This window comes from Mesorhizobium sp. PL10 (assembly GCF_053714315.1).
The window spans coordinates 220,597-275,722 of the sequence record NZ_JBSKBR010000007.1; the positions used below are offsets into that span (position 1 = coordinate 220,597).

Here is a 55,126-nt window from a genome sequence, read left to right on the forward strand (position 1 = left end):
GATCATGCTTTCGGTTGACGAGACCTCTTCATCGCTTATCGGCGCCTGGCGGCTGATGCTCGGCAAGACCGACGGATTGCGGCTGCTCGACCTGTCGGCCGACGGCTTCTGGAATTCCTTCTTCGCCATCGTCGTCGCCGCACCGGCGATGATCGTCGGCTGGGTCGGCACGGCCAACGAGATCGGCGATCCCAATGCGTTCGCCGGGCGGCTGGGCATGTTGATCCGCCTGGCAACCGTCGACCTCGGTTCGTGGCTGCTGCCACTGGTTGCGCTTGCCCTGGTCGCGTCGCGAGCCGGCATAGGCGACCGCTTCGTCCACTACGTCGTCGCCAGCAATTGGGCGTCGGCCATCACCGCCTGGATGCTGCTGCCATCGGCGTTGATCAGGCTTTTTCTGCCGTCCGGCAACCCAGTCGCCGAATTGGTGTGGCTGGTTCTGGTGGTGCTGTCGCTGGTACTCACCTGGCGGATGACCAACGCCGCGATCGGCAAGGGCGCGGCTGTCGGCAGCGCCGTGTTCGCAGGCATGTTGGTGGTGTCTCTGGCCGTCTTGTTCGGCCTGGTGGCGCTGCTCGGCATCACTTTACCGACCACCCCGCCGGCCTAGAGCAGTTCATCGTTTCGTGGAAACGGCGAACTGCTCTACCTCCTTGTTTTGACGCAATTCCGGACGGAAAACCGCTTCACACTTTTCCTGGACTTGCTCTAGGACCCATCGGGGTAATCGACACCGACGAGAAACAGCCCATCGGGCGGCGCCACCTGGCCGCAGGCGGCGCGGTCCTGCGCATCGAGCGCTGCCTTGAGATCGGCAGCGGTCCAGCCGCCGTCGCCGACGCGCTTCAGCGAGCCGACCATGGAGCGCACCTGGTTGTGCAGAAACGAGCGCGCCGAGGCCCTGACCTCGATCAGGTCGCCCTGGCGACTCACGTCGAGCTGCTCCAAAGTGCGCACCGGACTGTTGGCTTGGCACTGCGTCGAACGGAAGGTGGTAAAGTCATGTCGGCCGAGCAGGACTTTCGCCGCGTCGTGCATGGCGTCCGCATCGAGCCGCTTCGGCACCCACCAGACCTTGCCCTTTTCCATCGCAGCCGGCGCGCGCCGATTGAGGATGCGGTAGAGATAGTGCCGTCCGGTGGCCGAGAAGCGGGCGTCGAACTCGTCTGAGACAACCCTCGCCTGCAAGATGGCGACGTGCGCGCCCGCCGCCTGCAGATGCGCGTTGATGGCGTCACGTACCTTGTCGTTTGGCCACGCCTTGTTGAGGTCGACATGCGCTACCTGGGCGGTCGCATGCACGCCGGCGTCGGTGCGGCCGGCGGCGCGCAACCGCACCGCCTCGCCGCTGAATTTCTCGATCGCCTGCTCTATCGCCTGCTGCACCGAAGGCTGATCCGCCTGGTGTTGCCAGCCGGCGAAGAGGCTGCCGTCATATTCGATGTCGAGACGAAAACGCGGCATAGGCTATCGACACGCGCTGTTTAGGCGGCCAGCGCGGTAAAGGCCTGGGCGTAGACCAGTCTGCCTTTTTCGGGTGCGTCACCCCAGGCCAGCGCCTGCAGCGCCTCGCCCTGGTATTCGCTCTCGAATTTCTCGGCGCGCGCATGGTTGTAGCCAAAGCGGCCGTAATAGGTCGGATCACCCAGCACAACGGCGAGCGACTCGCCGGCATCCCTGAGGCGGATATGCGCTTCACGAATCAGCGCACCGCCAATGCCGGAGCCATGGAACGAAGGTTCCACCGCCAAGGGCGCCAGCGCCACGGCAGCAAACTGCTTGCCGCCGTTCTGTACGAACAGCCTGGAAAACAGGATGTGCCCGACCACCTGGCCGTCTTCTTCCGCCACCAGCTCGACAACGGCGTCGCCGCCGGTGACCAGCGCGTCGACCAGACCGGCCTCCGCCTGCTGGCCGAATGCGTGTTCCTCGACGAGGCGTATAGCCTCGCGGTCCCGCGGCGTTGCCGCGCGTATCGACATCATGCTCATGAGAATTTCATTCCTTTTTCGATCTTGGCCCCGCGCAGAAACTCCTGCGCGGCAGCGGGCCTTCCGCCCGCCCGTTGAACTTCGACCAGCCTGATGGCGCCTGTCCCGCAGGCGACCGTCAGCCGATCATCGAGAATTCCTCCCGACTCGCCCAAATCTTCAGAAAGCGGTTGGCCTTCAGAAAGCGTCGAGCGAAGCAGTTTCAGCCGTTCCGCACGGCCGCCAATTTCAATCTCGGACCAAGCCCCGGGAAAGGGCGACAGGCCACGAAGGTGATTGTGGACCTCGACAGCCGGCCGCGTCCAGTCCACGCGGGTCTCCGATTTGTCGATTTTTCGGGCGTAGGTCACCCCATCCACAGCTTGCAAGGTGAATGCCAGCGTTTCCGTCTCAATTCGGGACAGCGCTTCCACCATCAGTGTGGCAGCAATGTGCATCAGCCGATCATGCAAGTCGCCGGCCGTCATATCGTGTCCGATGGCGCATTTTTCAACCAATCCCACCGGACCCGTGTCGAGACCTTCTTCCATGCGCATCACCATCATGCCGGTTTCCGCGTCGCCGGCCATGATGGCGCGCTGGATGGGAGCGGCGCCGCGCCAGCGCGGCAAAAGCGAGGCGTGGCCGTTGAGGCAGCCGAGCCGCGGCGCCTCCAGAATGGGCTTCGGCAAGAGCAGGCCATAGGCGACGACCACGGCAACATCAGCCCGCAAGGCGGCGAATGCAGCCTGCTCAGCCTCGCCTTTCAGCGCCGTCGGCGTGCGCACATCGATGCCCAGCCGCTCGGCCTCGCGCTGCACCGGCGACGGTGTCAGCTCCATCCCGCGGCGGCCTGCAGCGCGCGGCGGCTGTGTATAGACGGCGGCAACTTCATGCCCGGCCTCGGCAATCGCGCACAGCACCGGCACCGAAAACTCCGGCGTGCCCATGAAGATGACGCGAAGCGGCATCTTCCCTATCCCACCAGCTTGCCCGGCGCCTTGTCCTTGGCGAGCTTCTTGAACTTCTTCACCACCATGTCGCGCTTCAGCTTCGAGATGTGGTCGATGAACAGCACGCCGTTGAGGTGGTCGATCTCGTGCTGCAGGCAGGTCGCCATCAGGCCTTCGGCCTCGATCTCCTGCAGCTTGCCGTCGCGGTCGAGATATTTCACCCGCACCGAAGCCGGGCGCTCGACCTCGGCGTAGTAGTCCGGGATCGACAGGCAGCCTTCCTCGTAGACCGAGCGCGCATCGGCGCTTTCGAGGACTTCGGGATTGATGAAGACATGCGGCGCCGGCGCCTCGTCTTCCTTGGCGAGGTCGATGACCAGCATGCGCAGCGGCTCGCCGATCTGGATTGCGGCGAGGCCGATGCCGGGCGCTTCATACATCGTGGCCAGCATATCGTCGGCGAGTTTACGCAAAGGCGCATCGACGCGTTCGAGCGGTTTGGAAACCTGGCGCAGGATGGGATCGGGAAGGATGATGAGCGGCTTGATCGACATGGCGTCTCACCTAAAACGTCGCAGGAAAAGCGTCAACCGGTGCGGTTGGCTCCCGTTCACGTTTTGATCTGTGCCAGGGCGGCGAATCGGCTATGCTGTAGGGATGAACGACCTGAGCACCATCCTTTCCGAACCCGTCGCCCGGCTCGGCGCCACGACCATCACGCTCGGCCATGCGCTGGCGCTCGGCGCGATCGTGTTTCTCGGCCTTTTCCTGGCGCTGGTCGTCGCCCTGTGGCGGTCGGCCAGGGCGCGGACCATCGCTGCCGCTGAGGCCGCAGACCACGCCCGCGACGCCGAGGCGCGGATGGCCGGCATATTGCAAAGCCAGGCCGAGATGCAGGGCCGCATGGGCGCCATCGCCGATGTGTTCGGCGCAAGACAGGCCGAACTCAACCAGTCGATCGGCCTGCGGCTGGACGCCATGACCGGCCGCCTCGGCCAGACCATGACCGAGCAGACCAAATCGACGCATGAAAGCCTGGCGAAACTGCAGGAGAGGCTGGCGGTCATCGACACCGCACAAGGCAACATCCAGTCGCTCGCCGGCCAGGTCGTGCAGCTTCAGGCGATCCTGTCCAACAAGCAGACGCGCGGCGCCTTCGGTCAGTCGCGCATGGAAGCCATTGTCGCCGACGGCTTGCCGATGGGCGCCTATGAATTCCAGGCGACGCTGTCGAATGGCAGCCGGCCCGACTGCCTGGTGCGGATGCCCAACGGCGCGCCCTCGCTCGCCATCGACGCCAAGTTTCCGCTGGAAGCCTGGAATGCCATTCGCGCCGCCGATGGCGCCGAACTGCAAAAGGTTGCCGCCCAAGCCTTCCGCCGCGACATCGAGATCCATGTCCGCGATATCTCGGAGAAATATTTGATCCAGGGCGAGACGCAGGACACCGCGTTCATGTTCGTACCGTCGGAATCGGTGTTCGCCGAAATCCACGAGAATTTCGACGCCCTCATCCAGAAGGCGCACCGCGCGCGGGTCATAATCGTTTCGCCGTCGTTGCTGATGCTGTCGATCCAGGTCATCCAGGCGATCCTCAAGGATGCCCGCATGCGCGAACAGGCGCATCTTATCCAGGGCGAGGTCATCCGGCTTATGGAAGACGTCGCGCGCGTCGACGAACGCGTGCGGCGGCTGCAGACGCACTTTGGCCAGTCGGCCAAGGATATTGACGAGATACTGGTGTCGACATCGAAGGTGACCAGGCGCGGCCAGAAGATCGAGGCGCTGGAGTTTGGCGAAAGCGAAGCTGAAGTGCGCGGCGGTGGACCCGCCAAGGCCGAACCCGGGGTGCGGGTGGCGGATTCCAAGACGGGCCAGCTCAGGCTACGTGTCGTCGAAGGCGACGATTAGAGCGGTTCAGCGTTTCAAGGAATCGCTGACCCGCTCTAACTTCTTTGTTTTTGCGCAATTCCTCAAGGGAAAGCGCTAGGCGCTTTTCCCGGGAAAACCGCTACACACTTTTCCTGGAATTGCTCTAGACCGTAGCCACGATTACGTGCGCCTGAATTTTGGCCGCAACCTCGCCGCTGCCATGTCTAGCTGCAATCACGGCTGCGGCATGGTCGGTTGCGGCTTGCAGTTTTCCTGCATCCCTGGCCTCGATCTCGGTGCGAAGAACCGTCCCCTGGCAATAGGCAACCGCCGGAAGCCGCGGCGACGATGCACGGCTTTGCTCGGCTCTCGTCTCGATCACCACACGGGAGAAACCTGCGTCTTCCAGCTCGCTGCGGATCAGGGCCGTGTCATGGTAGCCGTGCGGGGTGCGGGCGAGAAAGCGCGGCGGATCGTTCGGAAAGATCTCGGCAAGAGCGTTCGTCACATCATTGGCAAACACATTCTCCTCGAGGCGATCCCATACGTTGAACAGGAAATGGCCTCCGGGCTTCAGGACCCGCTTTGCTTCGCGATAGCCGGCGGTGCGGTCGGGAAAGAACATCGCGCCGAACTGGCAGCAAACGAGATCGAAGGTCGCATCTTCAAATGGCAACGCCAGAGCATCCGCCTGACGCCATTGAATGCGACTGTCGGGAGCTTGCCGCGAAGCGGCAAAGTCGAGCATCGGCTGGTTGAGATCGGTCACGACATAGCTAGCGCCAGGAGACAGTTTTGGCGCCAATGCGCGGGTGACGACTCCGGTGCCGGCGGCGACTTCCAGGACGGCGCCGGGCGACAAAGACGCTGCCCGCCGTGCCATATCGGCGGCGAACGGCTCGAAAATCAACGGCACCATATAGCGGTCGTAATTTTCCGGAATCGAGCCGGCAAAAATCTTGTCTGGTTCCAGCATCGCTTTCACCCGCCACCCGTCTGATGGCCGCGAGCCTAGCACATAATCGTCTGGTTTGGTCGCGCTAGACAGAGAGGCAGATGCTATTGCTCCTCTACGATGCCTATGCCCTTGAATTCCGGAAGCCAGTGCAGGGCCGACCGGTGCCATTTCTGTTGTGTCGGAACCAGATCCTCGCGTTGCCGCGCGGTCCCCGCCCTGATCCCATAGACCTTCGGGCCGTCACCAACCGACGTCGCGTAAAGGTGCGAACCGCACTCGCCGCAAAAGGCCTGGGCGCGCTTGGCGCCGCTGGATCCTGTCTTGATATAGACCTTCGGCGTGCCCTTGGTGATCCTGTAGTGATCCTCAGGCGCAGGAACGGTGACCCGAAAGGCAGTGCCAGTCAGTTGCTGGCAGTCGGTGCAATGACAGATGGAGGTCTTTTCCGGGTCGACCTCTGCTTCATAAGTAATGGCGCAGCAATGGCACCCACCATCGATTTTCATGATTGCTCCTCCGAAATCCGTCGACTGATCTTAGCGGGACCAGGCGATGAGGCAACGGTGGACTTCTGGTCCAGCACTAGTCCGATGCAGCTTCGACCGCCTTGCGCCGGTGTTCCCAGGTTCCCGTCGTCTGCGGCTTGACGAACAGCCTGGTGATCTCCGGCATGTCTTTCTTCAGCAGTGCCTCCAGGCGCTCGACGCAGGCTTCGATCTCGGGCGCCGTCAGATGGTCCTCGAACTCGATGCTGAGGCCGGCGACGATCTCTTGTGGGCCGAGATGGACGGTGAGAACGCCGTTGGCGCGCTGCACCGCCGGATCCCGCTGGGCGATGGCCAGCACCTTGGCCTGGACTTCCGCCGAGGCCGGCTCGCCGATGAGCAGGCCCTTGCTTTCACGCGCGAGGAAGATGGCGGTGGCGCCGAGGATCACCGCGATGCCGATCGAGGCGGCCCCGTCGAGTTCGGGCATGTCGAGGAGTTCCGCCGCCAGGATACCGGCAAAGGCGACGACGAGGCCGAGGAGGGCGGCGCTGTCCTCGAACAGCACGGTGTAGACGCTCGGATCCTTGCTCGACTGCACGGCCTGCAGCCAGCCATGCTTGCCTTTTTGCCGGCGGAACTCCTTCAGCGCCACATACCAGGAGCTGCCCTCGAACAGCATCGAGAGCCCAAGCACGATATAGTTGATCCTGGGGTTGGCGACCGGTTCGGGCGCCATGATGTGGACGACGCCTTCGTAGAAGGACACGCCGGCGCCGAGCGCAAAGACGAGCAGGGCGACAATGAAACTCCAGAAATACAGTTCGCGGCCATGGCCGAGCGGGTGCGTGCGGTCCGGCGGGCGGGCGGCGCGGTGCATGCCGTAGAGCAGCAGCCCGCCATTGCCGGTGTCGACCAGCGAGTGGACACCTTCCGACAGCATCGCCGAGCTGCCGGTGAAGAAGGCGGCGACGAATTTGGTCAGTGCAATGGCGAGATTGCCGGCGAGCGCCGCGTAGATGACCGTCTTCGACCCGCCATGCGCTGCCATGCTGTCTTGCCCTCCAAGCCACCCAATGTAACGGCCCTGCAGCCGAAGCTCCACAGGCATCACAACGCACCAATCGCTCGGTCGTTCAGGTTCTTGAAGCTCGCTCGCGGAAAAGACGCCCTATTCGATGATCTCGTCCGTCCACACCTTGAAGCCGGCCAGCGTGCCTGGACCGAAGATATGGGTCAGCGGCACGTCGGCGGCATCGCGGCCCGAGGCGATCAGGATGCGGCCGATGCGCGGGGAATTGTTGCGCGGATCGAAGACATGCCAGCGACCGCCGAGATAGACCTCCATCCATGCGGCGAAATCCATACTCGCCCAAGGTTTGGGCAGGCCGATGTCGCTGATGTAGCCGGTGCAGTAGCGGGTCGGGATGTTGAGCGCACGGCAGAAGGTGACGGCGAGGTGTGCAAAGTCGCGGCAGACGCCGCTTTGCTCGCGATAGGCCTCGGCCGCCGTGCGCGTCGGCCGCGCATTGCCATAGCTGAAGACGATGTGGTTGTGGACGAAGTCGCAGACCGCCTGGACGCGGGCAATGCCGAGCGGCGTGTGCCCAAACAGCCGCCAGGCTTCGTTGGCCAGCAGATCGCTCTCGCAAAAGCGGCTGGGCAATAGAAACAGCAGCGTATCCGACGGCAGGTCGCGCACCTCGTGCTGCCAGGCCATCAGGTCGCCCATCTCGAAGGTGCCGGGGTCGCGGATCACGGAATCGGTGCCGAAGGTAAAGCGGCCGGGCGGGGCGACGAAGCGGTTGCACCAGTTGCCGAAACTGTCGCGGTAGCTCTGGATCGGAACGGCCGGGTTCGAGGTGAGGAAGTCCGGGCGCTCGAGATCGGAGGCTCGGGAATAGTGGACGTTGAGCATCGCGATCAGCGGCGTTTCCTGCGGAAAATCGAAACTCATCTCGCTGCCGATGCGGATTCGCATTGTCGTCCTGACCGGACTGCCTGATCATCGCCGGGCGAAGGCATGGCCGATGCTGCAGTGCGAAGACAACCATGGCATGGACCGGCATGGTTTACGAGCAAAATAGAAACCGGTTGAAAGCAGGCTGCTGGCGCCGGCGACCGACGCCAGACCCCTTGCAGTCCGGCGTTTCTCTTGTTTCACTTGGTGTCCCACCAATTGGAGGACCGAATCATGGCTAAAGGTGCGATGAAGGCAGGCAAGGAAGCCCGCAAGCCGAAGAAGGACGCCAAGAAGCCTGCCGCTGCTCCGGCGCTCAAGGCGCCGCCCGTCAAGGCCATAAGGCTCAAGGACAAGTAAGCCCGCCTTGGACCATTGAAGTCCGGGCAAACCGTTTCGGCGCAGATTTTGACACCGGCGGCATGAACAATGCTGCCGGTGTTTTGTTGATCGGCAGGCGAAGCCGCCTGGACCGAGACGGCGAGGACGACCTCGCGCCTTCCCCGAAAACCGGCCGGGACGACCCGCCATCCTCATGGAATGGAGTGCATCCCGATGTCGTGGATTTTTCTGTTTTTCGCCGGCCTGTTCGAGATCGGCTGGGCGATCGGCCTCAAATACACTGACGGCTTCTCGAAGCCGCTGCCGACGGTGCTCACCGTCGCCTCGATGATCGTCAGCCTGGGCCTGCTCGGCCTGGCGCTGAAGACGCTGCCCGTCGGCACGGCCTATGCTGTGTGGACCGGCATCGGCACGGTCGGCACAGCGCTGCTCGGCATATGGCTGCTGGGCGAACCGGCAACCGCGATCAGGCTCAGCTGCATTGCGCTCATCGTCTGCGGCATTATAGGGTTGAAGCTCGCCGCCTGACGCTCTTTGTTTGCGCGCACAAACACGTTCAGGGCCGCTGAAGGCGGCCCTGATGTCCGATCATTCCGATCGAAGCAGTTAGCGGGCGGAGAAGCCCGGAGGCGTCCTGCCGGTGCGCTGCTTGCGCGCCGCATAGCGTGCGTCGCGCTTGGCCTTGCGTTCGGCTTCGTCGGCCAGCAAACGGGCGATGCGCTCGTTTTCTTCGGCTTCCTTGATCTTCGCTTCAGCCTGCGCTGCCTCTTCGGCCGCAATACGCGCCGCTTCGGCTGCTGCCTCGCGCTCGGCCCGTTCGACCGCTTCGCGTGCCAGCTTTTCCTGCTTCAGCCTGGCCTTTTCGGCCTCGCGCTTTTCACGCGCTTCGAGGATCGCCTTGCGTTCGGCCTGCCTCGCCAACACCGCAGGATCATCTGCCGCCGGCTTTGACTTGAAGCGCTCCAGAAGCGCCTTCTTTGCCTCGTTCGCGGCATTGCGCCGCTCGAAAATGTCTTTTTCCCTGTAGATAGCCAAGTCCACTTCCCTGAAGTCAATTCGCGACGCTTACATACGCGCGAAAACCGAGAGTTCAAGCGCCAAAACGGTATGCCAGCCATGAAATTCTATGCTGTTGCAGCCAGGAGACGCGCTTTTGCCGACCAAAGCCGACAGAAGCTGGCTGAAACCGACATGCACTGTTCACCATCCGCCCCTCTGGCGGCGGAGCGGCTTGGTCGCTACCTCTAGCCGCAAAACCCAACCATTGGATGACAGATCATGGAACTCGGCCTCTATACCTTTGCGGACGTCAGCCCCGAGCCCGGCGCTGGCGCCGTCGGGCCGCACGAGCGGCTGCGCAACCTGATCGAAGAGATCGAGCTGGCCGACCAGGTCGGCCTCGACGTCTTCGGTCTCGGCGAGCATCACCGCCCGGACTATGCCGCGTCCGCGCCGGTGGTGGCGCTTGCGGCCGCCGCCGAACGCACCAAGCGCATCAAGCTGACCAGCGCGGTCACCGTGCTGTCCTCCGACGATCCGGTGCGCGTCTTCCAGCAGTTCGCGACGCTCGACCTTCTGTCGGGCGGTCGGGCCGAGATCATGGCCGGGCGCGGCTCGTTCATCGAATCCTTCCCGCTGTTCGGCTACAATCTCGAAGACTATGATGAGCTGTTCGCCGAAAAGCTCGACCTGCTGCTGGCGATCCGCGACAATGTGAAGGTCACCTGGTCCGGCAATCTGCGCGCGGCGATCAATGACCGCGGCGTCTATCCGCGCCCGTTGCAGGAGAAATTGCCGATCTGGATCGCCATTGGCGGAACGCCGCAATCGGCCGCCCGCGCCGGCGTGCTCGGCCTGCCGCTGGCGCTGGCCATCATCGGCGGCGAGCCGGCGCGCTTCGCGCCGCTGTTCGACATTTATCGCGAGGCCGCCAAGCGAGCCGGCACTGACCCGAAGGCACTCGCCACCAGCATCAACGTGCACGGCTTCATTGCCGAGACGACGGAACAGGCGGCCGACGATTTCTACGGTCCGCAGGCCGAAGTGATGAACCACATCGGCCGCGAGCGCGGCTGGGGGCCGACGTCGCGGGCGCATTTCGACCAGTCGCGCGGCCCGAACGGCGCGCTGTTCGTCGGCAATCCTGAAGCTGTCGCGGAAAAGATCGTCGCCCAGCACAAGATCTTCAACAACGACCGCTTCCTCCTGCAGATGGCGATCGGCACCATGCCGCACGCCAAGATCATGAAAGCGATCGAACTCTACGGCACCAAGGTGGCCCCTATCGTGCGCAAGGAAACGGCGAGGGCCGCCGCCGTCGCGCCGGCCGCCTGACCGAACAGCCGGCGGCTGAATCCTACGGCTTGCCGGCGGCCGCCATCATCTCGGCATGTTGGATTTCGGTGGCTTCGTCGGCCGGGAACATGCACTCGATGCGCAGTTCCTGGGCGGCCACGGTCTGCGGTGTGCCTACCGTGGTGACCATCGAAAAATAGTTGAGAACCCGGTCTCCCCTGATAAAGCCAAGCGGGATCGTCGGCATGAAGCCGATCGCCACAGGGTTTTTCCATTCGCCTTTCACATCGGGATAGGCGAGCAGTTCGGTCAGCAACGCCCTGGTCCTGTCGTCGACGACGCGACCGATGGATTCGCGGTAGACACGTTCGAACAAACTCCTCGCAACATCGGGCCAATTGGCCACGAACGGGCGCATGCCCAGGGGATCGAACATCAGGTGCAAAATGTTGCGCGGTCCCTGGCGGGCGTCCATGTCGATGAAACAGCCAAAGAAGCGCGGCGCCGATTCGTTGGTCATGAGCACGTTCCAGTACCGATCCATGACCACGGCCGGAAACGGCTCGTGCTGTCGCAGCATACGCTTCAAGGCATTGGTCACGCTCGTCATCTCAGCGGAGTCCCACGGGCTCTCGGAAAACATCGGCGCATAGCCTGCCGCCAGCAGCAAGGTGTTGCGGTCGCGCAAGGGGATATCGAGCGCCTGGGCAATGGTCATCAAGGTCTGACGGCCGGGAACACTGCGGCCGCTTTCGACAAAACTGATCTGCTTTTGCGAAATGCCCGTATCAAGCGACAGGTCGAGCTGGCTTCTGCCACGCAGATCTCGCCAGTGGCGCAAGAGCACGCCCAGATTCGGTGTGATGTTCGTCCTGGGACTAGACGGTGTCATTGATCATGTCCTCGCACCCGCCCGACCAAACGCGGCGACCTGACCGCCGTGCCCGACATCGCATGGATGGCATCCGCCATCCATGCGATGTCGATCCCACTCAAGCCGCTGGTGCCAAAGCTGGCGACCAAGCCTGCGGCTGGAAACGTTCCTCAATCGGCGTGCCAGCCATGTTGGTGGTGGTCGCCGCCATGGTAGAAACGCCTATTCCGGCTATCACTTCCAGGACCTGGGCTTTCGAGTAGCCCGCCGACGTGAACGCGTCGATATCTTTATCCGTCACGTTTCCCTTGTTCTCGATCAGCGCCTTTGTCAGCACCGAGAGTGCCGCATATTTGGGATCTTTCGGCAACCTGCCTTCACGGATCGCCTTGACTTCGCTTGCGGCAATCCCGTCCTCGATGGCGAACGTCGAATGCGCCGCAACGGTCCAGGGACATTTGATCGTGACTGCGTTCGTCAGCAGCAGGACCTGCTTTTCGATCTCGTCGAAGCTGCCGGCGTGGAAACTGCTGAAGTTGCCGACGAAGCCATTGAGAAGAACCGGATTGTTCGCCATCGTTGCCAAAGCGTTCGGAAGGTAACCAAATCTCTCTTCCAACGCCTTCAGAGCAGGCTTGGATTTTTCCGGCGCCGAGTCGATTGTCTGAAGGTTGAATCTTTGCATTGTAATATCCTCTTCCAAGATCAGTTCCGACTGTCGCTTACCTCTGGCATCGCGAAAGTCTGCTCGTACTAAGCCTGCCGAGGGCGTGGTCTCAATTACACGCCATGTAATATTTCATTTCGTGAGTCGGGGCCGTTGCACCAGACTTGTTGGCTGGCTGCCGATGACAAAGCCGGCTCATGGAACCTTGCCCGGCACTCAGCGTTTGAGGACAGCAGTTCGCCAAGCGTCTGATGACGTGTTGCTGGCTGGCGAGGGGGTAACCATGAAAACCGAACCCGCTGCTCCGGGCGCCGGCACAGCCATATCGGACGACCCGCGAGTCGTCGCGCGCGCGGATACGCATCTGATACGTTCGCTGCTCATCGGCATTTTCATCCTGATGGCGATCTATGCGCTTTATTTCGCCCGCGCCTTCTTCATGCCGGTCATCCTCGCCTTCCTGCTGACGCTGACGCTGACGCCGATTGTGCGCTTCCTGCGCAAGCACGGCGTGGCGGAAGTGGTGTCGGCGACGCTGCTGGTGGTGCTTTCTGTCTGTATCTTTGCCACCGCCGGCTATCTGCTCAGTGGTCCGGTCATTGACCTCATCAACAACACATCGGCCATCGGCCAGCAGCTGAGCGAGCGGCTGGCGCAGTTCCGCCGCCCGTTTGAGAGGATCATGCAGATTGCGCATGAGCTGGAAGGGCTGACCCAGACCTCGCAGGAACCCGGTGTGCAGAAGGTTGCGGTGGCGCAGTCCGGCATGCTGTCGTCGGCCGCCAGCAACATCCTGTCGGCCGGCACCAGCATCACCATCATCTTCGTGCTGTCGCTGTTCCTGCTGGCGTCGGGCACGATGTTTTATGAAAAGATCATCCAGTCCTTCGCCAGGCTCAGCGAAAAGAAGCGGGCGCTGCGCGTCGTCTACGACGTCGAGCGCGAAATCTCGCACTATCTGCTCACCGTCGCGGTCATCAATGCCGGCCTCGGCACGGTGATCGGTCTCGGCCTGTGGGGGCTCGGCATGCCCAACCCGCTGGTCTGGGGAACGATGGCGGCGCTGCTCAATTTCCTGCCCTATGTCGGCGCGTTGATCACCATCGTGCTGGTGAGCGTCATTGCGCTGATCAGCTTCGACAGCATCTCCTACGCCCTTTTGGCGCCGGCCTTCGTGCTGTTGTGCGACATTGTCGAGGGCCAGTTCGTGACGCCGATGGTGGTCGGCCGGCGGCTGGAGATCAACGCGGTGGCGATCTTCATCGCCATCGCCTTCTGGTCCTGGCTGTGGGGCTTTGTCGGTGCGCTGATGGCGGTGCCGCTGCTGGTCGTCGTCAAGGTGTTCTGCGATCACTTCGAAGGTCTCAGCCATGTCGGCAATTTCCTTGCCGCACAGCAGACGGCGGTCGTGGTGGAGGACGAAGCGGTCGAGGAGAACGGCAAGACATAAGACAAGTACATCGCTCGTCGCGCCTGCCTGTCGTGTCTTGTTTGTCGTCTTTCGATCGAGTGCCTATATCGAGCCGGTCAAGCCGGACCCTGCCATGACCGATGCCTCCTTCGACCTCGATGCCTATTTCCACCGCATCGGCTATGCCGGTTCGCGGGATGCGTCGCTGGATACGTTGAAGGCGCTTCACCTCCTCCACCCGCAAGCCATCCCGTTCGAGAACATGGATCCGTTGCTGGGCATCGCGGTGAAGCTCGATCCTGCTTCGCTGCAGGACAAGATTTTCGTGCGCCGCCGTGGCGGCTACTGCTTCGAACACAATCTGATTTTCATGCATGCGCTGCAGGCGCTGGGCTTCGAGGTCAGCGGCCTCGCCGCGCGGGTTCTGCGGGGCTTGCCCGACGATGCCATCACCGCGCGCAGCCACATGCTGCTGCGGATCGAGCTCGACGGCCGCACCTACATTGCCGATGTCGGCTTTGGCGGGCTGACGATGACTGCGCCGCTGTTGCTCGAGCCGGGCCTCGAACAACGGACCCCGCACGAAGCATTCCGGATCATCGAGACATCCGACAATTTCCGGGTTCAGGCCAATGTCGGCGGCGACTGGCACTCACTCTACCGCTTCGACATGCAGCCGGCCTACGAGGTCGACTATGCTGTCGCCAACTACTATTTGTCGACCAATCCGAGTTCGCACTTCCTGTCCTCCGTCGTTGCGGCGCGGGCCATGCCCGACCGGCGCTATGCGTTGCGCAACAACCGCCTGTCGACGCATCACCTGGGCGGCCGCACCGAGCACCGCGAGATCGAGACGGCCACCCAATTTGCCGACATTCTGGAAAGCCAGCTCGACATCATCATCCCCGACCGCGCCGCCTTCGAAACCAAGGTCAGGCAGCTGAACATCGTAAAGGCTTGAGGCTCATGACCGCTCTTTCCGTACTCGACCTGTCGCCGATCGTCGAAGGCAGCAACGCCTCGCAATCGCTGGCCAATTCGCTTGACCTTGCCCGCCATGCCGAGCGTCTGGGCTACAAGCGCTACTGGCTGGCCGAGCATCACAACATGCCGGGCATCGCCAGTGCGGCGACCGCCGTCGTCATCGCCCATGTCGCCGGCGGCACCAAGACCATCCGCGTCGGCGCCGGCGGCATCATGCTGCCCAACCATGCGCCGCTGGTGATCGCCGAGCAGTTCGGCACGCTGGCGGCACTGCACCCCGGCCGCATCGATCTCGGCCTCGGCCGCGCGCCCGGCACCGACATGGGCACGGCGCGCGCGCTGCGCCGCAACCTCGAGGCGTCAGATAATTTTCCCCAGGATGTGGTCGAGCTGATGGGCTATTTCCAGCCGGCCGAAGAGGGCCAGCGCATCCGCGCCGTGCCCGGCGAAGGCCAGAAGGTGCCGGTGTGGATTCTCGGCTCAAGCCTCTATGGCGCGCAGCTCGCCGCCATGCTTGGCCTGCCCTACGCCTTTGCCTCGCATTTCGCCCCGGCCGAGCTCGGCCATGCGCTTGAGATCTACCGCTCGCGCTTCCAGCCCTCCGAACAGCTGGACAAGCCCTATGTCATGCTCGGCCTCAACGTCTTTGCAGCACCCTCCGATGCCGAGGGAAAACTGCTGTTCACCTCGCTGCAGCAGGCCTTCGTCAATCTGCGCACCGGGCGGCCGGGCCGTTTGCCGCCGCCGGTCGAGGGCTATGACCAGACGCTGGAGCCGATGGCGAAATCCATGCTTTCGCAGGCGCTGTCCTGCGCCGTTGTCGGTTCGCCCGAAACCGTCCGGCAAGGCATCGACGCCTTCGTGCGCCGCACCGGCGCCGACGAACTGATGGTGACGGCGCAGATTTTCGACCATGCAGCCCGCGTACGCTCGTTCGAGATCCTGGCCGAGGCGCATAAATCGCTGTCGCAGGCTGCGTGACGCTTTTGCCTGACATGCGCGTCTGCTAAGGGCAGGCGCCTTCCTCAGCCAAGAGCCCTGCCGTGACCCATGATCTCGACCAGCGCATGCATTTCGCCATTGACCTGGCGCGCCGCGCCGGCGAGCTCGGGCTGAAATATTTTCGCGACCTCGAAAACCTGACCATCGAGAGCAAGGGCCATCAGGACCTGGTTTCGGATGGCGACCGCGAGGTGGAGCTGTTCATCCGCGCGGCAATCGCCGCCGCCTATCGGCAGGACGGCATCGTCGGCGAGGAACATGAAGCGGTAGCCGGATCGACCGGCCATGTCTGGGTCATCGACCCCATCGATGGCACCGCCAACTTCGTGCGCGGCATTCCGGCCTGGTGCGTGGTGATCGCCTGCGCCAAGGACGGCGAGGCCGTCGTCGGCGTCATCCATGAGCCGTCGACCGGCGAGACCTTCCACGGCCGTCTCGGCGGCGGCGCCTACGTCAACGGCCGGCCGATCAAGGCCAGCACCGCCGGCTTGAGCGATGGATCGGTCGGGACCGGGCTGTCGAACCGCGCCGAGACCAGACATGTCGCAGTGCTCGTCGGCTTGATCATGGCAGAAGGCGGCGTCTTCTTCCGCAATGCTTCGGGCGCGCTGATGCTGGCCTATGCGGCATCCGGACGGCTGCTCGGCTATGTCGAGGAGCACATGAATGCGTGGGACTGCCTGGCCGGCATGCTGTTGGTGGAAGAGGCCGGCGGCACGGTGCTGAAGCCGGACCCCAGGACGGTGCTCAGCCACGGCACGCAGGTGATTGCCGGCGGTAGCCGTGTCTTTCCAAAGCTGCAGGCGCTGTGCGCGCAGGCCTTCGGACCCGCGCCTGCCGGTATTACGCAGGGCTAGGCTACTTGTTCAACGCATAGGCTGTGGGTTAAAAGCGGACAGGCATTCAGGAGGATGCCCTGTTGCCGGAAACGGCAATTCCATCGGTTCAAGGGCTTGCCGATGAACATGCATAACACCGTCAGGGCAGACCGAACCGCGCTGGGCAGCGGGCCGGCGCAGGCGATCGCCGGCATCTTTGCGCAAGAGCTGCAGCTGGCCGCGGTCGGCCTCGATGACAATTTCTTCGATCTCGGCGGCGATTCGCTGGCCGCCGAAACCCTTGTTCTTGCGGTGCAAAGCCGGTTCGGCGTGAAGCTGCAGACCTCGGTGCTGCTCGAAGCGCCAACGCCGCGCGAATTCGGCAGGCTGATCGCGTTGCAATTGCCCGAGCACCCGGCGCGGCGGCTGGCGGTCCAGGTTTCCGGCAGCCACGGCCAGGAGCCGATCGCCATGATCCATGGCATTTCCGGTTCGGCGCTGTTTGCCAACCGTTTCGGCAAGGTGCTGAAGCAGCGCTATTCCGTCATCGCCGTGCGCGGCATGGGGCTTGAGCCCGGCGAGACGCCGTATGGAAGCGTCGAAGAGATCGGCGCCAATTATTTCGACGGGCTGAGCTCGGCCACCGGCCAGCACCCACGCGTCATCGGCGGCATCTGCCTCGGCGGACTGCTGGCAATCGAAGTCGGGCGGCTGACATACGAGGCGACCGGCGAGCGGCCGGCCTTGCTTTTGATCGATCCGCCGCCGCTGGGCTCGGCCTGGCTGAAGCCGATGGCGGACAATCGCATGACCGCGCAAAGGCGGCGTCAGATCACCCGCAAGGTCGTCTACTGGCGGCTGCTGCGCGACGGCCTCGCGGCGGTCGGGCTCGGACAGTCGCGGCTCGGGCGCCATACCAGGCAGAAGGCCTTCAAGAGCATGCTGGTGCGGGCAGCCGCAGGTTTCCTGCCGTCTTCCTACCCTTGCGACATGTTGGTGCTGGCAAGTTCCGAATGGGGCGCCACCACGGTCGAGCAGTACAAAGCCTGGGCGAGCGACAAGACGAGGGTGGAAACAGTCGTCATGCCGGGCACGCATGACAAATTCCGCGCCGCCAACATGGATGCGATCGACGCCGCGATCACCGCCTTCCTCGACGCCAGGCGCGCGGCTGCGCCAGCCGGAATGCCGGTCCGCTAGATGGGTTTTGGCCGCGACGTACTGGCTGCCTTTGCCGGCCATGGCGACCGCGTGGCGATGGTCAGCGGCCGTGACCAGATCACCTATGCGCAAGCGCTGACCCAGATCGACCATCTCGCCGCCAATTTCAGCGCACTCGGCATTCGCTCCGGCGATCGCGTCGGCCTGGCCATGATCGGCAACATCGACGTCGTGCTGTCGATCCTGGCCTGCTGGAAGCTCGGTGCCACGGTTTCGATTGCCGATTTTCGCGCGCCGCGCAGCCAGCGGGCGCAGTTTGCGCGCGACTTCATCCTGACGCTGATTCTGGAAAGCCGCAGCCCGCCGGGTGACGATGTCTATCCGGGTGTCGCTTTCCAGCAGGCTTGGAAGCACGCCTCGCCCGCGCCGTATGCCGGCTCGGTTGGCGACGACACCAATCCAGCCTTCCTGATGTTCTCGTCGGGCACGACGGGCGACCCAAAAGGCTATCTGCAATCGCATGAGGCGCTTGCCGGACGCGTGACATCCCACCGGCGTGGGCTGACCGGGACGGTCATGCGCCTGCTGACCCCGATGGTGATGTCCTATTCGGCGACGCGCCATCAGGTGTTCAGCTATCTGCGCCATGGCGGGACGATCAACTTCTTCCCGCCCCTGTTCACGCCGTCGGAACTGATCGAGGGTCTGCTGTCGTTCCAGGCCAGCGGATCGGCATTGCCGCCGCCGGTGATTACGCGGCTGGTGCGCGAAGTGGGCGAACGCTCGACCCGGTTGCTGCCGGACCTGGCGGTGCTTTTCAGCATCGGCGGACCGGCAACCGTCGAAGACAAGCTGGCGGCCTACCGCAACCTTTCGCCGGGATATCGCATCAATTATGCGTCGAGCCTGACCGGCGGCATCACCACGCTGTCCGGCGCCGACGTGCTGGCCAAGCCCAGCACCGCCGGGCGTCCGTTTGCCGATGTGCGTGTCGAAATTCTCGATGCGGACGAACGCGTGCTCGGCAAGGGGGAGAGCGGACTGATCAAGGCCTGGACGTCGACCATGGTTTCGGCGGTGGTGTCGGCCGGCAACAGGCCGTTTGTCGACCCCAAGGTGATGGGCGACGGCTGGGGCATTCCCGGCGACATCGGCTTCCTCGACGAGGACGGTTTCCTGACCATCGTCGACCGCGAGGCCGACATGATCGTGCGCGGCGGCGTCAATGTCGCGCCGCAGGAACTGGAAAAGCTGATCCGCGGCCATCCCAAGGTCCGGGATGTCGCGGTCGCCGGCTTTCCCGACGCGACGATGGGCCAGGAGATCGCCGCCTTCATCGTCTCCGACCAGGGAAGCGTTGCCGAATTCGAGGCCTTCCTGCGCGCCAACATCTCGCCCGACCGGCGGCCGCGCGAGGTCAGGCTGGTAACGTCACTGCCCTACAGCGACAATGGCAAACTGCTGCGCCGCCGCCTTGTCGAAACGCTGTCGCCGGCCGCCGCCAAACCTTAGCGTTTTTGCTTCAACAGGTTAAGGCTCGCCGCTTCGCCACCTGCATGAGCGGCGGTTGTTCCTCAGAAGGCTTTGAAAGGACCGGCCAGCCAGGGCGTCGGCCAGGGCTGCGACGCCAGGAGATCGAACACCGCATAAATGCAAAGCGTCGTGCCCGCGGCGACAGCCAGCGCCATTTTCGGCGACCGCGACCCGAGCATCCAGATGCCGCCGGCAACAAAGACGAAGGTGGCGGCGAGATGGCCCGCCAGCAGGACCAGAAAGGCGAGCGCCAGGCAGAGGCCAAGCACGGCGAGATTGCCCTTCATCGCCGGCCCATCGGAAGGCTGCCATTCGCCGGCCGACGTCATATCGGCTCCGCCGGCAAGGGCCGGTCTTCGCCAGCGCAGCACGGTCTGGATGGTTGTCAGAAGAGAAAACAGCGTCAGAAGGCCGGCCGTGATGGCCGGGAAGACGGCGGCTTCGAAGGGGAAATCGAGGAGTGCGGTGGCCAGGGCCGCCGCGCCAAGCAGCGTCAATGCGCCGCTGGCAGCGATATCGGGCAGCGCCGGCGGCAAGGCGCCGGCATCGCCGCGGGCCTTGATCCAGGACACGGTCTGCCTGACCACGCCGGCAATGGCGAGGCCAAGCAGGATGAGCACCAGAGGCTGTTTCAGCCAGGCCCAACCGGAAATCTGGTAGGCGAGGAAGAAGTAGTTTTCGAGGCTGGGGCCGAGCACGAAACCCAGCGAAAAGGCCGAGCGCGGCCAGTTGAGTTCCTTCATCGCCATGCCGACAGCGCCGACCAGCATCACCAGCAGGAAGTCGAAGGCGCTCATATTGGTCTGGTAGGCGCCGACGACGATAAAGGTGACCACCAGCGGCACCAGGATCGCTGCCGACACTTGCGCGATACGCGCCAGCTGCCTGGTCAACAGCAGGCAGGTGACGGCGCCGACGATGTTGGCGACGGCGATCGACAGCACCATCGAAACGGTGATCGCGGCGTTCTTGCCGAGCATGTCGGGGCCGGGGACAAGGCCGTGGATGACAAAGGCGCCGAGCAGGATACTCATCGAAGCCGATCCCGGCACGCCGAAGGCGATGGTCGGGATGAGCGAGCCGCCTTCCTTGGCGTTGTTGGCGCTTTCCGGTGCAATGACGCCACGTACATTGCCCTGGCCGATTTTCGGACCCGGACCCGGCCGGCGCGAGGCATGGCCGTAGGCGATCCAGTCGAGCACGGCGATGCCGATGCCGGGCACGGCGCCGAGCAGCGAGCCGATAGCGCTGCAGCGGAGCACCAATGGCCATTCGCGCAGCGTATCCCTGATGCCTTGCCACATGCCGGCGTAGGTCGGCCGCTCGGCATTGCCCTGGATGGAGCCGCGCAGCAGCAGCGAGGCAAGTTCGGGCAGCCCGAACAGGCCGAGGAAGACCAGCGAAATCGGCAAGCCGTCCCAGAGGTAGACCTGGCCGAAACTCCAGCGCTCGACCCCGGCAATGCTGTCGATGCCGATGAAGGAGGCAAGCATGCCGAGCATCGCCGCCGCCAAGCCCTTCAAGGGCTGGCTGCCGGCGAGAATGGCGACGATCGAAAGGCCGAAGGCGCAAATGGCGAAGAAATCCGGCGTCTTGAGGTAGAGCACCAGCGGGCGCATGACCGGAATTGCCGCGGCCAGCACCAGCGCGCCGAACACGCCGCCGATCATCGAGGCCGAATAGGAGGCGCCGAAGGCGCGCGCCGCTTCGCCCTTCTTGGCCATGGCGTGGCCGTCGAGCACGGTCGCCGCGGCACCAACAGTGCCCGGAACGCCGAACAGGATCGCCGGAATGGTGTCCGATGTGGTGGTTACAGAGCCCATGCCGAGCAGCAGCGCGAAGGCGGCATAGGGGTCCATACTGTAGGTCATCGGAATCAGCAGGGCCGTGGCGAACAGGCCGCCAATGCCCGGCACGACACCGACAACGAGGCCGGCGAACACGCCGGTAACCAGCATGAGCATGCGGAATGGCTGCGCCATCTCCGCAATGGCGACAAGGATCAGATCCACTGGAGGCCTATTTCACGAGTTCCCGGGCAGCGGCGAAGACCGCAGGCGCGGCTTTCAGCTGTTGCGCGACCAACTGGCTGATCGCTTCGCCGGATGTCGGGTTGAGGGTGAGGTCGCCAAGCTTCGTGGCATCGGCGAGAAAATCAGCGTCCACGACCATCGCGGAATAGGCCTTGCGCAGTGCGTCGACAGTCTCTTTCGGCACGCCGGGCGGGGCGACGAGCGGATGGTGAATGTGCAGCGCCGATTCGATAAGGTCGGCCGCTTGACGTGCCGTCGGGTCGGCGATGGTTGCCGAAATGCTCGGCGTCGCGCCGGATCCGCCCTGCCCGAATGTGCCGATGATATTGATCGCGGCGCGATCATTCCTGAGCAGGGAGCTCGATACCCCGCACATGCCGGCGATCTCGCCGCGCTGCATGGCCAGTTCGATGTCGGCCGTGCCGTCGAAGCCGGTGACGATCTTGTATCTGGCCTTCATGCCATTCTTGGCCAGTGCGGCGAAGATGTAGGTGGTGCTGTTCTTGCCTGTCGCGCCGATCAGGAAATCCGCTCGCAGGAACTTTTCCATGGTGTCGATGCCGGATTGCTTGCTGGTCAGGCAATAGGCCGGGTCGTTGACCAGCGAACCGATCCACTGCAGGGCGAGGGGATCGAAATTGGCATTCTCGGGATCGAGGATAGGGGCGTAGAACATCGCTTCGCTGACCGAGCCGATAACGCTGCCGTCGGCCGGTTCGCTGCCGACAAGCATCTTGGTGAGCTTGAGACTGCCGCCACCCGGCACATTCTGCACGATGATGGTGGGATTTCCGGGCAGAAACCGGCCGAGATGACGGGCAATCAGCCTGGATGTCTGGTCGTAGCCGCCGCCTGCGCCATAGCCGACCTTGATGGTGATGGTCTGGAATTCGACTGCCTGGGCCGGCGAGCAAGCGGCCCATGCGAGGCTGGCAGCGGCAAAAAGGGCGAGCAATCGCCAAAAAATCCAAGGCATCATCCAGTCCCCAAACGATATGGCACTATAACCGCGGCAAAAACGATGAGAAGCGGCGTTTTCGTCCACAATGCTGTCCGCTCGGCCGCTTCCGCCCCTACAATCCGCCCCCTACAAGGGGTCGATTTGGCGCATAGTGGACGCCGTGCGCAGAATGCTTGCGCCCGATGCCGCCTGTTCTTATATACGCGCCAGCCCTGCGGCGGCGGAACACCGGTCGCCAAACGGGATTTCTTGTGAACAGGGGCTTTCGTCGGAACGCCTTACGGGTCCTGAGAGCCTGCTTAGCGGAGAGACTAGAAAAATGGCAAAAGTAATCGGTATCGATCTCGGCACCACCAACTCCTGCATCGCCATCATGGATGGCAAGGAACCCAAGGTGATTGAGAATGCGGAAGGCGCGCGTACGACGCCTTCCATCGTCGCCATCAGTGGCGACGGCGAACGTCTCGTCGGCCAGCCGGCCAAGCGCCAGGCGGTCACCAATCCAGAAAATACCATCTTCGCGGTCAAGCGCCTGATCGGCCGCCGCTATGACGATCCGGTGACGGAGAAGGACAAGAAGCTTGTCCCCTACAAGATCGTCAAGGGCGACAACGGCGATGCCTGGGTCGAGGCCGGCGGCAAGAAGCAGTCGCCCAGCCAGATCTCGGCCATGATCCTGCAGAAGATGAAGGAAACGGCGGAAGCCTATCTCGGCGAGAAGGTCGAGAAGGCGGTCATCACCGTTCCGGCCTATTTCAACGACGCCCAGCGCCAGGCCACCAAGGATGCCGGCAAGATCGCCGGCCTCGAAGTGCTGCGCATCATCAACGAGCCGACGGCAGCCGCGCTCGCCTACGGCCTCGACAAGAAGGATGGCAAGACCATTGCCGTCTATGACCTTGGCGGCGGCACGTTCGACATTTCGGTGCTCGAAATCGGCGACGGCGTGTTCGAGGTCAAGTCGACCAATGGCGACACCTTCCTCGGCGGCGAGGATTTCGACATGCGCCTGGTCGAGTACCTGGCGGCCGAGTTCAAGAAGGAACAGGGCATCGACTTGAAGAACGACAAGCTTGCCCTGCAGCGCCTCAAGGAGGCGGCTGAAAAGGCCAAGATCGAGCTGTCGTCGACGACGCAGACCGAAATCAACCTGCCCTTCATCACCGCCGACGCGACCGGCCCGAAGCACCTGACGCTGAAGCTGACGCGCGCCAAGTTCGAGCAGCTGGTCGACGACCTCGTCCAGCGGACCATCGACCCCTGCAAGGCGGCGCTCAAGGATGCCGGCCTGAAGGCTGGCGAGATCGACGAGGTGGTCCTGGTCGGCGGCATGACCCGCATGCCCAAGATCCAGGAAATCGTGAAGCAGTTCTTCGGCAAGGAGCCGCACAAGGGCGTCAACCCCGATGAGGTCGTCGCGCTCGGCGCCGCCATCCAGGCCGGCGTGCTGCAGGGCGACGTGAAGGACGTGCTGCTGCTCGACGTGACCCCGCTGTCGCTCGGCATCGAGACGCTGGGCGGCGTGTTCACCCGGCTGATCGAGCGCAACACCACGATCCCGACCAAGAAGAGCCAGGTGTTCTCGACCGCCGAGGACAGCCAGTCGGCCGTGACCATCCGCGTCTTCCAGGGCGAGCGCGAAATGGCCGCCGACAACAAGGCGCTCGGCCAGTTCGACCTGGTCGGCATTCCGCCGGCCCCGCGCGGCGTGCCGCAGATCGAGGTCACCTTCGACATCGACGCCAACGGCATCGTCAACGTCTCGGCCAAGGACAAGGGCACCGGCAAGGAGCACCAGATCCGCATCCAGGCTTCGGGTGGTCTTTCGGACGCCGACATCGAGAAGATGGTCAAGGACGCCGAGGCCAATGCCGACGCCGACAAGAAGCGTCGCGCCGTGGTCGAGGCCCGCAACCAGGCCGAGGCGCTGGTGCATTCGTCCGAGAAGTCGCTGAAGGAATATGGCGACAAGGTTTCGGAAACCGAGCGCACGGCGATATCGGATGCGATCGCGGCGCTGAAGGCTGCTGCCGAAGGCGATGACGCCGCCGACATCGAGGCCAAGTCGCAGGCGCTTGCCGAAGCTTCGATGAAGCTCGGCCAGGCCATGTACGAGGCCTCGCAGAAGGAAGCGGCGGAAGCCGACGCCAAGGCGGACGCCGCCAAGGATAGCGACGTGGTCGACGCCGATTTCGAAGAAATCGACGAAGACGACGACAAGAAGAAGTCGGCCTGAACCGGTTGACGGCAAGATAAAGCTGAAAGCCCGGCGCAAAGCCGGGCTTTTTTGCAACCCTCGCTGAAAAAAGTGCGGGTCCTGCCGAAAAAGTCGCCGAAAAACACGAACAAGTCCGCGCCGGCCCCTAGCATCCGGGCAGCACCGCTCCTAAATCGAGGCAACGTGCCGGCAAACGACGCAACATGCATCAAGACGTTGAGCATCCGGACTGCGGGAAAAGATGAAAGCTGATTTCTACGAGACGCTGGGCGTACAAAAGGGCGCCGACGAGAAGGAGCTCAAGAGCGCGTTCCGCAAGCTCGCCATGCAGTTCCATCCCGACCGCAATCCAGGCGACCATGCCTGCGAGCACAAGTTCAAGGAAATCAACGAAGCCTACGAGACGCTGAAGGACCCGCAGAAGCGCGCGGCCTATGACCGTTTCGGTCATGCCGCCTTCGAACAGGGCATGAATGGCGGCGCGCACGGCTTCGGCGCCGGTGGTTTCGCCGACATTTTCGAAGACATATTCGGCGACATGATGGGCGGGCGGCAGCGCCGTTCGTCGGGCGGTCGCGAGCGCGGCGCCGATCTGCGCTACAACATGGAAATTTCTCTTGAAGAGGCCTTTACCGGCAAGACCGCGCAGATCCGCGTGCCGGCCTCGATCTCATGCACGGAATGCTCCGGCACCGGCGCCAAGCCCGGTACCCAGCCGGTCACCTGCTCGATGTGCCATGGCCACGGCAAGGTCCGTGCCACGCAAGGCTTCTTCTCGATCGAGCGCACCTGCCCGCAATGCCAGGGCCGCGGCCAGACGATCAAGGACCCATGCCCGAAATGCGCCGGGCAGGGCCGCGTCACCGAGGAGCGCTCGCTGTCGGTCAACATCCCGGCCGGCATCGAGGACGGCACCCGGATCCGGCTTGCCAATGAGGGTGAGGCCGGCTTGCGCGGCGGCCCATCTGGCGACCTTTATATTTTCCTGGCGGTCAAACCGCATGAATTCTTCCAGCGCGACGGCGCCGACCTCTACTGCAAGGTGCCGATCTCGATGACGACGGCCGCCCTTGGCGGCTCCTTCGAGGTGACCACGCTGGACGGCAGCCAGACCAAGGTGAAAGTCACCGAGGGCACCCAGAACGGCCGCCAGTTCCGCCTCAAGGGCAAGGGCATGCCTGTGCTGCGCCAGCCCAATGTCGGCGACCTCTACATCCAGACCGCGGTCGAGACGCCGCAGAACCTGTCGCGGCGCCAGCGCGAGTTGCTGGAAGAGTTCGAACAGCTGTCGTCAAAAGACAATTCGCCCCAGTCGAGCGGCTTTTTCGCCCGCATGAAGGACTTTTTCGAGTCATTCGGCGAGCGCTGATATTTTCCTGACGCAAGTCGTTATCCCAAAACCGCTGGACCCTTTTGGGCCACTTGCGTTTGCCCCTTCCCGAACGTCATCAACATCTTATGCCAGATCGCGCCTTGCCTTGGACCTGTTAGCTGCTAAGTAGCGTGCAGGGGGGTGGTTGAGGAGAACTTGCATGGCACGTGGTCCGGGATTGCGGAAAGCGCTGGCGGAAAAGTTCGACGACGAACTCAAATTCTTCAAAGGCTGGATCGACAAGCCGAAGACCGTCGGATCGATCGTGCCGACAAGTTCCATCACCGCCCGCAAGATGGCTTCCATCGTCAATCCGAAGTCCGGCCTGCCGGTGCTCGAGGTCGGCCCCGGCACAGGCGTCATCACCCGCCAAATTCTCGCCTTGGGCGTGAAGCCCGAAAACCTCTACGCGGTCGAATATTCCACCGATTTCGTGCGCCACCTGCGGCAGCTCTATCCCGGCGTCAACGTCATCGAGGGCGACGCCTTCAATCTCAACGCCACGCTTGGCGAGAAGAGCGGGATGGTGTTCGATTCCGTCGTCTCCGGCGTGCCGCTGCTCAATTTCCCGGTTGCCCAGCGCATCGCCTATATCGAAAGCCTGCTCGACCGCATCCCGGTGGGGCGGCCGATCGTACAGCTGACCTACGGGCCGCTGTCGCCGATCCCGCCCGGCCGCGGCAACTACACGGTCAAGCATTTCGATTTCATCATTCGCAACATCCCGCCAACGCAGCTGTGGATCTACCGGCGCGAGGCGCATTGATTTGAGTGATCCTTGGCTGTACCTGTCCCGGGACAAGGTTGGCTAATGGCAGTGATCTCGAAAATCCTCGTTTTTGCCGGCTCGGTGCGCAGCGGCGCCTTCAGCGGCAGGACTGCGGACGTGGCGCAGCGGGAGCTTGCCATGCAGGGCGCGGAGGTGACCCGCATCTCGCTGGCCGACTATCCGCTGCCGATCATGGACGAAGATCTCGAAAAGGAAAAAGGCGTCCCCGACAATGCCGTGAAGCTTGGCCGGCTGATCGCAGCCCATGACGGGCTGCTGATTGCGACGCCGGAATATAATGGCTCGATCCCGCCGCTGCTCAAGAACACGATCGACTGGGTAAGCCGGGTGCGCGCCGATAGTGGCCGCGCTTTCAGGCCGTTCGCCGGCAAGGTCGCCGGCCTGTGCTCGTCTTCCAACGGACATTTCGCAGGGATACGCTGCATCAACCACCTGCGCGCCGTGCTGGTGCGCTGCCGGGTCGAAGTGGTGACGCCGGAATGCTCGGTATCCGATGGCGGCAGTGCCTTCGACGCCGACGGCAATTTGAGGGATGAGAGACTGAACAAATCGATGGAGCACCTATGCCGCACGCTGATCGAAACCTCGCGTATGCTGTCGACCAGGGCATGATCCACGCGCCGACCATGCATGCCCGATCAATGCAGGAAAGGCTGATCGTCGGCCTCGATGTGTCGACGGTGAAGGAGGCCGAAGAGGCAGTGCGTGCGCTTGACGGCGTCGTCTCCTTCTACAAGATCGGCTATCAGCTGGCCTTCGCAGGCGGGCTCGACTTTGCCCGCGAGCTGGCCAGCGGCGGGACCAAGATCTTTCTCGACATGAAGCTGCTCGACATCGACCACACGGTGGCCAAGGGTGTCGAGAACATCGTGCGCATGGGCATGACCATGCTCACCATCCACGCCTATCCCAAGGCGATGAAGGCAGCAGTGGAGGCCGCCAAGGGCAGCGATCTCTGCCTGCTGGCGGTCAGCGTGCTGACCTCGATGGACGAGCAGGACGTGATCGACGCCGGCTATGAATACGACCCGCACACGCTGGTGCTGAGGCGTGCCGAACAGGCGCTGCATGCCGGCATGGGCGGCGTCGTCTGCTCAGCCGAGGAGGCGGAAGCGGTGCGCCGCATCGTCGGACCCGACCTGGCAGTGGTGACGCCCGGCATCCGGCCCAAGGGCAGCGACCATGGCGACCAGAAGCGCGTGGTGACGCCCGGCCAGGCAATCCGCAACGGCTCCAGCCATCTCGTCGTCGGCCGGCCGATCGTCGCGGCGAGCGACAGGCGCGCGGCGGCGGAGGCCATACTGGAAGAGATGCGCTCGGCCTGATTTTTAGGAAAGAACTTCGGAGAAAAGCATGCCCAAGGGATATTGGATCGCGCGTGTCGATGTACGCGATGCGGAAGGCTACAAGGCGTATGTGGCGGCCGCCAAGCTTGCCTTCGACCGTTTCGACGTGAAATTCCTGGCGCGCGGCGGCGAACACGAGTTCGCCGAGGGCACCGGTCGCGCCCGCAACGTGATCATCGAGTTTCCGTCACTCGCCGCGGCGCATGATTGCTACCACTCGCCGGAATACCAGCGCGCCGTCACCATCCGCCAGAAAGTTGCCGATGGCGAGATCGTGCTGGTCGAGGGTATCTGAGCGCTTTCACGTAAACCCAACGTGACAAGGAGGACCTAGCTTGTAGGGGCTACACGTCGCTGAGCCTCCTTCAGCAACCTGGCAAGCACTTTTGAAAAGCGCGATACTTCGCTATTCGTAACAACTGTATCTAGTCCGCCGTGAATGTAGTCATTTCTTTTAGTGGCTAACTTTCTGAGCAGGTCACTTTCTTCTCTCCGCAGTTGGCCCATCGCCGACATCCGCTCAACGATACGGCTTGGAGTTTGCCGCTTTTCAAATTGCATTGGATCAACTGAACGGCTTAACCCTTCGAGAACGGCCCATCCGGTTAACAAAGCAGCGCGCTCATCAATACCTTGCAATTGTGAGATCATCTCATACGTCGAGAATAGCTCCTGTATTGAGGGAGCCAAAAGTAGTTTTTCACGGGTTCCGCTGTTATATATTACCCTAAGAACCCATCCGTCTTCACGACTTACAGCTTCGCGCAGAGCCAGGATTTTTTCTGCAGCTTGTTGACCCGCACCTGTGACTTCGATCACGAGGTTTGGCTCTCTACCTATAGCGATAGCATCAGGGCGAAAGTCTTTTAGCGCCGGGGGCAGTGCACCGGGAGGCGGCCCCAGCACTACATCATATCCATCACTTTTGAGCTCTGCCGCTACGTTTCGCAGGATTTCGATCTCGGCAGCTTTTGCATCACTCATGTTATAATCCCTCATCAACGTTATCGCTGATCCGTATGTAGAGCGCCGGCTTATCTCCCAGCGCGCAATCGACTAGTGTTGCGGACGGCGAGGAGAAGGTAAAAACCCTATCAGCTTCAAACTTTTGAACGACAACTCGTTCAATTTGATGGTCGTCCTGATATAGGTACTTGCACAGCGCATCCAAAGTGAGCTTCACGATGTTGTCGATATCGCCCTCCATCTCACCGTCAGGAAAATAGTAGAGCGTGACTCCAAGCGGACGGGCTGTGGCGAAATGCATTTCTGGAAGCAAAGGCGCGCATGCGTCCTTCACGGCCTGCTTCCACCCCGTTTTTCCCTTTACCCCCTTACGCTGGAGTGAAGGCGGCGTGCCATACACGATGAAATCAAATGGGAATTCTGGTTCCAATCATTCCCCTCTGTGACGTGTGCCCAGCACCTCTCTATCATATTGCGAAAAGGCGCTACACTACGCAGCCTAGCTATCAAATCATCGCAACAGCTTGCCCGAATTGGAACCTGAGAGGCTGAGCGACAAACGTCAAGACACGGTCAGGCCTGGTAACCGGTTCGCCGCCGTCTGCGCCATCGCATCGGCGAGCGTCAGGCCCCATTGCGTGCGGCAATAGGCGCGAAAATCGAAGCAGGGCAGGCCGGGGCAGACCTCGAACTCGATGAGGTGGACGTGATCGTCGGCCTCGACCCTGAAATCGATGGAGAACACGTCGCGCAGGCCAAGCCCACTGACCAGCCGCTCGGCGATGCGGCGGATGGTGGCGGCGGCGCCCGGCTGGTTGTCGGCCACCGGCTCCAGCACCGGCTCCTTGTACTCTCCCGCCGCCCTGGCGGCCTCGCCGGTGTCGCCATACAGCGCCATCGAGTCGGCCATGGTCTGGAAATCGCCGCCGGAGTCGACGAAAGCGATACCGAGCGCCTCCGCGCCGGTTCCCGGCTCAAGGCCCAAAAAGCTGGCGCGCACATTTCGGCCGGCGACATAGGGCTGGACGACGACATCGTCACTGTAGGCCGCGTAGACACGCCGGCTGAGTTCCAGCGCATGGGACAGGTCCTTGCAGTGCGAATCCGGCCAGATGCCGACCTTGGAGCCGAGTCGGTTCGGCTTGACGAACCAGCCCGCGGCTGACGGCGGCGGCTCGGCCAGCCAGTGGCCATCGCGGGCGAGACCCGCCAGCGGCACCGGCAGGCCGAGCGCATCGAGCACGGCGCCGGAACGGAACTTGTCCTGGCAGAGCGCGAACAGCGCATCGTCGGCGCCGATGGTTCTGAGCCCGTTCAGCCTGGCAAGCGCTGGCGCCGCAGCGCCGCGGAAATAGGCAATGCCGTCAGTCAGCGTCCACACCAGCGTGGTTTGCGGGTCGGCCTTCGCCAGCGCCGCTGCCGCATCGTCGAGCTCAACCGGCATGAAGGTGAGGCCGCGCCGTGCGCAAGCAGCGGCGAGGTCATCGAATTCCGGGGCGAGATCGGTCGATTGCGCCAGATAGGACGAGATTTCGAGCGCACGTTCGGCCGGAAAGCCGTCGGCGACCAGCCGGTCGAGACAGGCCTTTTCCGGCTCGTGGACGAGGAACAAGGTCGGGCTTGGCATGGATCAGGACTTCCCGGTGATGCTTCCACCATCGCATGGCCACCGCAATCAGCTTGCGCGAAACCGACCAGCGCCGGACGCCTGCGCGACAACGCGAGCCGTCAGGCGATCAGCACGCGCGGCTCGAAGCGGCCGTTGACGGGGATGTCGAGCAGGAAGGTCATGCCTGCCTGCGGATCGAGCTTGCGTTGCTTGTCGTCCTTGCCCTTCCAGGCCGAAGTCACCGCCAGCCGGTCAGCCTTGGCGCCGACAAAGGCCGGGCACGAGGACTGCCCCGCCGGCATTGGGATTTCACGCAGCAATGTGCCGTCAGGCGCATAGGCCTTGACCGCCTTGCCGCCCCAGACGGCGTTCCACAGCACGCCGTCGCGGTCGACGACCGAGCCGTCGACATAGCCCTTGGATGAACGGTGGTCGACGAACACTTTGGACTCGCCGACCGGCAGGCCCGTCGCCGGATCGCAGGCGACGCGCATCAACAGGCCGGTCGCGGTGTCGGTGTAATAGGCGATCGTCCCATCTTCGGAAAAACAGATCGAGTTCGACACGGTGATGCCGGTGTAAAGCGTGCGCAGCTCGCCCTTGAAGAACCAGTAGATCGAACCCGCGCCCTTGCCCTCATCCTTGGCCATCGTGCCGACCCAGAAGGCGCCGCAAGGATGGACGCGCGAATCGTTGGAGCGCGTCAGCACATTGTCGGCTTCGATGGCTGTATGCAACGTCAGCTTGCCGGTCGAAACATCGCGGACATGCAGGCCGGTCTCGGTGGCGATCAGCTGGCGCTCGTCGTCGATGATGGCGATGGCGCTGGCCATCTGGCCGAGCTCGTGGACTTTCAGCACACCGGAAGCAACGCCCTGCTCCAACAACAGGCCGTTGACGATGTCGAACCAGAACAGCGTATCGGTGGCAGGATCGTAGCTCGGACCTTCACCGAGTTCGCAGACATGGTTCGAGAAAACCGAAACGTTGTCCATCACGCCTCTCCGCCGAATGCCGCATCCCAGGCAGTCACCGCCGCCCGGGCGCGCGTGGCCACATCGTCAACGCTCATGCTCGGCTTGAAGAGGCTTGAGCCGAGGCCGAACGCGGTCACCCCGGCTGATTTGTAGCCGGCAAAGTCTTTGTCCGAAACGCCGCCGACGGCACCGACCACGGTGTCGGCCGGCAGCACGGCGCGCATCGCCGAGATGCCGCCGGCGCCGAGCACGCTTGCCGGGAAGAATTTCAGCGCCGAGGCGCCAAGCCGGATCGCCAGAAAAGCCTCGGTGGGCGTGAACACACCGGGCATCGTCACCATGCCATGGTGCATGGCGCGGGCCATGACTTCGGCATCGATGTTGGGGCTGACCAGCAGTCTGCCGCCGGCCCTGGCCAGGGCGTCGACATCGGCCGCCGCCAGCACCGTGCCGGCGCCGACCAGCGCCGTCTTGGGCAGCGCCTCGACAATGCTGGCGATCGACACAAACGGCTCCGGCGAATTGAGCGGCACCTCGATGGCTTCGATGCCGGCATCGAACAGCGCCTGGCCGATGGCGACAGCCTCCCCAGGCTTCAGACCACGCAGAATGGCGACGAGACCACGCTTGAGCTTTGGGAAAGGTGCGGTCTGGGTCACGCGGTCACTCCACTCTTGCCAGTCGTGTTCTCTTAGTCATATTCATTTGGCGATCATGCCATTTTCGCGTGCCGCCTCGATGAGGCCGGCGCGCACCGCCTCGTCGGCGTCGACCGTCCTGACGGCAAGTCCCGCAAGGTCGAGCGCCTGCCGATAGAGAGCCGCAAGCGAACCGGAGGCGACCAGCACGATTGCGGTGGCGCTTTCGCCGTAACGGCGACCGGCCGAGGCGATCTCGCCGCCGATCAGCAGGCCGGACAGGCAGGCGGCGGCATCGTCCGCCTTGAGGTCCTGCAGCAGGCCGGCGGCGCGGATCGAAAACAGCCGCGAGGTGACATCACCGCCCTCGGCCAGCGCCTCGCGGCACCAGTCCTGGAAGAACGGATTGTCCGCCGCGACCGGCTTCGGGTTCTCGCCCAGCGAATGGCGGAGGATCGAATGTGCGGCCAGCACCGAAAACAGCTCGCCGGTCGGCCAGGTGCAGAAACCATCGACCGCGCCATCCTCGACCAGAACCCATTTCGAGTGGGTGCCGGGCATGCAGACGAGATGGCGTCCCTTAGCCGGCAAACCGGTGCCGGCAAGCTGCGTTTCCTCGCCGCGCATCACGTCCGGCGCGTCGGCCAGTCGCTGCGCAAGGCCGGGCACGATGCGGATGTCGCGGCTCTGACCAGGGATGCGTGCAGCGCCCGCGAGGATGGCGCCGATCGGCGCCGGCACAGTGACGTAAGGCGCCTCCACCCAGCCCTGGCGCGAGCCGGCCATGCCGCAGATGATGACCGGCAGCCCCTGCGGCGCGCCCAGTGCCCCCAGGTGGCCCTCGAGGATGGTTGAAAAGCCCTTTTGCTGCGCGGTGATCAGGCCGTCATCGCCGCGGCGTTCGGCAAGCACCCCACCCGCCTCGTCGATCAGCCAGACCCGCATGCGGGTCGTGCCCCAGTCGACGGCGGCGACGGCCGGCGCCTTGGTTGGCCGACTTTGGCTTGCCGGGCTCACAGGAAACCCCCGTCGACGATCAGCATTTGCGCCGTCAGCATACGCGAGGCATCCGAGGCCAGGAACAGCACGGTGCCGACAATATCGTCGGGCTGCATGACCTGCTTGATGCATTGCTTGGCGACATGGGCGGCAAGGCCCTGTTCGGTGACCCAGAGTTCCTTCTGCCGTTCGGTGATCACCCAGCCCGGCGCAATCGCGTTGACGCGGATGCCATCGACGCCGAGCTTGCCGGCAAGCCCCTTGGTCAGACCAAGTATGCCGGCCTTGGCGGTGGTGTAGGCCGGCATATCGGGGTGGTTGATGAGATAGGAGGTCGAGGTGAAGTTGATGATCGAGCCGCCGCCGGCCCGCTTCATGCCCGGCGCCACCGCCTGGGCAGTGAAGAAATGCGGGCGCAGATTGACGGCGAGGTTGTTGTCCCAGAACTCGGCGGTGACGTCAGCGACATCGTGGCGTTCGTCCCACGCCGCATTGTTGACCAGCACGGTGATGTCGCCGTGCGCCTCAGCGGCCTTGGCAACGGAGGCGCGCAGTGCCTCGACATCGCGCAAATCGGTCTTGAGATAGAGCGGCCGCCGGCCAAGTTCCTTTTCGACGCGGTCGGCAAGCACGATGCTTGGGCCGTCGGCGATGTCGATGAAGGCGACATTGGCGCCCTGGCGAACGAAACCCTCGGTCAATGCCGCACCAATTCCGGAACCGCCGCCGGTGATCAGCACCGAGGCTCCCCTGAGGTCGGCAAAATCCGCCGATGGCATCATATCTTTTTCTCCGACGACAACCGGCGCGCATCCTAGCCAGAGAAGCCCGGCGGGCAAGGGGTGAAACGTCGGTTTTGCGGGCTTATGTCAGACAAAACGACAAGGCGCCGCACTGCGCCGTCATCCACGGATCGGAGATTGCGCCGGGATGGTCGCTCAGATCGCCTTGGCGTAGAGGGCGCCGCGATAGGAATCGCGGAGGTAGCCGAGCGTGGCGTCGGCATCGACCGGCTTGCCGAAGAGATAGCCCTGCCCGCCGGCGCAACCGAACTGGACGAGGCGGTCGGCCTGCGCTTCCTCCTCGATGCCTTCGGCGACGACGTCCATGCCAAGCCCTTCGCACATAGCGAGAATGGCGCGGATGATGTGCTCCGACGGGCGATCGTCGAGGATCGAGGAGACGAAGGCACGGTCGATCTTGAGCTTGTCGAAATGGAATTCGCGCAGGCGGCCGAGCGAAGACTGGCCGGTGCCGAAATCGTCGAGCGAGACGCGGATGCCGACACGGCGCAGATCCTCGACGATCTTCTCGGCCGACGCCGGATCGTTCATCAGTCCGGTTTCGGTGATCTCGATCTCGAGCCGACGCGGATCGAAGCCGGTGCGGTCTAGGATCGACAGTATGTGCAGGCCGGTGTTCTGGTCGACGAGTTGCGAGGGCGACAGGTTGAAGGACAGGAACAGGTCCTTCGGCCAGCTGCGCGCCGCTTCGGTCGCCTTGCGCAGCACCAGCTGCGACAGCGGACCGATGATGCCGCGCTCTTCGGCGATGGGGATGAACACGGTCGGCGGGACGACGCCGAGGTCGCGATCGGTCCAGCGCGCCAGCGTCTCGAAGCCGATGGTACGGCGGGTGTTGAGATCGACGATGGGCTGGAAATGCGGCTCGACCTCGCCGGCCGAGACGGCACGGCGCAGCGCCTGTTCGATGCGGGTGACGCGCTTGGCCGCCTCTTCCATCTCGCGTGTGTAGACGACGACGCGGCCGCGGCCCGAACGCTTGGCGTGGTAGAGCGCCGTTTCGGCCTTGTGGACGAGGATTTCCGTGGTTTCGTCGCCGGAATAGAACAACGAGCAGCCGACCGAGGCCGAGAGCCTGGCGGTGCGTTCGCCGACATCGTAGGGCGCCGACAGGATCTCGATCATCATGCGCGCCTTCTCGGCCGCGGCTTCCTCCGAGAACACCATCGGATAGAGGAAGGCGAATTCGTCGGCGCCGATGCGGCAGACCGTGGAATGGCTGTCCATCGAGGCGCGCAGCCGCATGGCCACCTGGATCAAAATGTCGTCGCCGGCCTTGTGGCCGAACAGATCGTTGATCGGCTTGAAGCCGTCGAGGTCGAGAATGCCGACGGTGAAAGGCGCGGGATCGTCGGCGCGGTCGCTGATCAGGCGGTCGACCTTGTCGAAGAAGCGGCGATGGTTGCCAAGCCCGGTCAGCGTGTCGGTGAACGCCAGATCCGTGTTTTCCCTGCTTGCCTGCCCGGTGCCAAACCTCGTTTGCATCGGTATCCCTGTTTTTGACGTCCGAAATTTGCGCTGAGACTGGCAGCAAAGCGTTTAGGAACCGTATCGCGAAATCGATTTTTCGCTGGCGAATGATGCTTTAGCGGACGCGGTAGAGTTCGACCGGGTTTCCGCGCGTTTCGGCCACGGGTTCGAGCCAGTCGGGGATGCTTCCTTGCATCAGCCGGGCCAGGAAGCCTTGCGGCGCCTTGGCGGCGAGCACCTTGCTTTCGGCGCTGCCACGGCAGAGCGCCACCAGGCCGACATGATGATCCGCCGCGATCGCCTTGGCCTGGTCCGCCGACCCGAGGAAGGCATCGAGCGCAAGCAGGTCGCCGGCGATGTTGCGATGATAGGGGCCGGCAAAGACACGGTGTCCGGAATAGGCCAGGATGGGCGAGCCGAGATTGGAAATGGCAAGCACCGTCGTGTCCGGCTGCCGGGCCAGTGCCGTGAAGGAGGCTTTTCGCACGCAAGCCGGATCGGCGTCCTTGGCCTCGATGGAGACCTTGCCGGCATCGAATGCCCTCGTGGTCGCGGCGGCTGCGCCGGCCCAGACGGCATTCACCGACACCAGCCAGACCGCTGCCATGCGTAGCGACACGCCGCGTGAAGGGCTGGTTCTCGCCCGCTCGCGCCAGGTTGCTATCCAGGCCGACAGCGGGATGACGGCAAAGGCGATCGAGAATGTCGAGCCGCGGACCTGCCAGGCGCTGACGATGAAGGCAGCGACCAGCAAGGCGCCGACCAGGCTGTCCTGGCGGCGCCACGGTCCGCGCAAGCGAAGCGCCATCAGCGCGATCGCCACCAGCGGCGTGACATAGCGCGCCGCCAGCGAGGCCGGGTCGCTGACGGCGATATGGAAGAGCGACTGTGCCTCATCGATGTGGTCGAGCCACAATTCCTTGAGGCGTGGATCGAGGTTCGCATAGGGAGCCGCAAGGCATTGCGGGAAAAGCGCCACGACAACGGCGCCCAGCACAAGCGCGAGCAGGCCGAGCGAGATAAGGCGCCGGCCGGCCGTGCCATTGGACGCCTTCAGCGACGTCGCGGCGGCAAGGCCCAGTCCGGCGATTGCGGCCACCACGAATTGCACGGAAGAGAAGGCATCGCACTGCGCCTGGCCCCAGGCCGATGGCGGGATGGTGGTGACGAAGACGAGCGCTGAGACCCCGGCGAAGCCGAAACCGAAGTCCCTTGCGGTTCGATGCTCGCCACCGGGATCGACGACAAACAGCAAGGCGATGCAGGCGCCGATGGTGGCGACATAGGGCGCGGTTTCCATGCCTATAGCCAGCGTCAGCGCCGCGCACAGGCCCGAAATCATCGCCGCCCAGCGGTGCGTGGGCGCCTCGAGCAGCAGGCTGAGGCTGGCCAAGGTCAGCGTCAGCTGGACATTGTGATGGTCGAGCGCACCCGGCAAGAAGATGCCGACGAAATGCAGCGCAGCCGCGCCGATGACGATTGCGGGCAGTACGGCGCCGGCGCCGGCGAAGCTGCGCGCGGCGCGGGCGAGGCAGAACACCGCCAGGCAAAACAGCAGCGCCGGCCACAGCACCTGTGCGATCGCCTCGGCCGTGGCCATGCTGCCGCTCAGCGCCGAAGCGGCGAGGATGATGGCGGCGAGCGGCGCGTCGACCAGCCGCGACCAGTGCATGACGAAGCCGCCTTCCGGCCCCATCCGGTACTGATGCAGGTCGAACCAGCCCTGGCCGGCCAGCATGTCGCGGACTTCGACCAGCCGCAGCAGGCTGTCATTGTCGCCGCCGGCATTGCTCAGTTCGCGAAAGCCGGTGGTGGCATTGACGGCCAGCACCACCAGCATGGCAAGCAGCGCCAGCGTCATATCGGACTTCCAGGAGGAAGCACCCGCCTTGGCTGCGTTCATCATCATCGCCTTTGTCGGAAAGAAGCTCGGCTTAAACCTAGCCTTAACAGCTTCAATAAATAGTAAAGTCGCCTGAGCGAGGCCGCATTGAGCGCGGCCGGAGGCTCCGCCGGGCGTCGGGAGACGGAAATGCCGCACGAAGTCCGCCACGAGCCGGCCATTGCCGTGCTCCTGCCCTGCTACAATGAGGAACTGACCATTGCCGAGGTGGTGCGGCGGTTTCGCGAGACACTGCCGTCGGCCGCGATCTATGTCTATGACAACAATTCCAGGGACCTGACCGCGCTCAAGGCGCGCGCTGCCGGCGCCATCGTCATCCGCGAGCCGCGCCAGGGCAAGGGCAATGTCGTGCGGCGCATGTTCGCCGACATCGATGCCGATATCTATCTGATGGCCGACGGCGACGGCACCTATGCGCCGGAAGATGCGCCGCAGCTGATCAACATCCTGCAGACCGAGCGCTGCGACATGGTGGTGGGCACCAGGCGCGGCGTTGCCGACGATGCCGGCCGCTCCGGCCATGCCTTCGGCAACCGCATCTTCAACAGCCTCTACAAGCGGCTGTTCGGCACCGACTTCACCGACATCTTCTCCGGCTACCGCGTCTTCTCGAGGCGTTTCGTCAAGAGCTTTCCCGCCGTTTCCGGCGGCTTCGAGATCGAGACCGAAATGTCGGTGCATGCCTCGCAGCTCAAGCTGCCGGTCAGCGAGATCGCGCTCGACTATGGCCGCCGGCCTGAGGGATCGTTGTCGAAGCTTTCGACCTATCGCGACGGCGCCAGGATCCTGTGGATGTTCGCCATGCTGATGAAGGAGACGCAGCCGCTGCGCTTCTTTGGCGCCTTCGCCATTTTCTTCCTGGCATCGAGCCTTACCCTGATGACGCCGGTGCTGATCGAGTTCGCCCAGACCGGCCTCGTGCCGCGCATGCCGACCTGGGTGCTGTCGGTCGGCCTGCTGCTGCTCTCGACGCTTGCGATGGTGACCGGACTGATCCTGGACTCGGTATCGCGCGGGCGTGCCGAGCAGAAGCGCATCTTTTATCTCTCGGTCCCGTCGGGCCGGGTCGAACGGCGCGAGCGCACGAGCGAAGCCCCGAAGGCCGAACCGGGCAAGACGCACCGGGCCGCCTGAGGCCATGAGCCGGCTCGCCCGCTTCGTCCTTGCCGGCGGCGTCGGCTTCGTCGCCGATGCCGCCGCACTCTGGCTGCTTTTGGCTGTGACGCCGCTCGGCCCCTTCATTGCGCGCGTGCTGTCGATCGGCTCTGCGCTCTGCGTCACCTGGCAGATCAACCGGCACCTGACCTTTTCACCGTCGAGCCGCGGCGTCGCGCAGGAGGGTGCGCGCTATGGCGGCGTCGGCATCGCCACCAGCATCGTCAACTATCTCGTCTACTGCGCCATCCTGTTCGCGCTGCCGGCAATGTCGCCGCTGGCGGCACTTGCCATCGCTTCGCTGGTGGCCATGGCGCTGTCCTTCCTCGGGTACTCCCGGCTGGTCTTCGACCGCTGAAGCGCTCGTCCGAGGAAGATCGACCCGCGGAGCGCATGAGCCGCGCGCCGGCGTGGGTGAGCCGGAAGATTTCCTCAGCATCTTCACGGCAGAGCGGGGCGAGGTTGACGTAGTTTCCGGTCAGCGTTGTCGCCGAAGGTAAGGTAGCGCCCGAAGTCGACATTGAATTTCTACTTTCCTTCGTGGCCATCTCCCCTCCCTTTTCTGACATGCATCTGTCCCTGTCGAAGCGGTTGCGCTGGCATGGGCTTGGCTGGTCAGAATTTTTCGAACCGCCGCTCCACCTTTCGCGCGAACATTTCCCTCTTTTCGTTGGATATGCCCTCGACGGAATATCTCGTCATGTACAGATGCTTCACGTTGCCTCCACACATGGTCTTCAGGCCACGCAGCAGCACCTTCCTTCCAGGATTTTGCATATACATTTCCGTATACCACCAAGGCGATCCGCACGTCGTCACCACTCCCATTCGGCGGATGTTCAGAAGTGCCGGTCTGATGACGCCGCCGTCCGCCGGCACGTGATACGCGACGCCAGGTCGCCAAACGCGATCGAAATAGCCCTTCAGCATGGCGGGCATGCCCGACCACCATGTTGGAAAGCAGAACACGCACGCCTCGGCCCATTGCAAGGCTTCGATGTAGACCCGCAAATCCGTCGGTATTTTAGAGGGATCAAAGTGGCCACGCCGCTCTTCTGGTTGCATCACCGGATTGAACTTCATTTCGTAGAGGTCGAAGTCGATGACCTCGTCGCCCCTGGCTTTGAGTGTCCGCACGACACGTTTGTGAAGCGATGCCTGGTAGCTGTCGGCGAGTGGATGTGCGTAGACGACATTGACTTTCATTCATGGCTCCCCCAGCAAGCGTATACTAGCGAATGCGCGCACGAAGGGAATTGACCGCCGAGACTGACAAGGGGGGATTGAGATGCGTATTGCGGTGATGGCGGCCGGTGCCATTGGAGGCTATTTCGGCTCGCGAATGGCGGCGGCAGGGCACGATGTGTTCTTCGTCGCGCGGGGGAGAAATTTCGAGGCCCTCAAGGCAAACGGATTGAAGGTCGAAAGTGTGCTTGGCGACCTGCACCTACCGAGTCCCAACGTCACCGACGATCCTGCCTCCATCGGCCCCGTCGATATCGTACTCTTCGCGGTGAAGCTCTGGGACACCGAAAAAGCCGCCGAGCGGGCGAAGCCGCTCGTCGAGCCCGACACGCGCGTGATTACCCTTCAGAACGGTGTGGACAGCGCGGAGCGACTGAGCCCGATCCTCGGCGCTGGCAATGTGGTCGCCGGCTGCGCCTATATCGCTGCGGCGATCGCGTCGCCCGGCGTGGTGGCGCATACAAGCAAATTCGCGCGCCTCATCTTCGGACGCGCGGACGGCAAGCCCGACGCAATGCTGCAGGCCTTCGCCGATGCCGCCCTGTCAGCGAAACTCGACGTCGCATTGTCCGATGCGATCGAGCGCGAGAGGTGGCAGAAATTTGTTTTCCTGATTGGGCTTTCTGGAGCGACCGCAGCGACCCGCAAGCCGCTTGGAGTGATCCTCGGAGATCCCGACACGCGCGCTTTCTTCCATAATCTCATGCGCGAAGTGGTCGAGATCGGTCGTGCCAGGGGCGTGCCGCTGCCTGCCGATTTCGCCGATGACCGGATGAAGTTCGGCGAATCGTCGCCACCTGGCTTCAAGGCGTCCATGCTGCATGACCTGGAACGCGGCAACCGGCTTGAACTTGATTGGCTCGCGGGCAAGGTCGTTCAACTCGGCCGGGAGCTCGGAATCCCGACGCCGGCGAACGAGGCGGTGTATGCGGTGCTCAAGCTACACCGCCTGGGCAGAGCTGCCGCTGACGACACGCATTAAGCCTGAGCCAAGCAAGCGTGATTGGCAGACGGCGCCGAGTTCCGTATATCGCTCTCGTCGACGCATCGACCCGAACTCGCTCCAATCGCGCCGGAGACCGCCATGAAGCTGAAAATCGCCGTCCAGATGGACCATGTCTCCACCGTCTCGATCGCCGGCGACACGTCGTTTGCGCTGTCGCTGGAGGCGCAGCGGCGCGGCCACCAATTGTTCCACTACACGCCTGACCGGCTGTCGATGCTGGGCGGCAAGGTGTTCGCCCGCATCGAGGAGATGAAGCTCCGCGACGAGAAGGGCAGCCATTACACGCTGGGCGACAAGGTGCGCACCGACCTGTCGGAAATGGACGTGATCCTGCTGCGGCAGGACCCGCCCTTCGACATGAACTACATCACCACCACGCACATCCTCGAGCGCATCCACCCGAAGACACTGGTCGTCAACGACCCGGCCTGGGTGCGCAACAGCCCGGAAAAGATCTTCGTCACCGAATTCCCCGACCTGATGCCGGAAACGCTGATCACCAAGGACCCGCAGGAGGTCGCGGCCTTCCGCAAGGCGTTCGGCGACATCATCGTCAAGCCGCTCTACGGCAATGGCGGCGCTGGCATCTTCCATCTCAAGGAGGACGATCGCAACCTTGCCTCGCTGCTCGAAATGTTCGCCCAGCTGTCGCGCGAACCCTATATCGTGCAGCGTTATCTCAAGGACGTGCGCAAGGGCGACAAGCGCATCATCCTGATCGACGGCGAGGCGGTGGGCGCCATCAACCGTGTGCCGGCCGACCACGATTCGCGCTCCAACATGCATGTCGGCGGCCGCGCCGAAAAGACCGAGCTGACGAAACGCGAGCGCGAAATCTGCGAGCGCATCGGGCCGTCGCTGAGGGAACGCGGCTTCATCCTCGTCGGCATAGACGTGATCGGCGACTACATGACCGAGATCAACGTGACCTCGCCCACCGGCGTGCGCGAAGTGCAGCGCTTTGGCGGCGCCGACATCGCGAGCCTGTTCTGGGATGCCGTCGAGGGGAAGAGGCGCTAGAGCGCTTCACGGAAACGGCGAACCGCTCTATCTCTTTGCTTTCACCCAATTCCTGAGGGAATCGTTTCCCCTTTGCTCTAGACCAGGATGAAGTCGTCCGCGGTGAGCAAGGTGCCAGGGTCGACGGCGGCGAACTTGACGGCCGCCGCGCCACCCACCCCGTCCACATCGAACAGCAGGTCGCCGGTCACGTCGTTGTAAAGGATGTGGTCGCTGTCATCGATGGCTGCGCTACCGACCGCGAAGGCCGAAGCGAAAAGCGGGCCGGCCTGCAGCCCGACAAACACGGAACTGTCGAGCCGGATCACATCATCTTGCGCATTGAAGTCTTCGATCCAGTCGCGGTTCGCCAGTCCAAAGGTGTCGAACGCGAAGACATCCCTGCCCTCGCCGCCGGCCAGCCGGTCGCCGCCGGCACCGCCATTGAGGATGTCATCGCCAGCGCCGCCCCGTAGCTCGTCGGAACCAGCGCCGCCGTCGAGGTTGTCGTCGCCTTCATCGCCGCGGAGGCCGTCCGTGCCCGCACCGCCGCTTATGACGTCATTGCCGGCGCCGCCCTTCAGCCAATCCGTGCCCGCGCCGCCGATGAGGGTGTCGGAACCAGCGCCGCCGAACAGCTGGTCGTGGCCGGCGCCGCCGTCGAGCGTATCGTTGAAGGCGGTGCCGGTGACGCGATCGCCGCCGTCCAGCGCGGCGACGAGCACGGCACTGTCGTTGCCTGCATAGCTCACAGTGTTGGTGGCGTCGTCAAGCGCGATGGACCCGGCCGGTGGCGTGACCGTGACCGTAATCGTCACCACATTGCTGTTGCCCTGGCCGTCCGTGGCGTAAACTTCAAAGCTGTCGGTGCCGACGAAGCCGGCCTCGGGTGTGTAGTCGAACAGATTGCCGTTCAGAAAGTCGGCATGATGGTGCAGGCTGGCGCCCACGTGACCTTGGTGAAACGGATAGTAGTTGCCGTCGAATCGCGTGCTCTGCTCAAGGGCGCCGTGGTCCGGCCCATCGACGACGACGAAGCTCAAGAGATCGTAGTCGGCATCCGCCGCGCTGAACTTGATATCGTCGAGAGATTGCCCCTGCGAAACCGAGACATCCAGATCGGCGGCCGTCGGCGCATGGTTGACGAAGGTGTCGGGCTGAAGCGCGCCGCCGTCCAGGATGATCTGGTGCTGGCCGTATTGGGTGTTTTCGCCGCCGAAATATTCGTTCGCCCCGATCCATGTCACGGCGATGGTGTCGGGGCTGTCGGCGTTGACCGAGACGATCCGGGCCGACAGGTAGGCCGCCTGGTCGGACAAGGTGCGGAGAAGATTGCCTTCATTGTCGAAGACCTGCGTTTCCACCGTCGTCCAGGTCTCGGTCCGGCCCTCATTGGTGAAGCTGGTGATGGTGAAGAAGCCGTCGAAGACATCGACCGAAGCCACGTCGATGCCACCGAACGGGAAATCCGGCTTTGCCCCTATCGGTCCGATCACGTCACCGTCGGTTTCCGTGATGCTGAAAAGCACCGCGTCGGGGCTCGGGTTGGGATTGTCGGGTTCTTCCCATACAGTGAGCACACTGCCATTGCTTAAGGTCGGCATCCTGTTGTCCTCGCTTTTGCGCTTGAACGCGCTGCGGATGTCCCCCGATCCCAACCATACCATAGTATGCGAGTCGGATCGGTGACACCAATCGCGCCGCCTTTGCAGTTAATTCTGTCTCGGGCGGAGGCAGGCGTCGGCATCTATGGTGCCGGAAGCACGGCGGACCGTATGTTCCCGTAATGTTCTTGCCTTGGCCTGAAATCTATGGTTGTCTTGGGCCGACGTCGCGGGCGGCTTGATCCACAATGGCCCGAGCGAGCCTGCATTGGGGCAGATCAAAATGGTGGCGCGGGTTCGCACGGTTGCTTTCCAGGGCATCGAGGCCGTTCCGGTCGATGTCCAGGTGATGATCGCGCCGGGCAAGGTCGGCATGCAGATCGTCGGCCTGGCCGACAAGGCGGTGGCCGAAAGCCGCGAGCGCGTGCAGGCGGCGCTCCATGCGTCGGGCCTGTCGATGCCGTCGAAGAAGGTGACCGTCAACCTTGCGCCTGCCGATTTGCCCAAAGAAGGCAGCCATTACGATCTGCCGATCGCGCTTGGCCTGATGGCCGCACTCGGCGCCATTCCGGGCGACATGCTGGCCTCCTATGTCGTGCTCGGCGAATTGTCGCTCGACGGCACCATTGCCGCGGTCGCCGGCGCGCTGCCGGCTGCGATCGGCGCCAATGCCGAGGGAAAGGGACTGATCTGCCCATTCGGCTGCGGGCCGGAAGCGGCCTGGGCGGGCAAGGATTTCGACATATTGGCGCCGCGCAGCCTGATTGCCATCGCCAATCATTTTCGCGGCACGCAGGTGCTGTCGCGACCCGAACCCGGCATTCATGTCTCGGCGCGCGACCTGCCCGACCTCTGCGACATCAAGGGCCAGGAGAGCGCCAAGCGAGCGCTGGAGGTGGCGGCAGCCGGCGGCCACAATCTAATGATGGTCGGGCCTCCGGGTTCAGGAAAATCGATGCTGGCGCAAAGGCTGCCGTCGATCCTGCCGCCGCTGGCGCCCAAGGAATTGCTCGAAGTCTCGATGATCGCCTCGGTGGCCGGCGAGCTCGGCGAAGGCAAGCTGACCGACCGGCGGCCGTTCCGCGCTCCGCACCATTCGGCATCGATGGCGGCGATGGTCGGCGGCGGCTTGCGGGTGCGGCCGGGCGAGGTCTCGCTCGCCCATCACGGCGTGCTGTTCCTCGACGAATTCCCCGAATTCTCGCCGCAGACGCTGGATGCGCTGCGCCAGCCGCTGGAGACCGGCGACTGCATGATCGCGCGCGCCAACCACCGCGTTACTTATCCGGCGCGCATCCAGCTGGTGGCGGCGATGAACCCGTGCCGCTGCGGCATGGCCGGCGAACCGGGCTATCGCTGCCTGCGCGGCGAGCGTTGCCGCACCGACTACCAGGCGCGCATCTCAGGCCCGCTGCTCGACCGTATCGATCTGAGGATCGAGGTGCCGGCGGTCTCGGCCGCCGATCTGATCCGCCCGGACCGGGCGGAGAAAAGTGCTGCCGTCGCGCAGCGCGTGGCCCGCGCCCGCACCATCCAGCGCGAACGCTTCGAACGGCTTGGCGTCACCAGCGCCACCACCAACGCGCATTGCTCGCCAGCAATCATCGAAGACATTGCCGTGCCGGACGCCGCCGGCCTGTCGCTGCTGAAGGACGCCAGCGAGAAGCTCGGCTTTTCGGCGCGGGCCTATCACCGCGTGCTGAAAGTGGCGCGCACACTCGCCGACCTCGACGCCAGCGAAACCGTCGGCCGCATTCATCTGGCGGAAGCGATTTCCTACCGCATGATGTCGGAGCGAGTGGCGCAGGCGGCATAGGTGATCTCACCCACAAGGGCGGAGATCAGCGGTCCTGCTTCGCCTTCAGCTCCAGCCTCCGCGCATGCAGCACCGGCTCGGTGTATCCGTTCGGCTGCTCCCGGCCCTTGAAGACCAGGTCGCAGGCGGCCTGGAAGGCGATGGAACTGTCGAAGTCGGCGGCCATCGGGAAGTAGAGCGGGTCGCCGACATTCTGCAGGTCGACTGTCGCCGCCATGCGGCGCAGCGAATCCATCACCTGAATCTCGGAGCAAACCTTGTGGTGCAGCCAGTTGGCGATGTGCTGCGAGGAGATGCGCAGCGTGGCGCGGTCCTCCATCAGGCCGACATCGTTGATGTCAGGCACTTTCGAGCAGCCGACGCCCTGGTCGATCCAGCGCACGACATAGCCCAGAATGCCTTGCGCGTTGTTGTCGAGCTCGCGTTGGATCTCGTCGGGCGTCCAGTTCGGCCGCACCGCCACCGGCACGGACAGAATGTCGTCGAGCTTCGCCTTCGGCCGGCTCTTCAATGCCGCCTGCACGGCATGGACATCGACCTTGTGATAGTGCGTGGCGTGCAGCGTCGCCGCGGTTGGCGACGGCACCCAGGCGGTGTTGGCGCCTGCCTTGGGATGCGCGATCTTCTGTTCCAGCATCGCCGCCATCAGGTCCGGCATCGCCCACATGCCCTTGCCGATCTGGGCGTGGCCGGCCAGCCCGCATTCCAAGCCCGTATCGACATTCCACGCCTCATAGGCGGAAATCCAGGCGGCCTGCTTCATGTCGCCTTTGCGGATCATCGGCCCGGCTTCCATCGAGGTGTGGATCTCGTCGCCGGTGCGGTCGAGGAAGCCGGTGTTGATGAACACGACGCGCTCCTTCGCCGCGCGGATCGCCTCCTTGAGGTTGACCGTGGTGCGCCGCTCCTCGTCCATGATGCCCATCTTGATGGTGTTTTTGGCCATGCCGAGCAGCACTTCGACGCGGTCGAAAATCTCGACGGCGAAGGCGACTTCCTCCGGCCCATGCATCTTCGGCTTGACCACATACATCGACCCGGCGCGGGAATTCATCCGCCGCCCCTTCGCCCCGACATCGTGCAGCGCGATCAGCGCCGTCATTGCCGCATCCATGATCCCTTCCGGCACCTCGTTGCCGTCGCGGTCGAGGATCGCCGGATTGGTCATGAGGTGGCCGACGTTTCTGACCAGCATCAGCGAGCGGCCGGGCAGGCTCAGCGCGCCGCCATCGGGCGCGGTCCAGGCCCGGTCGGGGTTCAGCTTGCGGACAAAAGACTTGCCGCCCTTGCTGATCTCTTCCGAAAGATCGCCCTTCATCAGGCCGAGCCAGTTGCGGTAGATGACGACCTTGTCTTCGGCATCTACCGCGGCGACCGAATCCTCACAGTCCTGGATGGTGGTCAGCGCGGATTCCAGGATGACGTCGGCAATGCCGGCCGGATCGGTGCGGCCGATCTGGTTGGCGCGGTCGATCAGGATTTCGATATGCAGCCCGTTCTGGACCAGCAGAATGGCTTCAGGGTTGGCGGCGTCGCCGCGATAGCCGGCAAACTGTTTCGGGTTGGCCAGCGTGGTGCCGCCGGCGCCCGCGCTGAGCCGCAAGATGCTGCCCTGGACTGTAAGCCCGTTCACCCCGGCCCATTTGCCGGAGGTGAGCGGCACGGAGTCGTCGAGAAAGCTCTTTGCCCAGGCAACGACCTTGGCGCCGCGAACGGGATTGAAGCTTTTGCCCTTTTCGGCGCCGCCGGCCTCGGCGATGGCGTCGGTACCGTAGAGCGCATCGTAGAGCGAACCCCAGCGCGCATTGGCGGCGTTGAGCGCATAGCGCGCGTTCATCACCGGCACCACCAGCTGCGGCCCGGCGACGATGGCAATTTCGGGGTCGACATTGTCCGTGCTGACGCTGAAGGCCGGACCTCCCGGCACGAGATAGCCGATCTCCCTAAGGAAGCTTTTGTAGGCTTCCATATCGATCGGCGCGCCATTGGCGCGGTACCAGGCGTCGAGCTTCTCCTGCATGGCGTCGCGCCTGGCCAGAAGCGCCCGGTTCTTGGGCGCCAGATCGTGGACAATGGAAGAGAAGCCGTTCCAGAAGGCGTCGGCCGCGATGCCGGTCCCCGGCACCGCTTGCCCGCCGACAAAGTCATTGAGTTCGCGGGCAATCCGCAATCCGGCGATCTCGACGCGATCGGTCATCAGGGCTTCTCCAGATGAAAGGCTTTGCGGCCTTTGGCATGTCAGGGGGGAAGGGTCAATTCAGCTTAGGGTAAATATGAAGGTTGGCGAAGACGGCGGTGCTGCCAATCTCCCCACTCGTGGGGGAGATGCCCGGCAGGGCAGAGGGGGGCGCGAAAGAACGCAGACCTCACAGCTACAGATCGAACAGGCCGAGTCGTGAGATTGAGTATCGATGAGAGGTTGGTGGGACAGCGCCCCCCTCTGGCCTGCCGGCCATCTCCCCCACGAGGGGGGAGATCGCAAACCGTCTACACCGCAATCCTTGGCCTGCCCGACGCCACCGCCACCACATGCGCTTCAATAAACATGCGCTGGCTTTCCACTGTCGAAACCTTGAACTCGGTGGCGACCTCGATCTCCGCATTGTCGGTGCCGGCATCCTTTGCGCGCTCCGCAACGATCGCCCGCACATCGGCTTCAGCCGCCGCGATCGCCTTCGTCTCGTCGGTGAAATCGCGTACGGTCTGCCCCGACGCCAGGCGAAACAGGCCTTCCGTGGGCTGGCTGACGCGGGCTTCGGCGGAAACGCGGACCTGGCCGACGACGGCGCCGAGTGCGTTGGCGACGTCGGTATCCTCCGGCACCACGCAGTCATTGCCGACCAGTTCGGCCAAGCCGGCATAGTGCAGCGGCGCCGAGGCGCCGAGGCCGATGACCGGGCGGTCGAGCGCGACGCTCAAGCGCGCAATGCCGGGATGCGCATCGACGGCGCGCTGCACCAGCGCATGGGCGACGGTTGCGGCGCCATCCAGCCCGTCCTCGGCAAAAGCGGTTTCCAGAATGTACTCGGCCGACCAGCGCGTCAGCGTCAGCAGCACGCGTTCGGAAATCACCTCGGGAGAGGCGGCGATGTTCTGGCCGCGGCCGTCGCGCTTGCGGGCGAAGAGTTCGGCGCCCAGCCGAGCCGCAGCCTGATCCCAGTTGGCCTGCTTGCCCAGAACATGGGAGGCATCGGATGGCGTAAAGCCGGCGATATGCACCAGCCCGCGCGACACCAGCCGGTTCAGCGTAGCGTTCTGGGCGTTCGACGTCAGCAGCCTGTCGATGGCGAGCGGCACAGCGCCGATCTGCTCGTAGAGTTTGGCCTCGGGCGCGGTCAGGCCGGCGGCGAGCCGGTCCGGCACGCCGGTGCGCAACGCGAAGCGGCCATCCATGCGGCCGGGATTGGGCGCGCGGAGCTGGCGTTCGAGTTCCGATGTCACGGCAACGCCATGCATCATGCCGGCCAGCGCCAGCGGCACCAGGCGGCGCGGGCCGAGCAGGATTTTCGGGTTGAGCGCGCCATCTTCCAGCGCCACTTCGGAATCGCCACCAAGGCCGAAGGTGCGCATGGCGACTGCCTCGACCATAGTGCGGAAGCCGCCAACGGTGGCGCCTTCCGGATCGAGCCGGGGCCGGCCGCCATCAAGCACTGCGACATCCGTTGTGGTGCCGCCAATGTCCGAGACCATGGCGTTGTCGAGCCCGGTCATGTGGCGGGCGCCGACCAGGCTGGCGGCCGGACCGGACAGGATGGTTTCGATCGGCCGCTGGCGGGCAAAGGCGGCCGAGACCAACGCGCCGTCGCCACGCACCACCATCAGGGGTGCGGCGATCTTGCGCGCCTCGAGAAAGCCTTCGGTCGCCGCCACCAGCCGGTCGATCATCGAGATCAGCCGGGCGTTGAGCAAAGTGGTGAGCGCGCGGCGCGGGCCGCCGAGCTTGGCCGACAATTCGTGGCTGGCTGTGACCGGCAGGCCGGTCTTTTCGCGGATCAGGTCGCGCGCCGCAAGCTCATGCGCCGGGTTGCGGGTGGCGAAATAGGCGCAGACGGCAAAGCCCGACACCGAAGCGCCAAGCTCGGGCAGTGCCGCTTCCAATCCCGACAGATCGAGCTTGGCCGCGTTGCCGTGGACATCGTGGCCGCCGGGGCAAAACACCACCGGGTCGCTGCCGAGCGCGGTTTTCAGCCCATCGCGAGCAAGGTCGGCCTCGGTGAACCCGATCATGATCAGCGCCACGCGGCCGCCCTGGCCCTCGACCAGCGCATTGGTGGCGAGCGTCGTCGACATCGACACGAGTTTGATCGAGGCCGGGTTAGTGGCGGATTTTTCCAGCACCGCATCGACCGCGCCGGAAATGCCGACGGCAAGGTCGTGCCGCGTGGTCAGCGCCTTGGCCTTGGCCAGCACCATGCCTTTTGGCCCGCCTTGTTCAGACCACAGCACGGCATCGGTATAGGTGCCACCGGTGTCGATACCGAGGAACAGGGGCTTTGGCTTGGCGGTCATTTCTGGCGGTCCGGAATTCTGTTCCCCCGCCCTTAGCCGATACGGCCCCGCGGATAAAGGCGGGAGAGGTGGGCCAGTTTGACCCTCCTCCTCGCGAGACATGCCGGCCAAACTTTGTACCGGTCACATTTTTTCATTGGTGCGCGGCCTGCCTTTGCGTGCACCATGCGCCGATCTCATCCCTCTCAGGACTTCGCCATGACCACGCTTCCCGGCATTGCCGACATCCACGCTGCCGCCGCGCGGCTCTCCGGCCTGATCGTCGAAACGCCCTTGATCGAGTCGCTGGAACTCAACAAGCGCTTCGGCGGCCGCATCCTGTTCAAGCCGGAGACGCTGCAGCGCACCGGCTCGTTCAAGTTCCGCGGCGCCTACAACAAATTGTCGACGCTGAGCGAGGAAGAACGCAGCCGTGGCGTCGTCGCTTTTTCGTCCGGAAACCATGCTCAAGGCGTCGCCGCGTCCGCCGCCATGTTCGGCGTCAAGGCGGTCATCGCCATGCCCGCCGACGCGCCGGCGATGAAGATCGCCAATGTCCGCAAAATGGGTGCCGAGGTGGTGCCGTTCGACCGCTTTCGCGACGACCGCATGAGCGTGGTCCGCCCCTATATGGACAAGGGCATGGTGCTGGTGCCGCCCTTCGACGATGCGGCCATCATCTCCGGCCAGGGCACCATCGGCCTCGAACTGATGCGTCAGGCCAAGGCGCTCGGCGCCAGCCTCGACGCGGTCGCCATCCCCTGTGGCGGCGGCGGCCTGTCGAGCGGCATTTCGATCGCCGTCAAGGATGCGTCGCCGGCCACGGCGGTGTGGGCGGTGGAGCCCGAGCATTTCGACGACACCCGCCGCTCGCTGATCGAGGGAAAAAGAGTTTCCAACGAACCCGGCCACAGCTCGATCTGCGACGCGATCCTGACCGCCGAGCCCGGCGCGATCACCTTCGAGATCAACCGCAGGAACCTCGCTGGCGCCATCGCCGTCTCCGACAAAGCCGCCGCACAGGCGATGCGTGACGCCATGGCGCATCTCAAGCTGGTGGTCGAGCCGGGCGGCTGCGTGGCGCTGGCCGCACTTTCATCCGGCGAGATCGAACTGGCGGGCAAATGCGTGGCCGTGGTGCTGTCGGGCGGCAATGTCGATTTCAGCACCTATGCCGAGATCATGGCCGCGGCCTAGACGAAGGGCCGGATGCACCACCCGCTTTCCCGCGCCGACCTGCCTAACGATACCGCCGCTCTCGCCCGCTACCTCATCGGCAAGCTCGTGGTGCGGGAGCTGCCGGGAGGCGTGGTGAGCGGCCGCATCGTCGAGACCGAGGCCTATGTCGTCGGCGATGCCGCCGGCCACGGCTATCGCGGGATAACGCCGCGCAATCGCTCGCTGTTCCTCGGACCCGGACATGCCTACGTCTATCTCGCCTATGGCGTCTCCTGGATGCTCAATGTCTCGAGCGAGGGGCCGGGGACCGGAACCGGCGTCCTCATCCGGGCGCTCGAACCGCTCGACGGCATCCCACTTATGCAGCAGAACCGGGGCGTCGAGCGCCTGCGCGACCTGGCGCGGGGACCGGGACGGCTCGCCCAGGCCTTGCGGATCGACCGTTCGCTGGACGGTCTCGATCTGTGCCGGCAAGGCCCGCTATGGCTGGCAGCCGACGAGCACGAGCCCGGCGATATCGGCCATGGCATTCGGATCGGCATCACCAAGGATGCGGACCGCCCGCTTCGATTTTATGTCAAGGGGAGCCCCTTCGTCAGCGGTCCGAGATCGCTCAACCCTTGACAGCTAATCCAGCGTGCGCCTGAACCGCACCAGCGCGACGCCGGCAAACAAGGCCACGAACGCGACCAGCCAGGCGATCTCCCCCGCCACCGCAGGCAGCTCTGCGCCCTTCAGCATCACCGCGCGGGTGATGCGCAAAAAATGCGTCAGCGGAAAAATCTCGCCGAAGGTCTGCGCCCAGCCTGGCATGCCGCGATAGGGGAACATGAAGCCCGACAGCAGAATCGACGGCAGGAAGAAGAAGAAGGTCAGCTGCAGCGCCTGCATTTGCGTGCGGGCAATGGTCGAGATGGTGTAGCCGAGCAGCACCAGCGCCAGCACGAACACCAGCACGGCGCTGAGCAGCAACGTTATCGACCCGGTGAAGGGGATGGCGAACAGAAGCTTCGACGCCGCCAGCACCACCACCACCTGCACGCCGCCGACCACCAGATAGGGCAGCACCTTGCCCATCATGATCTCAAGCGGGCTCGATGGCATGGCGAGCAGGTTTTCCATCGTGCCGCGCTCGGTCTCGCGCGTCAGCGCGATCGAGGTCATCATCACCATGGTCATCTGCAGGATGACGCCGAGCAGGCCGGGCACGATGTTGTATTGCGAGACGCCTTCCGGATTGTAGCGCCGGTGCACGACGACATCGAGCTGGCCACGCGCGGTTTCCGCCGCGGCCTCCTGCATACCTTGCGCCCTGAGCAGCGCCTGGCCGGCGACGGTGCCCAGCGTCGAGATGGCGCCGCTCGCCACCGCCGGGTCGGTGGCGTCGGCCTCGATCAGGATTTGCGGCTTGTCGCCACGCTCCACCCGGCGGCCAAAATCGGCAGGAATGGTGACGACGAAGGCGACGTCGCCACGCGCCATCAGGAACTCGGCCTCCTCGGCGCTTTGCGCGACATGGTCGAAGCGGTAATAGCCAGTCGTCTGCAGCGCCGACACCATGGCGCGCGTATAGGGGTCGCTGCTCATCGCCACCAGGGCCGCGGGCAGGCTCTTCGGATCGTTGTTGATGGCGTAGCCGAACAGCACCAGCTGGATCAGCGGCACGCCCAGCATCATGGCGAAGGTGATGCGGTCGCGCCGCATCTGGATGAATTCCTTGATCAGCAGTGCCCCCAGCCGGGCGAAGGAGAAGACCGCGTTCATGCCATATTGTCCTTCGAGCCGGACATGAACTGGATGAAAACATCTTCCAGGCTGGTCTCGCCGGGCTGCACGGTGACGCCCTTGTGATCCTTCTCGACATCGGCGAGCGCCTTTTTCAGCGCCGCCGCATCGGAGCCGACGACATGCAGCGTGGCGCCGAACGGCGCCACCTGGTCGACGCCGGGGCGCCCTTGCAGCGCTTGCGCCACCTGGTCGAGCTGCGGTCCCTGCAGCACGAAAGTGGTCAGCCCGGCATTCTCCACCACTTCGGCAACGGTGCCGGTGGTCAGCATCTTGCCGTAGGAGATGTAAGAGATGCGGTGGCAGCGCTCGGCCTCGTCCATATAGTGGGTGGAGACCAGCACGGTCAGTCCGCCGCTGGCGAGGCGATGGATTTCGTCCCAGAACTCGCGCCGCGCTTTCGGGTCGACGCCGGCGGTCGGCTCGTCGAGCAGCAGCAGCTTCGGTTTGTGCATGATGCAGGCGGCCAGCGCCAGGCGCTGCTTCCAGCCGCCCGACAGCGTGCCGGCGAGCTGATTGCGGCGGGTCGAGAGGCCGAGATCCTCCAATGTGCGAGCCACATGCTCCCCTACCGGCTTCAACCGGTAGAGCCGCGCCACGAATTCGAGGTTCTCGCCGATTGTCAAATCCTCGTAGAACGAGAACTTCTGCGTCATGTAGCCGACTTCGCGCTTGATGCGGAGCGACTCGGTGCGGATGTTGAAACCCAGCACCGTGCCTTCGCCCTCATCGGGTGTCAGCAGACCGCACATGATGCGGATGGTCGTTGTCTTGCCGGAACCGTTCGGCCCGAGGAAACCGACGATCTCGCCTTCGGCCACCGTCATCGTTACATGGTCGACGACGGTCTTGTCGCCGAAGCGCTTGACCAGGCCATGAACGTCGATGGCGTTCATTTTGCCGAAGCCGCCAGTTCGACATCGACGATCTGTCCCGGCTTTAGCGCTTGCGCCTCGCCCTCGGGCCGCGCCTCGACGAGGTAGACCAGCTTCTGCCGGTTCTCGAGCGAATAGATCACCGGCGGGGTGAATTCCGGGTCGGGCGAGACATAGCTGACGCGCGCCCTCACATCCGCCCCGCATCCGTCGCAATGGACAGCAAGCAGCGTGCCGACCTTGATCGACGAGAAGGCGGTCTCCGGCACATAGACGCTGAGTTTCACCGCGCCATCCGGCAGCATCGAGATGACGGGCGCGGTCGGCCCGGCAGTGTCGCCGGGGTTGCGGATCACATCGTTGACGCGGCCGGACGAGGGCGCCGCCAGCACCCGCTTCGACAGCCGCCATTGCGCCTGTTCCAGCGCCGACTGCGCCTGCCTGACCTGGTTGTCCGCCGCCTTGATGGTTTCGGGCCGTGCCGGCAGGCCACCGACGGCGAGATTTGCCTCCGCCTGGCCGACCTGCGCATTTGCCGTCTCCAGCGTCGCCGACGCGGTGTCGTAGTCGGCCTGCGTGCCGGTGCCGCGCTTGAACAGATCGGAGGCGCGGTCATAACGGCGCCTGGCGTCGGTGGCTTGCGCGCGGGCCATGTCGACCTCGGCCTTCAGCACCGCGATTTCTTCCGGTCTTTTGCCGACCTGCAGATCGGCAAGCTGCGCCTGCGCCTGGGCGAGAGCTGCCTCGGCCTGGGCGACGGCGATTTTGGCGTCGGCGCTTTCCAGCGTCACCACCGGCGTGTTTGTTACAACGCGATCGCCACGCTTGACCGTCACGGTCTCGACCTGCGCCACCTCGATCGGCGCCAGAAGCACATAATCGCCCTCGACATAACCAACGGCCAGCGGCGCTGCCGGCGTGCAGGCGCCGAACAGCTGGGCCGCGAGCGGCAGGGAACAGAGAAAACTCATCGCTTGCCCTCCTTGCGGGCGGCGGCCTTGCGCGCGCCGAGCATGGCCTCGAGATTGTTGGTGGCGACCGCAACCACCTTGGCGGCTTCCGCGGCGCCGATTTCGCGCCAGCCCATCCGGCGCAGCACCGCCTCGCGGCCGATGCGGAAATAGATGACCTGGCCGATCAGGGTGAAAACGGTGAGCTTGGTGGCCTCGCTCTCGGCCAGCTCGCCGGTCGCCTGTTCCCAGACCTGGCAGAGCCGCCGATGCGTCGGCTCGAACACGCCGGCATAGATGCGGTCGAGCGCGGCCGTGGGATGCGAGAGCTCGCGAAGTACGAATTGTACGATTTCGCCAGCCTCGGGACTCGCGACGATGAACCCCACCATGCGCTCCAGCGCGGCGACCAGCTGCGCCCTGGCGGCCTCGGGGGTGGACGGAGCCGACGCTGGCCCGATCGCCTGTCCGGCAATTGCCTGGATGGTCTCGACGATGTGGTCGGCGGCAGCCGCGCGCAGCCCTTCCTTGCTGCCGAAATGATAGGCGATGGAGCCGATGTTAGCCTTCGCCTCCGCAGCGATCTCGCGCGTCGAGGTGCCGTCGAAGCCCTGCCGTCCGAACAGTTTGAGCGCGGCCAGCACAAGTGCGGCG

Annotated in this window: 55 protein-coding genes (2 of these 55 running past the window's edge); 25 read left to right on the top strand and 30 right to left on the bottom strand. The window is 64.0% G+C overall.

Going from position 1 to position 55,126, the window contains the following annotated elements:
- Positions 1 to 2: a 2-nt sliver of a succinyl-diaminopimelate desuccinylase gene (gene dapE / locus ACWGTO_RS14100; RefSeq protein WP_454575422.1), read on the top strand. Its footprint begins 1,192 nt before the window's first position; a 2-nt sliver of its 1,194-nt coding sequence is all that appears in the window; the start codon falls outside the window, past its left edge; the stop codon is cut by the window's left edge — 2 of its three bases fall inside, at positions 1 to 2.
- 2 nt (positions 3 to 4) lie between these two features.
- On the top strand, positions 5 to 610 hold the full coding sequence (locus tag ACWGTO_RS14105; RefSeq protein ID WP_454575423.1) for a transporter: 606 nt from the start codon (positions 5 to 7) through the stop codon (positions 608 to 610).
- A 98-nt stretch (positions 611 to 708) separates the two neighbouring features.
- On the opposite strand, the gene truA is transcribed toward ACWGTO_RS14105, so the two are convergent.
- The 4 genes from truA to def are packed head-to-tail and all read right to left on the bottom strand — an operon-like array spanning position 709 to position 3,477.
- On the bottom strand, positions 709 to 1,464 hold the full coding sequence (truA, locus tag ACWGTO_RS14110) for a tRNA pseudouridine(38-40) synthase TruA (protein WP_454575424.1): 756 nt from the start codon (positions 1,462 to 1,464) through the stop codon (positions 709 to 711).
- A 20-nt stretch (positions 1,465 to 1,484) separates the two neighbouring features.
- Positions 1,485 to 1,991: a GNAT family N-acetyltransferase gene (locus tag ACWGTO_RS14115; protein WP_454575425.1), complete on the bottom strand. Its 507-nt coding sequence runs from the start codon at positions 1,989 to 1,991 to the stop codon at positions 1,485 to 1,487.
- Positions 1,988 to 2,941, bottom strand: a complete 954-nt coding sequence (gene fmt / locus ACWGTO_RS14120) for a methionyl-tRNA formyltransferase (RefSeq protein WP_454575426.1) — start codon at positions 2,939 to 2,941, stop codon at positions 1,988 to 1,990. Before fmt ends, ACWGTO_RS14115 begins: the two co-directional genes overlap by 4 nt.
- Before the next feature lie 5 nt (positions 2,942 to 2,946).
- Positions 2,947 to 3,477 (bottom strand): peptide deformylase, encoded by a 531-nt coding sequence (gene def / locus ACWGTO_RS14125; RefSeq protein ID WP_454575427.1) that lies wholly within the window; start codon positions 3,475 to 3,477, stop codon positions 2,947 to 2,949.
- A gap of 103 nt (positions 3,478 to 3,580) precedes the next feature.
- Between def and ACWGTO_RS14130 the strand changes: the two genes are divergently transcribed.
- A complete protein-coding gene (locus tag ACWGTO_RS14130) occupies positions 3,581 to 4,834 on the top strand; it encodes a DNA recombination protein RmuC (protein WP_454575428.1) in 1,254 nt (417 codons plus the stop codon).
- Between the two features lie 124 nt (positions 4,835 to 4,958).
- Here ACWGTO_RS14130 and ACWGTO_RS14135 read toward each other — a convergent pair whose 3' ends face one another.
- The 4 genes from ACWGTO_RS14135 to ACWGTO_RS14150 all read right to left on the bottom strand — a co-directional run bounded on the left by ACWGTO_RS14135 (position 4,959) and on the right by ACWGTO_RS14150 (position 8,219).
- A complete protein-coding gene (locus ACWGTO_RS14135; RefSeq protein ID WP_454575512.1) occupies positions 4,959 to 5,771 on the bottom strand; it encodes a class I SAM-dependent methyltransferase in 813 nt (270 codons plus the stop codon).
- 83 nt (positions 5,772 to 5,854) lie between these two features.
- On the bottom strand, positions 5,855 to 6,259 hold the full coding sequence (locus ACWGTO_RS14140) for a GFA family protein (RefSeq protein WP_454575429.1): 405 nt from the start codon (positions 6,257 to 6,259) through the stop codon (positions 5,855 to 5,857).
- Between the two features lie 76 nt (positions 6,260 to 6,335).
- Positions 6,336 to 7,289 carry a cation diffusion facilitator family transporter gene (locus ACWGTO_RS14145; protein ID WP_454575430.1) on the bottom strand — a complete coding sequence of 318 codons (954 nt, stop codon included), beginning with the start codon at positions 7,287 to 7,289 and terminating at the stop codon, positions 6,336 to 6,338.
- A 120-nt stretch (positions 7,290 to 7,409) separates the two neighbouring features.
- Positions 7,410 to 8,219 carry a transglutaminase-like domain-containing protein gene (locus ACWGTO_RS14150; protein ID WP_454575431.1) on the bottom strand — a complete coding sequence of 270 codons (810 nt, stop codon included), beginning with the start codon at positions 8,217 to 8,219 and terminating at the stop codon, positions 7,410 to 7,412.
- 213 nt (positions 8,220 to 8,432) lie between these two features.
- Between ACWGTO_RS14150 and ACWGTO_RS14155 the strand changes: the two genes are divergently transcribed.
- Complete coding sequence (locus tag ACWGTO_RS14155) at positions 8,433 to 8,558, top strand: hypothetical protein (protein ID WP_112559036.1); 126 nt, start codon at positions 8,433 to 8,435, stop codon at positions 8,556 to 8,558.
- 195 nt (positions 8,559 to 8,753) lie between these two features.
- Complete coding sequence (gene sugE, locus ACWGTO_RS14160) at positions 8,754 to 9,068, top strand: quaternary ammonium compound efflux SMR transporter SugE (protein ID WP_454575432.1); 315 nt, start codon at positions 8,754 to 8,756, stop codon at positions 9,066 to 9,068.
- Positions 9,069 to 9,146: 78 nt separating this feature from the next.
- On the opposite strand, the gene ACWGTO_RS14165 is transcribed toward sugE, so the two are convergent.
- Complete coding sequence (locus ACWGTO_RS14165; protein ID WP_454575433.1) at positions 9,147 to 9,575, bottom strand: DUF6481 family protein; 429 nt, start codon at positions 9,573 to 9,575, stop codon at positions 9,147 to 9,149.
- Positions 9,576 to 9,818: 243 nt separating this feature from the next.
- Between ACWGTO_RS14165 and ACWGTO_RS14170 the strand changes: the two genes are divergently transcribed.
- The gene (locus ACWGTO_RS14170; RefSeq protein WP_454575434.1) at positions 9,819 to 10,874 is read left to right on the top strand and encodes an LLM class flavin-dependent oxidoreductase; all 1,056 of its coding nucleotides are present in this window, start codon (positions 9,819 to 9,821) and stop codon (positions 10,872 to 10,874) included.
- A 22-nt stretch (positions 10,875 to 10,896) separates the two neighbouring features.
- Here the strand turns inward: ACWGTO_RS14170 and ACWGTO_RS14175 are convergent, their stop codons facing one another.
- Entirely contained in the window at positions 10,897 to 11,727 is an 831-nt protein-coding gene (locus tag ACWGTO_RS14175; protein WP_454575435.1) for a helix-turn-helix domain-containing protein, read from the bottom strand.
- Between the two features lie 100 nt (positions 11,728 to 11,827).
- On the bottom strand, positions 11,828 to 12,394 hold the full coding sequence (locus ACWGTO_RS14180; RefSeq protein WP_454575436.1) for a carboxymuconolactone decarboxylase family protein: 567 nt from the start codon (positions 12,392 to 12,394) through the stop codon (positions 11,828 to 11,830).
- A gap of 265 nt (positions 12,395 to 12,659) precedes the next feature.
- Here ACWGTO_RS14180 and ACWGTO_RS14185 point away from each other — a divergent pair, with 265 nt between their 5' ends.
- From ACWGTO_RS14185 to ACWGTO_RS14210, 6 genes are all read left to right on the top strand, one after another.
- Positions 12,660 to 13,826, top strand: a complete 1,167-nt coding sequence (locus ACWGTO_RS14185) for an AI-2E family transporter (protein ID WP_454575437.1) — start codon at positions 12,660 to 12,662, stop codon at positions 13,824 to 13,826.
- 94 nt (positions 13,827 to 13,920) lie between these two features.
- Positions 13,921 to 14,748 (top strand): arylamine N-acetyltransferase family protein, encoded by an 828-nt coding sequence (locus tag ACWGTO_RS14190; protein WP_454575438.1) that lies wholly within the window; start codon positions 13,921 to 13,923, stop codon positions 14,746 to 14,748.
- Between the two features lie 5 nt (positions 14,749 to 14,753).
- Complete coding sequence (locus tag ACWGTO_RS14195) at positions 14,754 to 15,752, top strand: LLM class flavin-dependent oxidoreductase (protein ID WP_454575439.1); 999 nt, start codon at positions 14,754 to 14,756, stop codon at positions 15,750 to 15,752.
- A gap of 62 nt (positions 15,753 to 15,814) precedes the next feature.
- Complete coding sequence (locus ACWGTO_RS14200; RefSeq protein WP_454575440.1) at positions 15,815 to 16,630, top strand: inositol monophosphatase family protein; 816 nt, start codon at positions 15,815 to 15,817, stop codon at positions 16,628 to 16,630.
- A 102-nt stretch (positions 16,631 to 16,732) separates the two neighbouring features.
- Positions 16,733 to 17,791 (top strand): thioesterase domain-containing protein, encoded by a 1,059-nt coding sequence (locus tag ACWGTO_RS14205; protein ID WP_454575441.1) that lies wholly within the window; start codon positions 16,733 to 16,735, stop codon positions 17,789 to 17,791.
- The gene (locus ACWGTO_RS14210; RefSeq protein ID WP_454575442.1) at positions 17,792 to 19,264 is read left to right on the top strand and encodes a class I adenylate-forming enzyme family protein; all 1,473 of its coding nucleotides are present in this window, start codon (positions 17,792 to 17,794) and stop codon (positions 19,262 to 19,264) included.
- A 62-nt stretch (positions 19,265 to 19,326) separates the two neighbouring features.
- Here the strand turns inward: ACWGTO_RS14210 and ACWGTO_RS14215 are convergent, their stop codons facing one another.
- Complete coding sequence (locus tag ACWGTO_RS14215) at positions 19,327 to 21,297, bottom strand: tripartite tricarboxylate transporter permease (RefSeq protein ID WP_454575443.1); 1,971 nt, start codon at positions 21,295 to 21,297, stop codon at positions 19,327 to 19,329.
- Positions 21,298 to 21,304: 7 nt separating this feature from the next.
- Positions 21,305 to 22,294, bottom strand: a complete 990-nt coding sequence (locus tag ACWGTO_RS14220) for a Bug family tripartite tricarboxylate transporter substrate binding protein (RefSeq protein WP_454575444.1) — start codon at positions 22,292 to 22,294, stop codon at positions 21,305 to 21,307.
- 304 nt (positions 22,295 to 22,598) lie between these two features.
- Here ACWGTO_RS14220 and dnaK point away from each other — a divergent pair, with 304 nt between their 5' ends.
- The 6 genes from dnaK (at position 22,599) to ACWGTO_RS14250 (ending at position 28,300) form a co-directional block, all read left to right on the top strand.
- Positions 22,599 to 24,515 carry a molecular chaperone DnaK gene (gene dnaK, locus ACWGTO_RS14225; RefSeq protein ID WP_454575445.1) on the top strand — a complete coding sequence of 639 codons (1,917 nt, stop codon included), beginning with the start codon at positions 22,599 to 22,601 and terminating at the stop codon, positions 24,513 to 24,515.
- Between the two features lie 223 nt (positions 24,516 to 24,738).
- A complete protein-coding gene (dnaJ, locus tag ACWGTO_RS14230; protein ID WP_454575446.1) occupies positions 24,739 to 25,866 on the top strand; it encodes a molecular chaperone DnaJ in 1,128 nt (375 codons plus the stop codon).
- 163 nt (positions 25,867 to 26,029) lie between these two features.
- The gene (gene pmtA, locus ACWGTO_RS14235; RefSeq protein WP_454575447.1) at positions 26,030 to 26,635 is read left to right on the top strand and encodes a phospholipid N-methyltransferase PmtA; all 606 of its coding nucleotides are present in this window, start codon (positions 26,030 to 26,032) and stop codon (positions 26,633 to 26,635) included.
- A 45-nt stretch (positions 26,636 to 26,680) separates the two neighbouring features.
- Complete coding sequence (locus ACWGTO_RS14240) at positions 26,681 to 27,271, top strand: NADPH-dependent FMN reductase (protein ID WP_454575448.1); 591 nt, start codon at positions 26,681 to 26,683, stop codon at positions 27,269 to 27,271.
- 14 nt (positions 27,272 to 27,285) lie between these two features.
- On the top strand, positions 27,286 to 27,984 hold the full coding sequence (gene pyrF, locus ACWGTO_RS14245; RefSeq protein ID WP_454575513.1) for an orotidine-5'-phosphate decarboxylase: 699 nt from the start codon (positions 27,286 to 27,288) through the stop codon (positions 27,982 to 27,984).
- 28 nt (positions 27,985 to 28,012) lie between these two features.
- A complete protein-coding gene (locus tag ACWGTO_RS14250) occupies positions 28,013 to 28,300 on the top strand; it encodes a DUF1330 domain-containing protein (RefSeq protein WP_454575449.1) in 288 nt (95 codons plus the stop codon).
- Between the two features lie 35 nt (positions 28,301 to 28,335).
- On the opposite strand, the gene ACWGTO_RS14255 is transcribed toward ACWGTO_RS14250, so the two are convergent.
- The 9 genes from ACWGTO_RS14255 to ACWGTO_RS14295 all read right to left on the bottom strand — a co-directional run bounded on the left by ACWGTO_RS14255 (position 28,336) and on the right by ACWGTO_RS14295 (position 37,370).
- Complete coding sequence (locus ACWGTO_RS14255; protein ID WP_454575450.1) at positions 28,336 to 28,989, bottom strand: hypothetical protein; 654 nt, start codon at positions 28,987 to 28,989, stop codon at positions 28,336 to 28,338.
- Between the two features lies 1 nt (position 28,990).
- Complete coding sequence (locus tag ACWGTO_RS14260) at positions 28,991 to 29,401, bottom strand: RusA family crossover junction endodeoxyribonuclease (RefSeq protein WP_454575451.1); 411 nt, start codon at positions 29,399 to 29,401, stop codon at positions 28,991 to 28,993.
- A 132-nt stretch (positions 29,402 to 29,533) separates the two neighbouring features.
- Positions 29,534 to 30,598: a D-alanine:D-lactate ligase-like protein gene (locus tag ACWGTO_RS14265; protein ID WP_454575452.1), complete on the bottom strand. Its 1,065-nt coding sequence runs from the start codon at positions 30,596 to 30,598 to the stop codon at positions 29,534 to 29,536.
- Between the two features lie 101 nt (positions 30,599 to 30,699).
- Positions 30,700 to 31,575 (bottom strand): SMP-30/gluconolactonase/LRE family protein, encoded by an 876-nt coding sequence (locus tag ACWGTO_RS14270; RefSeq protein WP_454575453.1) that lies wholly within the window; start codon positions 31,573 to 31,575, stop codon positions 30,700 to 30,702.
- On the bottom strand, positions 31,575 to 32,216 hold the full coding sequence (locus ACWGTO_RS14275; RefSeq protein WP_454575454.1) for a 2-dehydro-3-deoxy-6-phosphogalactonate aldolase: 642 nt from the start codon (positions 32,214 to 32,216) through the stop codon (positions 31,575 to 31,577). Before ACWGTO_RS14275 ends, ACWGTO_RS14270 begins: the two co-directional genes overlap by 1 nt.
- A gap of 42 nt (positions 32,217 to 32,258) precedes the next feature.
- Complete coding sequence (locus tag ACWGTO_RS14280) at positions 32,259 to 33,212, bottom strand: 2-dehydro-3-deoxygalactonokinase (protein WP_454575455.1); 954 nt, start codon at positions 33,210 to 33,212, stop codon at positions 32,259 to 32,261.
- Entirely contained in the window at positions 33,209 to 33,976 is a 768-nt protein-coding gene (locus tag ACWGTO_RS14285) for an SDR family NAD(P)-dependent oxidoreductase (protein ID WP_454575456.1), read from the bottom strand. Before ACWGTO_RS14285 ends, ACWGTO_RS14280 begins: the two co-directional genes overlap by 4 nt.
- 156 nt (positions 33,977 to 34,132) lie before the next feature.
- Positions 34,133 to 35,482 carry a putative bifunctional diguanylate cyclase/phosphodiesterase gene (locus ACWGTO_RS14290; protein ID WP_454575457.1) on the bottom strand — a complete coding sequence of 450 codons (1,350 nt, stop codon included), beginning with the start codon at positions 35,480 to 35,482 and terminating at the stop codon, positions 34,133 to 34,135.
- Positions 35,483 to 35,582: 100 nt separating this feature from the next.
- Positions 35,583 to 37,370 (bottom strand): GtrA family protein, encoded by a 1,788-nt coding sequence (locus tag ACWGTO_RS14295; protein ID WP_454575458.1) that lies wholly within the window; start codon positions 37,368 to 37,370, stop codon positions 35,583 to 35,585.
- A gap of 129 nt (positions 37,371 to 37,499) precedes the next feature.
- On the opposite strand from ACWGTO_RS14295, the gene ACWGTO_RS14300 reads away from it, so the two are divergent.
- Positions 37,500 to 38,504, top strand: coding sequence for a glycosyltransferase (locus ACWGTO_RS14300; RefSeq protein WP_454575459.1), 1,005 nt, complete (start codon positions 37,500 to 37,502; stop codon positions 38,502 to 38,504).
- 4 nt (positions 38,505 to 38,508) lie between these two features.
- The gene (locus tag ACWGTO_RS14305; RefSeq protein WP_454575460.1) at positions 38,509 to 38,883 is read left to right on the top strand and encodes a GtrA family protein; all 375 of its coding nucleotides are present in this window, start codon (positions 38,509 to 38,511) and stop codon (positions 38,881 to 38,883) included.
- A 257-nt stretch (positions 38,884 to 39,140) separates the two neighbouring features.
- On the opposite strand, the gene ACWGTO_RS14310 is transcribed toward ACWGTO_RS14305, so the two are convergent.
- Positions 39,141 to 39,731 (bottom strand): NAD(P)H-dependent oxidoreductase, encoded by a 591-nt coding sequence (locus ACWGTO_RS14310; protein WP_454575461.1) that lies wholly within the window; start codon positions 39,729 to 39,731, stop codon positions 39,141 to 39,143.
- Positions 39,732 to 39,813: 82 nt separating this feature from the next.
- Between ACWGTO_RS14310 and ACWGTO_RS14315 the strand changes: the two genes are divergently transcribed.
- Positions 39,814 to 40,752: a 2-dehydropantoate 2-reductase gene (locus ACWGTO_RS14315; protein WP_454575462.1), complete on the top strand. Its 939-nt coding sequence runs from the start codon at positions 39,814 to 39,816 to the stop codon at positions 40,750 to 40,752.
- A 102-nt stretch (positions 40,753 to 40,854) separates the two neighbouring features.
- On the top strand, positions 40,855 to 41,796 hold the full coding sequence (gene gshB, locus ACWGTO_RS14320) for a glutathione synthase (RefSeq protein ID WP_454575463.1): 942 nt from the start codon (positions 40,855 to 40,857) through the stop codon (positions 41,794 to 41,796).
- 77 nt (positions 41,797 to 41,873) lie between these two features.
- Here the strand turns inward: gshB and ACWGTO_RS14325 are convergent, their stop codons facing one another.
- The gene (locus ACWGTO_RS14325; protein WP_454575464.1) at positions 41,874 to 43,379 is read right to left on the bottom strand and encodes an Ig-like domain-containing protein; all 1,506 of its coding nucleotides are present in this window, start codon (positions 43,377 to 43,379) and stop codon (positions 41,874 to 41,876) included.
- Positions 43,380 to 43,662: 283 nt separating this feature from the next.
- On the opposite strand from ACWGTO_RS14325, the gene ACWGTO_RS14330 reads away from it, so the two are divergent.
- On the top strand, positions 43,663 to 45,195 hold the full coding sequence (locus ACWGTO_RS14330; RefSeq protein ID WP_454575514.1) for a YifB family Mg chelatase-like AAA ATPase: 1,533 nt from the start codon (positions 43,663 to 43,665) through the stop codon (positions 45,193 to 45,195).
- Between the two features lie 25 nt (positions 45,196 to 45,220).
- Here the strand turns inward: ACWGTO_RS14330 and ACWGTO_RS14335 are convergent, their stop codons facing one another.
- Both ACWGTO_RS14335 and ACWGTO_RS14340 read right to left on the bottom strand, forming a co-directional pair.
- A complete protein-coding gene (locus ACWGTO_RS14335) occupies positions 45,221 to 47,392 on the bottom strand; it encodes a malate synthase G (RefSeq protein WP_454575465.1) in 2,172 nt (723 codons plus the stop codon).
- 290 nt (positions 47,393 to 47,682) lie between these two features.
- On the bottom strand, positions 47,683 to 49,704 hold the full coding sequence (locus tag ACWGTO_RS14340; protein ID WP_454575466.1) for a hydantoinase/oxoprolinase N-terminal domain-containing protein: 2,022 nt from the start codon (positions 49,702 to 49,704) through the stop codon (positions 47,683 to 47,685).
- Positions 49,705 to 49,902: 198 nt separating this feature from the next.
- Between ACWGTO_RS14340 and ACWGTO_RS14345 the strand changes: the two genes are divergently transcribed.
- Positions 49,903 to 50,880 carry a threonine/serine dehydratase gene (locus ACWGTO_RS14345; RefSeq protein ID WP_454575467.1) on the top strand — a complete coding sequence of 326 codons (978 nt, stop codon included), beginning with the start codon at positions 49,903 to 49,905 and terminating at the stop codon, positions 50,878 to 50,880.
- Between the two features lie 12 nt (positions 50,881 to 50,892).
- Positions 50,893 to 51,486 (top strand): DNA-3-methyladenine glycosylase, encoded by a 594-nt coding sequence (locus tag ACWGTO_RS14350; RefSeq protein ID WP_454575468.1) that lies wholly within the window; start codon positions 50,893 to 50,895, stop codon positions 51,484 to 51,486.
- Positions 51,487 to 51,489: 3 nt separating this feature from the next.
- Here the strand turns inward: ACWGTO_RS14350 and ACWGTO_RS14355 are convergent, their stop codons facing one another.
- The 4 genes in view from ACWGTO_RS14355 to ACWGTO_RS14370 are tightly spaced (each overlapping or abutting the next) and all read right to left on the bottom strand, a layout consistent with a single transcriptional unit that may run on beyond the window.
- Positions 51,490 to 52,626, bottom strand: a complete 1,137-nt coding sequence (locus ACWGTO_RS14355; RefSeq protein ID WP_454575469.1) for an ABC transporter permease — start codon at positions 52,624 to 52,626, stop codon at positions 51,490 to 51,492.
- Positions 52,623 to 53,543, bottom strand: a complete 921-nt coding sequence (locus tag ACWGTO_RS14360) for an ABC transporter ATP-binding protein (RefSeq protein ID WP_454575470.1) — start codon at positions 53,541 to 53,543, stop codon at positions 52,623 to 52,625. Before ACWGTO_RS14360 ends, ACWGTO_RS14355 begins: the two co-directional genes overlap by 4 nt.
- On the bottom strand, positions 53,540 to 54,493 hold the full coding sequence (locus ACWGTO_RS14365; protein ID WP_454575471.1) for an HlyD family secretion protein: 954 nt from the start codon (positions 54,491 to 54,493) through the stop codon (positions 53,540 to 53,542). Before ACWGTO_RS14365 ends, ACWGTO_RS14360 begins: the two co-directional genes overlap by 4 nt.
- Positions 54,490 to 55,126, bottom strand: partial view of a CerR family C-terminal domain-containing protein gene (locus ACWGTO_RS14370; protein WP_454575472.1) — the 3' portion only. The gene runs 62 nt beyond the window's last position; only the last 637 of its 699 coding nucleotides appear in the window; its start codon lies off the right edge, out of view — the gene reads right to left on this strand; its stop codon occupies positions 54,490 to 54,492. Before ACWGTO_RS14370 ends, ACWGTO_RS14365 begins: the two co-directional genes overlap by 4 nt.

Bases quoted from the DNA above. Each gene is read 5' to 3' on its own strand.
- pmtA (WP_454575447.1), top strand. From the start codon at position 26,030: ATGGCACGTGGTCCGGGATTGCGGAAAGCGCTGGCGGAAAAGTTCGAC.
- ACWGTO_RS14345 (WP_454575467.1), top strand. From the start codon at position 49,903: ATGACCACGCTTCCCGGCATTGCCGACATCCACGCTGCCGCCGCGCGG.
- ACWGTO_RS14295 (WP_454575458.1), bottom strand. From the start codon at position 37,370: ATGAACGCAGCCAAGGCGGGTGCTTCCTCCTGGAAGTCCGATATGACG.
- ACWGTO_RS14170 (WP_454575434.1), top strand. From the start codon at position 9,819: ATGGAACTCGGCCTCTATACCTTTGCGGACGTCAGCCCCGAGCCCGGC.
- ACWGTO_RS14135 (WP_454575512.1), bottom strand. From the start codon at position 5,771: ATGCTGGAACCAGACAAGATTTTTGCCGGCTCGATTCCGGAAAATTAC.
- ACWGTO_RS14180 (WP_454575436.1), bottom strand. From the start codon at position 12,394: ATGCAAAGATTCAACCTTCAGACAATCGACTCGGCGCCGGAAAAATCC.
- ACWGTO_RS14105 (WP_454575423.1), top strand. From the start codon at position 5: ATGCTTTCGGTTGACGAGACCTCTTCATCGCTTATCGGCGCCTGGCGG.
- gshB (WP_454575463.1), top strand. From the start codon at position 40,855: ATGAAGCTGAAAATCGCCGTCCAGATGGACCATGTCTCCACCGTCTCG.
- ACWGTO_RS14285 (WP_454575456.1), bottom strand. From the start codon at position 33,976: ATGATGCCATCGGCGGATTTTGCCGACCTCAGGGGAGCCTCGGTGCTG.
- ACWGTO_RS14150 (WP_454575431.1), bottom strand. From the start codon at position 8,219: ATGCGAATCCGCATCGGCAGCGAGATGAGTTTCGATTTTCCGCAGGAA.
- ACWGTO_RS14300 (WP_454575459.1), top strand. From the start codon at position 37,500: ATGCCGCACGAAGTCCGCCACGAGCCGGCCATTGCCGTGCTCCTGCCC.
- ACWGTO_RS14240 (WP_454575448.1), top strand. From the start codon at position 26,681: ATGGCAGTGATCTCGAAAATCCTCGTTTTTGCCGGCTCGGTGCGCAGC.
- ACWGTO_RS14145 (WP_454575430.1), bottom strand. From the start codon at position 7,289: ATGGCAGCGCATGGCGGGTCGAAGACGGTCATCTACGCGGCGCTCGCC.
- fmt (WP_454575426.1), bottom strand. From the start codon at position 2,941: ATGCCGCTTCGCGTCATCTTCATGGGCACGCCGGAGTTTTCGGTGCCG.
- ACWGTO_RS14205 (WP_454575441.1), top strand. From the start codon at position 16,733: ATGAACATGCATAACACCGTCAGGGCAGACCGAACCGCGCTGGGCAGC.
- ACWGTO_RS14155 (WP_112559036.1), top strand. From the start codon at position 8,433: ATGGCTAAAGGTGCGATGAAGGCAGGCAAGGAAGCCCGCAAGCCGAAG.
- ACWGTO_RS14350 (WP_454575468.1), top strand. From the start codon at position 50,893: ATGCACCACCCGCTTTCCCGCGCCGACCTGCCTAACGATACCGCCGCT.
- ACWGTO_RS14210 (WP_454575442.1), top strand. From the start codon at position 17,792: ATGGGTTTTGGCCGCGACGTACTGGCTGCCTTTGCCGGCCATGGCGAC.
- ACWGTO_RS14335 (WP_454575465.1), bottom strand. From the start codon at position 47,392: ATGACCGATCGCGTCGAGATCGCCGGATTGCGGATTGCCCGCGAACTC.
- ACWGTO_RS14185 (WP_454575437.1), top strand. From the start codon at position 12,660: ATGAAAACCGAACCCGCTGCTCCGGGCGCCGGCACAGCCATATCGGAC.
- ACWGTO_RS14175 (WP_454575435.1), bottom strand. From the start codon at position 11,727: ATGACACCGTCTAGTCCCAGGACGAACATCACACCGAATCTGGGCGTG.
- ACWGTO_RS14365 (WP_454575471.1), bottom strand. From the start codon at position 54,493: ATGAGTTTTCTCTGTTCCCTGCCGCTCGCGGCCCAGCTGTTCGGCGCC.
- dnaJ (WP_454575446.1), top strand. From the start codon at position 24,739: ATGAAAGCTGATTTCTACGAGACGCTGGGCGTACAAAAGGGCGCCGAC.
- ACWGTO_RS14325 (WP_454575464.1), bottom strand. From the start codon at position 43,379: ATGCCGACCTTAAGCAATGGCAGTGTGCTCACTGTATGGGAAGAACCC.
- ACWGTO_RS14355 (WP_454575469.1), bottom strand. From the start codon at position 52,626: ATGAACGCGGTCTTCTCCTTCGCCCGGCTGGGGGCACTGCTGATCAAG.
- ACWGTO_RS14250 (WP_454575449.1), top strand. From the start codon at position 28,013: ATGCCCAAGGGATATTGGATCGCGCGTGTCGATGTACGCGATGCGGAA.
- ACWGTO_RS14330 (WP_454575514.1), top strand. From the start codon at position 43,663: ATGGTGGCGCGGGTTCGCACGGTTGCTTTCCAGGGCATCGAGGCCGTT.
- sugE (WP_454575432.1), top strand. From the start codon at position 8,754: ATGTCGTGGATTTTTCTGTTTTTCGCCGGCCTGTTCGAGATCGGCTGG.
- ACWGTO_RS14115 (WP_454575425.1), bottom strand. From the start codon at position 1,991: ATGAGCATGATGTCGATACGCGCGGCAACGCCGCGGGACCGCGAGGCT.
- dnaK (WP_454575445.1), top strand. From the start codon at position 22,599: ATGGCAAAAGTAATCGGTATCGATCTCGGCACCACCAACTCCTGCATC.
- ACWGTO_RS14310 (WP_454575461.1), bottom strand. From the start codon at position 39,731: ATGAAAGTCAATGTCGTCTACGCACATCCACTCGCCGACAGCTACCAG.
- ACWGTO_RS14270 (WP_454575453.1), bottom strand. From the start codon at position 31,575: ATGGACAACGTTTCGGTTTTCTCGAACCATGTCTGCGAACTCGGTGAA.
- pyrF (WP_454575513.1), top strand. From the start codon at position 27,286: ATGCATGCCCGATCAATGCAGGAAAGGCTGATCGTCGGCCTCGATGTG.
- ACWGTO_RS14195 (WP_454575439.1), top strand. From the start codon at position 14,754: ATGACCGCTCTTTCCGTACTCGACCTGTCGCCGATCGTCGAAGGCAGC.
- ACWGTO_RS14360 (WP_454575470.1), bottom strand. From the start codon at position 53,543: ATGAACGCCATCGACGTTCATGGCCTGGTCAAGCGCTTCGGCGACAAG.
- truA (WP_454575424.1), bottom strand. From the start codon at position 1,464: ATGCCGCGTTTTCGTCTCGACATCGAATATGACGGCAGCCTCTTCGCC.
- def (WP_454575427.1), bottom strand. From the start codon at position 3,477: ATGTCGATCAAGCCGCTCATCATCCTTCCCGATCCCATCCTGCGCCAG.
- ACWGTO_RS14305 (WP_454575460.1), top strand. From the start codon at position 38,509: ATGAGCCGGCTCGCCCGCTTCGTCCTTGCCGGCGGCGTCGGCTTCGTC.
- ACWGTO_RS14265 (WP_454575452.1), bottom strand. From the start codon at position 30,598: ATGCCAAGCCCGACCTTGTTCCTCGTCCACGAGCCGGAAAAGGCCTGT.
- ACWGTO_RS14190 (WP_454575438.1), top strand. From the start codon at position 13,921: ATGACCGATGCCTCCTTCGACCTCGATGCCTATTTCCACCGCATCGGC.
- ACWGTO_RS14220 (WP_454575444.1), bottom strand. From the start codon at position 22,294: ATGCCTTGGATTTTTTGGCGATTGCTCGCCCTTTTTGCCGCTGCCAGC.
- ACWGTO_RS14290 (WP_454575457.1), bottom strand. From the start codon at position 35,482: ATGCAAACGAGGTTTGGCACCGGGCAGGCAAGCAGGGAAAACACGGAT.
- ACWGTO_RS14255 (WP_454575450.1), bottom strand. From the start codon at position 28,989: ATGAGTGATGCAAAAGCTGCCGAGATCGAAATCCTGCGAAACGTAGCG.
- ACWGTO_RS14140 (WP_454575429.1), bottom strand. From the start codon at position 6,259: ATGAAAATCGATGGTGGGTGCCATTGCTGCGCCATTACTTATGAAGCA.
- ACWGTO_RS14315 (WP_454575462.1), top strand. From the start codon at position 39,814: ATGCGTATTGCGGTGATGGCGGCCGGTGCCATTGGAGGCTATTTCGGC.
- ACWGTO_RS14130 (WP_454575428.1), top strand. From the start codon at position 3,581: ATGAACGACCTGAGCACCATCCTTTCCGAACCCGTCGCCCGGCTCGGC.
- ACWGTO_RS14340 (WP_454575466.1), bottom strand. From the start codon at position 49,704: ATGACCGCCAAGCCAAAGCCCCTGTTCCTCGGTATCGACACCGGTGGC.